The 56,531-nt window shown below is 55.2% G+C and carries 52 protein-coding genes, 1 tRNA gene and 3 pseudogenes (2 of these 56 cut by a window edge); 25 read left to right on the forward strand and 31 right to left on the reverse strand.

Annotated features, from left to right (window positions below; all coding sequences use genetic code 11):
* The 5 genes in view from RT197_RS05965 to RT197_RS05985 are tightly spaced (at most 26 nt apart) and all read left to right on the forward strand, a layout consistent with a single transcriptional unit that may run on beyond the window.
* Nucleotides 1–547 carry the 3' portion of a sugar ABC transporter permease gene (locus RT197_RS05965; RefSeq protein WP_312948309.1) on the forward strand. The gene continues 353 nt to the left of window position 1, outside the view, so 547 of the gene's 900 nt are visible here — the last part of the coding sequence; its start codon lies off the left edge, out of view; its stop codon occupies nt 545–547.
* Complete coding sequence (locus RT197_RS05970) at nt 502–1,389, forward strand: carbohydrate ABC transporter permease (protein WP_312948311.1); 888 nt, start codon at nt 502–504, stop codon at nt 1,387–1,389. The genes RT197_RS05965 and RT197_RS05970 overlap by 46 nt, the downstream gene beginning before the upstream one ends.
* A 26-nt stretch (nt 1,390–1,415) precedes the next feature.
* Nucleotides 1,416–2,495, forward strand: coding sequence for an aldo/keto reductase (locus RT197_RS05975; protein ID WP_312948313.1), 1,080 nt, complete (start codon nt 1,416–1,418; stop codon nt 2,493–2,495).
* Nucleotides 2,496–2,509: 14 nt separating this feature from the next.
* Nucleotides 2,510–3,649 (forward strand): N-methyl-L-tryptophan oxidase, encoded by a 1,140-nt coding sequence (solA, locus tag RT197_RS05980; RefSeq protein WP_312948314.1) that lies wholly within the window; start codon nt 2,510–2,512, stop codon nt 3,647–3,649.
* 9 nt (nt 3,650–3,658) lie between these two features.
* Entirely contained in the window at nt 3,659–4,783 is a 1,125-nt protein-coding gene (locus tag RT197_RS05985; protein WP_312948315.1) for a sn-glycerol-3-phosphate ABC transporter ATP-binding protein UgpC, read from the forward strand.
* 60 nt (nt 4,784–4,843) lie between these two features.
* Here the strand turns inward: RT197_RS05985 and RT197_RS05990 are convergent, their stop codons facing one another.
* Nucleotides 4,844–5,041, reverse strand: a complete 198-nt coding sequence (locus tag RT197_RS05990) for a hypothetical protein (RefSeq protein ID WP_312948317.1) — start codon at nt 5,039–5,041, stop codon at nt 4,844–4,846.
* A gap of 302 nt (nt 5,042–5,343) precedes the next feature.
* On the opposite strand from RT197_RS05990, the pseudogene RT197_RS05995 reads away from it, so the two are divergent.
* Nucleotides 5,344–5,439: pseudogene (locus tag RT197_RS05995) on the forward strand (DUF1275 domain-containing protein); the annotation flags it as partial.
* Between the two features lie 42 nt (nt 5,440–5,481).
* On the opposite strand, the gene RT197_RS06000 reads toward RT197_RS05995, so the two are convergent.
* Entirely contained in the window at nt 5,482–6,483 is a 1,002-nt protein-coding gene (locus RT197_RS06000; protein WP_312948319.1) for an NAD(P)-dependent oxidoreductase, read from the reverse strand.
* 98 nt (nt 6,484–6,581) lie between these two features.
* Between RT197_RS06000 and RT197_RS06005 the strand changes: the two genes are divergently transcribed.
* From RT197_RS06005 to RT197_RS06015, 3 genes and pseudogenes are all read left to right on the forward strand, one after another.
* Nucleotides 6,582–7,193 carry a TetR/AcrR family transcriptional regulator gene (locus RT197_RS06005; protein ID WP_312948321.1) on the forward strand — a complete coding sequence of 204 codons (612 nt, stop codon included), beginning with the start codon at nt 6,582–6,584 and terminating at the stop codon, nt 7,191–7,193.
* 293 nt (nt 7,194–7,486) lie between these two features.
* On the forward strand, nt 7,487–7,699 hold the full coding sequence (cspA, locus tag RT197_RS06010) for an RNA chaperone/antiterminator CspA (protein ID WP_312948323.1): 213 nt from the start codon (nt 7,487–7,489) through the stop codon (nt 7,697–7,699).
* 730 nt (nt 7,700–8,429) lie between these two features.
* A pseudogene (locus RT197_RS06015) lies at nt 8,430–8,658 on the forward strand (DUF892 family protein).
* A gap of 23 nt (nt 8,659–8,681) precedes the next feature.
* On the opposite strand, the gene RT197_RS06020 reads toward RT197_RS06015, so the two are convergent.
* A complete protein-coding gene (locus RT197_RS06020) occupies nt 8,682–9,614 on the reverse strand; it encodes an AraC family transcriptional regulator (protein ID WP_312948325.1) in 933 nt (310 codons plus the stop codon).
* Nucleotides 9,615–9,735: 121 nt separating this feature from the next.
* Between RT197_RS06020 and RT197_RS06025 the strand changes: the two genes are divergently transcribed.
* Nucleotides 9,736–10,623, forward strand: coding sequence for an NAD(P)H-binding protein (locus tag RT197_RS06025; protein WP_312948327.1), 888 nt, complete (start codon nt 9,736–9,738; stop codon nt 10,621–10,623).
* Nucleotides 10,624–10,689: 66 nt separating this feature from the next.
* Here the strand turns inward: RT197_RS06025 and fumA are convergent, their stop codons facing one another.
* Nucleotides 10,690–12,342, reverse strand: coding sequence for a class I fumarate hydratase FumA (fumA, locus tag RT197_RS06030; protein WP_312948329.1), 1,653 nt, complete (start codon nt 12,340–12,342; stop codon nt 10,690–10,692).
* Between the two features lie 50 nt (nt 12,343–12,392).
* A complete protein-coding gene (locus tag RT197_RS06035; RefSeq protein WP_312948331.1) occupies nt 12,393–13,904 on the reverse strand; it encodes an anion permease in 1,512 nt (503 codons plus the stop codon).
* A 631-nt stretch (nt 13,905–14,535) separates the two neighbouring features.
* Here RT197_RS06035 and RT197_RS06040 point away from each other — a divergent pair.
* Nucleotides 14,536–17,343 carry a flavocytochrome c gene (locus RT197_RS06040; RefSeq protein ID WP_312948333.1) on the forward strand — a complete coding sequence of 936 codons (2,808 nt, stop codon included), beginning with the start codon at nt 14,536–14,538 and terminating at the stop codon, nt 17,341–17,343.
* Between the two features lie 107 nt (nt 17,344–17,450).
* Nucleotides 17,451–18,374 carry an FAD:protein FMN transferase gene (locus RT197_RS06045; protein ID WP_409529679.1) on the forward strand — a complete coding sequence of 308 codons (924 nt, stop codon included), beginning with the start codon at nt 17,451–17,453 and terminating at the stop codon, nt 18,372–18,374.
* Here the strand turns inward: RT197_RS06045 and dcuR are convergent.
* The gene (dcuR, locus tag RT197_RS06050) at nt 18,355–19,074 is read right to left on the reverse strand and encodes a two-component system response regulator DcuR (RefSeq protein WP_312948337.1); all 720 of its coding nucleotides are present in this window, start codon (nt 19,072–19,074) and stop codon (nt 18,355–18,357) included. The genes RT197_RS06045 and dcuR overlap by 20 nt on opposite strands.
* Nucleotides 19,071–20,693: a sensor histidine kinase gene (locus RT197_RS06055; RefSeq protein WP_312948339.1), complete on the reverse strand. Its 1,623-nt coding sequence runs from the start codon at nt 20,691–20,693 to the stop codon at nt 19,071–19,073. Before RT197_RS06055 ends, dcuR begins: the two co-directional genes overlap by 4 nt.
* A gap of 163 nt (nt 20,694–20,856) precedes the next feature.
* On the opposite strand from RT197_RS06055, the gene RT197_RS06060 reads away from it, so the two are divergent.
* Nucleotides 20,857–21,765 carry an N-acetylmuramic acid 6-phosphate etherase gene (locus RT197_RS06060; protein ID WP_312948341.1) on the forward strand — a complete coding sequence of 303 codons (909 nt, stop codon included), beginning with the start codon at nt 20,857–20,859 and terminating at the stop codon, nt 21,763–21,765.
* A gap of 37 nt (nt 21,766–21,802) precedes the next feature.
* Here RT197_RS06060 and RT197_RS06065 read toward each other — a convergent pair whose 3' ends face one another.
* Together RT197_RS06065 and RT197_RS06070 are read right to left on the reverse strand one after the other, a co-directional pair.
* Nucleotides 21,803–23,488, reverse strand: a complete 1,686-nt coding sequence (locus tag RT197_RS06065) for an NAD-dependent malic enzyme (protein WP_312948343.1) — start codon at nt 23,486–23,488, stop codon at nt 21,803–21,805.
* A 49-nt stretch (nt 23,489–23,537) separates the two neighbouring features.
* Entirely contained in the window at nt 23,538–24,479 is a 942-nt protein-coding gene (locus RT197_RS06070; RefSeq protein ID WP_312948345.1) for an AEC family transporter, read from the reverse strand.
* A 544-nt stretch (nt 24,480–25,023) separates the two neighbouring features.
* Between RT197_RS06070 and RT197_RS06075 the strand changes: the two genes are divergently transcribed.
* From RT197_RS06075 to RT197_RS06085, 3 genes and pseudogenes are all read left to right on the forward strand, one after another.
* Nucleotides 25,024–26,370 (forward strand): 2-hydroxycarboxylate transporter family protein, encoded by a 1,347-nt coding sequence (locus RT197_RS06075; protein WP_312948347.1) that lies wholly within the window; start codon nt 25,024–25,026, stop codon nt 26,368–26,370.
* Between the two features lie 628 nt (nt 26,371–26,998).
* On the forward strand, nt 26,999–27,496 hold the full coding sequence (gene tssB / locus RT197_RS06080; protein WP_312948349.1) for a type VI secretion system contractile sheath small subunit: 498 nt from the start codon (nt 26,999–27,001) through the stop codon (nt 27,494–27,496).
* A 52-nt stretch (nt 27,497–27,548) separates the two neighbouring features.
* Nucleotides 27,549–27,758 (forward strand): annotated as a pseudogene (locus RT197_RS06085) (type VI secretion system contractile sheath large subunit); the annotation flags it as partial.
* A gap of 268 nt (nt 27,759–28,026) precedes the next feature.
* On the opposite strand, the gene RT197_RS06090 reads toward RT197_RS06085, so the two are convergent.
* Nucleotides 28,027–28,102 (reverse strand) — tRNA-Phe (locus RT197_RS06090).
* A 105-nt stretch (nt 28,103–28,207) separates the two neighbouring features.
* Nucleotides 28,208–28,927 carry a DUF554 domain-containing protein gene (locus RT197_RS06095; RefSeq protein ID WP_312948351.1) on the reverse strand — a complete coding sequence of 240 codons (720 nt, stop codon included), beginning with the start codon at nt 28,925–28,927 and terminating at the stop codon, nt 28,208–28,210.
* A gap of 495 nt (nt 28,928–29,422) precedes the next feature.
* Between RT197_RS06095 and RT197_RS06100 the strand changes: the two genes are divergently transcribed.
* Nucleotides 29,423–31,579 (forward strand): ornithine decarboxylase, encoded by a 2,157-nt coding sequence (locus RT197_RS06100; RefSeq protein ID WP_312948353.1) that lies wholly within the window; start codon nt 29,423–29,425, stop codon nt 31,577–31,579.
* On the opposite strand, the gene RT197_RS06105 is transcribed toward RT197_RS06100, so the two are convergent.
* From RT197_RS06105 to RT197_RS06125, 5 genes are read right to left on the reverse strand one after another with little or no spacing between them, the layout of a single operon-like run.
* Complete coding sequence (locus RT197_RS06105; protein ID WP_312948355.1) at nt 31,576–32,298, reverse strand: GntR family transcriptional regulator; 723 nt, start codon at nt 32,296–32,298, stop codon at nt 31,576–31,578. The two genes, RT197_RS06100 and RT197_RS06105, sit on opposite strands and share 4 nt — an antisense overlap.
* 54 nt (nt 32,299–32,352) lie before the next feature.
* Nucleotides 32,353–33,762, reverse strand: coding sequence for a glycoside hydrolase family 1 protein (locus RT197_RS06110; RefSeq protein ID WP_312948357.1), 1,410 nt, complete (start codon nt 33,760–33,762; stop codon nt 32,353–32,355).
* 17 nt (nt 33,763–33,779) lie between these two features.
* Nucleotides 33,780–36,035, reverse strand: coding sequence for an alpha-xylosidase (locus RT197_RS06115; RefSeq protein ID WP_312948359.1), 2,256 nt, complete (start codon nt 36,033–36,035; stop codon nt 33,780–33,782).
* Nucleotides 36,036–36,046: 11 nt separating this feature from the next.
* Nucleotides 36,047–37,405 carry a PTS transporter subunit EIIC gene (locus RT197_RS06120; RefSeq protein ID WP_312948361.1) on the reverse strand — a complete coding sequence of 453 codons (1,359 nt, stop codon included), beginning with the start codon at nt 37,403–37,405 and terminating at the stop codon, nt 36,047–36,049.
* A gap of 33 nt (nt 37,406–37,438) precedes the next feature.
* Nucleotides 37,439–37,738: a hypothetical protein gene (locus RT197_RS06125; protein ID WP_312948363.1), complete on the reverse strand. Its 300-nt coding sequence runs from the start codon at nt 37,736–37,738 to the stop codon at nt 37,439–37,441.
* Between the two features lie 259 nt (nt 37,739–37,997).
* Here RT197_RS06125 and RT197_RS06130 point away from each other — a divergent pair, with 259 nt between their 5' ends.
* Entirely contained in the window at nt 37,998–38,873 is an 876-nt protein-coding gene (locus RT197_RS06130) for an ROK family protein (protein WP_312948365.1), read from the forward strand.
* Nucleotides 38,874–38,903: 30 nt separating this feature from the next.
* On the opposite strand, the gene mltC is transcribed toward RT197_RS06130, so the two are convergent.
* The 3 genes from mltC to mutY are packed head-to-tail and all read right to left on the reverse strand — an operon-like array spanning nt 38,904 to nt 41,381.
* Nucleotides 38,904–39,989 (reverse strand): membrane-bound lytic murein transglycosylase MltC, encoded by a 1,086-nt coding sequence (mltC, locus tag RT197_RS06135; RefSeq protein ID WP_312948367.1) that lies wholly within the window; start codon nt 39,987–39,989, stop codon nt 38,904–38,906.
* 30 nt (nt 39,990–40,019) lie between these two features.
* The gene (locus RT197_RS06140; RefSeq protein WP_312948369.1) at nt 40,020–40,295 is read right to left on the reverse strand and encodes an oxidative damage protection protein; all 276 of its coding nucleotides are present in this window, start codon (nt 40,293–40,295) and stop codon (nt 40,020–40,022) included.
* 27 nt (nt 40,296–40,322) lie between these two features.
* Nucleotides 40,323–41,381: an A/G-specific adenine glycosylase gene (gene mutY, locus RT197_RS06145; RefSeq protein WP_312948371.1), complete on the reverse strand. Its 1,059-nt coding sequence runs from the start codon at nt 41,379–41,381 to the stop codon at nt 40,323–40,325.
* A 149-nt stretch (nt 41,382–41,530) separates the two neighbouring features.
* Between mutY and trmB the strand changes: the two genes are divergently transcribed.
* The 3 genes from trmB to RT197_RS06160 are packed head-to-tail and all read left to right on the forward strand — an operon-like array spanning nt 41,531 to nt 43,344.
* On the forward strand, nt 41,531–42,250 hold the full coding sequence (gene trmB, locus RT197_RS06150; protein ID WP_312948373.1) for a tRNA (guanosine(46)-N7)-methyltransferase TrmB: 720 nt from the start codon (nt 41,531–41,533) through the stop codon (nt 42,248–42,250).
* Entirely contained in the window at nt 42,250–42,576 is a 327-nt protein-coding gene (locus RT197_RS06155) for a YggL family protein (protein WP_312948375.1), read from the forward strand. Before trmB ends, RT197_RS06155 begins: the two co-directional genes overlap by 1 nt.
* 51 nt (nt 42,577–42,627) lie before the next feature.
* Nucleotides 42,628–43,344, forward strand: coding sequence for a DUF2884 domain-containing protein (locus RT197_RS06160; RefSeq protein WP_312948377.1), 717 nt, complete (start codon nt 42,628–42,630; stop codon nt 43,342–43,344).
* Nucleotides 43,345–43,709: 365 nt separating this feature from the next.
* On the opposite strand, the gene RT197_RS06165 is transcribed toward RT197_RS06160, so the two are convergent.
* The gene (locus tag RT197_RS06165; protein WP_312948379.1) at nt 43,710–44,057 is read right to left on the reverse strand and encodes an endonuclease domain-containing protein; all 348 of its coding nucleotides are present in this window, start codon (nt 44,055–44,057) and stop codon (nt 43,710–43,712) included.
* Nucleotides 44,058–44,196: 139 nt separating this feature from the next.
* Between RT197_RS06165 and RT197_RS06170 the strand changes: the two genes are divergently transcribed.
* Nucleotides 44,197–44,952 (forward strand): DUF1202 family protein, encoded by a 756-nt coding sequence (locus RT197_RS06170; RefSeq protein WP_312948381.1) that lies wholly within the window; start codon nt 44,197–44,199, stop codon nt 44,950–44,952.
* 11 nt (nt 44,953–44,963) lie between these two features.
* Here RT197_RS06170 and hemW read toward each other — a convergent pair whose 3' ends face one another.
* The 5 genes from hemW to RT197_RS06195 are packed head-to-tail and all read right to left on the reverse strand — an operon-like array spanning nt 44,964 to nt 48,270.
* Complete coding sequence (gene hemW / locus RT197_RS06175; RefSeq protein WP_312948608.1) at nt 44,964–46,103, reverse strand: radical SAM family heme chaperone HemW; 1,140 nt, start codon at nt 46,101–46,103, stop codon at nt 44,964–44,966.
* Entirely contained in the window at nt 46,096–46,689 is a 594-nt protein-coding gene (locus tag RT197_RS06180) for an XTP/dITP diphosphatase (protein WP_312948383.1), read from the reverse strand. Before RT197_RS06180 ends, hemW begins: the two co-directional genes overlap by 8 nt.
* A 7-nt stretch (nt 46,690–46,696) precedes the next feature.
* Entirely contained in the window at nt 46,697–46,987 is a 291-nt protein-coding gene (yggU, locus tag RT197_RS06185; protein ID WP_312948385.1) for a DUF167 family protein YggU, read from the reverse strand.
* Nucleotides 46,984–47,547 carry a YggT family protein gene (locus RT197_RS06190; protein ID WP_312948386.1) on the reverse strand — a complete coding sequence of 188 codons (564 nt, stop codon included), beginning with the start codon at nt 47,545–47,547 and terminating at the stop codon, nt 46,984–46,986. The genes yggU and RT197_RS06190 overlap by 4 nt, the downstream gene beginning before the upstream one ends.
* Nucleotides 47,548–47,565: 18 nt before the next feature.
* Nucleotides 47,566–48,270 (reverse strand): YggS family pyridoxal phosphate-dependent enzyme, encoded by a 705-nt coding sequence (locus RT197_RS06195; protein ID WP_312948387.1) that lies wholly within the window; start codon nt 48,268–48,270, stop codon nt 47,566–47,568.
* 17 nt (nt 48,271–48,287) lie between these two features.
* Between RT197_RS06195 and RT197_RS06200 the strand changes: the two genes are divergently transcribed.
* Nucleotides 48,288–49,265 (forward strand): type IV pilus twitching motility protein PilT, encoded by a 978-nt coding sequence (locus tag RT197_RS06200; protein ID WP_312948388.1) that lies wholly within the window; start codon nt 48,288–48,290, stop codon nt 49,263–49,265.
* Here RT197_RS06200 and RT197_RS06205 read toward each other — a convergent pair.
* Complete coding sequence (locus tag RT197_RS06205) at nt 49,262–51,514, reverse strand: FAD-dependent oxidoreductase (RefSeq protein WP_312948390.1); 2,253 nt, start codon at nt 51,512–51,514, stop codon at nt 49,262–49,264. The two genes, RT197_RS06200 and RT197_RS06205, sit on opposite strands and share 4 nt — an antisense overlap.
* 70 nt (nt 51,515–51,584) lie before the next feature.
* Here RT197_RS06205 and RT197_RS06210 point away from each other — a divergent pair, with 70 nt between their 5' ends.
* Complete coding sequence (locus RT197_RS06210; RefSeq protein ID WP_312948392.1) at nt 51,585–52,274, forward strand: IclR family transcriptional regulator; 690 nt, start codon at nt 51,585–51,587, stop codon at nt 52,272–52,274.
* 224 nt (nt 52,275–52,498) lie between these two features.
* Nucleotides 52,499–53,185 (forward strand): LuxR C-terminal-related transcriptional regulator, encoded by a 687-nt coding sequence (locus tag RT197_RS06215; protein ID WP_312948394.1) that lies wholly within the window; start codon nt 52,499–52,501, stop codon nt 53,183–53,185.
* On the opposite strand, the gene ruvX is transcribed toward RT197_RS06215, so the two are convergent.
* The 5 genes from ruvX to endA all read right to left on the reverse strand — a co-directional run.
* Entirely contained in the window at nt 53,182–53,598 is a 417-nt protein-coding gene (ruvX, locus tag RT197_RS06220; RefSeq protein ID WP_312948396.1) for a Holliday junction resolvase RuvX, read from the reverse strand. The two genes, RT197_RS06215 and ruvX, sit on opposite strands and share 4 nt — an antisense overlap.
* The gene (locus RT197_RS06225; protein ID WP_312948398.1) at nt 53,598–54,161 is read right to left on the reverse strand and encodes a YqgE/AlgH family protein; all 564 of its coding nucleotides are present in this window, start codon (nt 54,159–54,161) and stop codon (nt 53,598–53,600) included. Before RT197_RS06225 ends, ruvX begins: the two co-directional genes overlap by 1 nt.
* A gap of 117 nt (nt 54,162–54,278) precedes the next feature.
* Nucleotides 54,279–55,226: a glutathione synthase gene (gene gshB, locus RT197_RS06230; protein WP_312948399.1), complete on the reverse strand. Its 948-nt coding sequence runs from the start codon at nt 55,224–55,226 to the stop codon at nt 54,279–54,281.
* Nucleotides 55,227–55,238: 12 nt separating this feature from the next.
* Nucleotides 55,239–55,970, reverse strand: coding sequence for a 16S rRNA (uracil(1498)-N(3))-methyltransferase (gene rsmE, locus RT197_RS06235; RefSeq protein WP_312948400.1), 732 nt, complete (start codon nt 55,968–55,970; stop codon nt 55,239–55,241).
* 93 nt (nt 55,971–56,063) lie between these two features.
* Nucleotides 56,064–56,531: the 3' portion of a deoxyribonuclease I gene (endA, locus tag RT197_RS06240; RefSeq protein WP_312948402.1), read on the reverse strand. It continues 240 nt past the right edge of the window; 468 of the gene's 708 nt are visible here — the last part of the coding sequence; the start codon falls outside the window, past its right edge; the stop codon is at nt 56,064–56,066.

Raw genomic sequence — 56,531 nt, forward strand, 5'->3', positions numbered from 1 at the left:
GCCGACGGCGCTGCCGCTGATGGGTACCACGGTCGTGTTTGGCGTGCTGATGCGACCGGAAGGAGTGGTAAACAATCTGCTGGCGCTGGTGCACCTGCCGACCAGCGGCTGGTTTACCGATGTGAATGGCGCAATGGCGGCGCTGGTGATCCTCTCCACCTGGACCGCCGTCGGCTACTGGATGATTTTTCTGATTGCCGCCATCCGTGATGTCCCGCAGGACTATTACGATGCGGCAATGCTGGATGGTGCAGGCGAGTGGCGTCAGTTTTTAAATGTCACTCTGCCGCTGATCCAGCGCCAGTTACTGTTTGTCCTGACTGCCAGCACCGTCTGGAATTTCATCCTCTATGCGCCCATCAGCGCGCTGACCAAAGGCGGGCCGCAGGGGTCCAGCAACTTTCTGATGTACGACATCATCACCCGCTATTACGCCCTGAGTTCACCGGGCGCGGCGCTGGCGGAAATGACGATTTTATTTGGCTTAATGGGAGCAACGGTATGGCTGCAATTCAGGCTGTTGAACCGTATGAGAAGCGCGCCGTAAATCGCCAGGGGGCGTTACGGCGACGCCAGTTACGGCGTGTGGTGACGACCAGCGTGGCGCTGGTCATTTCGCTGCTGTTTGCCGTGCCTTTTCTCTGGCTGGTGGCGTCTGCTTTTCGTCCGGTCACCGAAACGTTCCAGGCAAGCGTCAACCTGTGGACCTTTCTGCCGCGTAGCTGGACGCTGGAGAATTTTGTCTCAGCGTTCAGCCGGGGCTTCGCCACCAACTTGTTTAATTCTCTGTGGGTGACGGGCATTTCCGCCGTCGTCGGAACTGTTCTGGCGATCCTTGCCGCGTTTCCGCTCGCGGTAATGCGTTTTCCTGGGCGCGACTGGCTGTTTGTGGGGGTGGTGTTTGCATTCATGATCCCTTTTGAAGTCGTGGCGCTGCCCTTGACGACCGTTTTCACACAGCTCGATCTCGCCAACACGCTGACCGCGCTGATTGTGCCAGGGCTGGTACATGGTCTGGCGATCTTTAATCTGCGCCAGTTCTTTTTAAGTATCCCGCGTGAGCAACTGGAGGCGGCGTTGCTGGATGGTGCGTCCTGGTGGCGCATCCTGTTTCAGATTTACCTGCCGCTGGTGCGCCCGGCGGTAATCGGATCGGCGATGATCCTCGCCATGGCGCAGTGGAATGCCTGGCTGTGGCCGTCGCTGATTATTACCGACAACAGTAAACAAACTGGCGCTGTAGCGATTGGGTTATCCGATTCCGCCTACACCCAGGATTACGGTCTGTCCTTTGCGGAAGTCTTCATTCTCGCGCTGATCCCGGCGCTGCTGATCTTCTTTGGTCAGCGCGCATTTACCCGTTCGCTCAGCCATACCGGCAGCAAATAAATTGACCTGACAAGCAGGAGAAACTGATGACTCACTCCCCACAACGTGCTGAATTTCTTGACGATCGACCGGATGCGAACACCACCTGGGTCGCGCCGGAAAACCGTTTTAAACGTTATGCCTATAACCGTACTGGTAACAGTGGGCTGATTGTCTCGCCGATTGCCCTCGGCACCTGGTATAACTTCGGTGATTCCACGCCGTTCCAGCAGCAGCGCGATATCGTCCGCTTCGCCTTTGAAAACGGCATCAACCATATTGATATTGCCAACCAGTATGGTCCGCCGCTGGGAGCGGCCGAAGAAAATATTGGCCGCATTTTGCATAAAGATTTTCGTCCATACCGCAACGAACTGGTAATCGCCACCAAAGCGGGCTGGCCGCAGTGGTTAGGGCCGAATGGTCGTCTTGGCGGTAAAAAACATCTGCTGGGCAGCATTGATGAATCTCTCGAACGCCTCGGCCTGGAATATGTCGATATTTTTTATTCCCACCGCTTCGACCCGGATACACCGCTCTTTGAGACGATCGAAGCGCTGGATACTATTGTCCGCTCCGGCAAGGCGCTGTATGTCGGCATTTCGTCCTATTCCGCTCAACGCTCACGCGAGGCCTTTGCCATCGCGCGCGAGCTGGGCACGCCGTTACTGGTCAATCAGTCGTCCTACTCGTTACTGAACCGCTGGATTGAAGATGAACTGCTGGATGACCTTGAAGAGGCTGGCGGGGCGGCGGTGGCCTTTACGCCGCTGGCACAGGGATTGCTGGCCGATCGCTACTTGCAGGGCTTTGATGTACCACGCGCCCACCACCGGCCTTATATCTCCGCTGAAGCGCGCTCGGAAGACAACCTGCGCCGACTGCGTGGCCTGGCCAGTATTGCGGCGGAGCGTGGGCAGACGTTATCCCAGTTGGCGATCGCCTGGACCCTGCGCAATCCGCGCGTGGCGTCCACGTTGGTTGGCGTCTCCAGTAAGGAGCAACTGGCGGAGAACCTGAAGGCGTTGGATAACCTGACGTTCAGCGCTGACGAACTGGCACGTATAGACCAGTTTGCGGTGCATGATGGCGGCGTTAACCCGTGGAAAATCTCCTCCGAACTGTAGAAGGAATTTGTGACGTGGCAGAGCAGCAATATGACGTGGCGGTGATTGGTCTGGGGGCGCTGGGCGCAGCGGCGCTGTGGCGACTGGCAGAGCAGGGGGCGAAAGTGATTGGGATAGAGCAGTTCACGCCGCCTCACGATCTTGGCGCAACGCACGGTAAAACCCGGCTGTTTCGCACCTTCTGCCTTGAGCACCCGGCGCTGGGGGAATATGCCCGGTTATCCCGGCAGCTTTTTGCGGTACTGGAACAGCAGACCGGGGAAAAACTGCTATCAGTGACCGGGGGAACGATCATTGGTCGCCCGAATTCGCAGGCGGTCAGCGGCACGCTACAGGCCGCTGACCGCCTCGGCGTGCAACTGCCGGTATGGTCTGCCCGCGAACTGGCAGAGCGCCAGCCGCAGCATCTTGGCTTACGCGCCGACGAAGTGGCGGTAGTGGATGCCGAAGCAGGTGTGGCTAACCCGGAGGGATTCATTCGTGCGGCGCTGCAACGTGCAGGACAGTTATCGGCAGATGTCCTGTCGCAGGTGCGGGTCGAAGGCATCCGTGATGAAGGCACCGGCGTCAGCATTGCGACCTCCGCCGGTGAGATCCGCGCCACGCAGGTGGTGGTAGCGGGCGGCGCATGGTTAACCCGTTTTGCGCCGGATCTTCCTCTCGATCCTGTCCGCACGGTGATGACCTGGTTTGATGCAGCGCCGGGCTATGGACTCGATGCGTTCCCGGTTTTTGTCCGCGAAATCAACTCGCAGTTGACGCTGTGGGGGCACGGAGCGTTGCCGGGAGGCGCAGTCAAACTCGGTGTCGGTGATATCGGCGTGCCGCGACGCGGACTAAACCCGGATCATCTTGATCGCCATATTCGCCCGGAAGATACCGCCGCGTTAACCGGGGCCGTTCACCAATGGCTGGGGGGCATTAACCCAAAGCCGATCGGTGTGCATCCATGCATGATCACCCGCACACCGGACGCGCAGTTTATTGTCGGGCGCTATAAAGGCAATGTGTTGGTGGCTGGCGGTGACAGCGGTCATGCTTTCAAACATGCCCCCGCGCTGGGTGAAATCGTTGCCCGACAGACGCTGGGCAAACCGAACGATCTTGATACCCGATTTATTGATCCGCAGAGATTCCGTACTTACCGGAATTAAGAGAATGCTATGGGACGTTTAGTATTGCAGGGCGTGGGAAAAACTTTTCACGACCTGAACGTGGTTCAGGGTGTCGACCTTGCCATAGAAGATGGCGAATTTGTGGTGATCGTTGGGCCGTCCGGCAGCGGTAAATCCACGCTGTTACGTATGATCGCAGGACTGGAGGACATTAACGCCGGGGAAATGTTTCTCGACGGCAATCTTATCAACGATACCCTGCCGCAGGAGCGCAGTATCGGGATGGTATTCCAGTCTTACGCCCTGTATCCCCATATGACGGTGGCGGAAAACATGGCCTATGGACTGACGCTGGCAAAGCGCCCGAAAGAGGAGATCGCCCGACGGGTAAATGACGCTGCCAGCATTCTGCAAATAACCCCGCTGTTGGCGCGTAAACCCGCGATGCTTTCCGGGGGGCAACGCCAGCGCGTGGCTATTGGCCGGGCGCTGGTAAAAGAGCCGTCCCTGTTTTTGTTTGACGAGCCCTTATCCAATCTCGACGCGGCTTTACGGGTAGAAATGCGGGTACAAATTGCGCGCCTGCATCAGAGGCTCGCCTCCACCATGATTTACGTGACGCACGATCAGGTGGAAGCGATGACGCTGGCTGACCGTATCGTCATGATGTCAGCGGGCCGCATCGCCCAGATTGGCACGCCGCTGGAGCTTTACCATCACCCGGCTACGCTTGAGGTCGCGACGTTTATCGGCTCACCCCGAATGAATATTTTGCCCGTCACTATTGAGGCGGCAGACGAGTACGGCGTGCAGGTACGCTTGCCGGGTAAGGCGTTATTAACGGTAGCAGTGGATGGGCGTGAGGCCGTGGTTGGTCATGCCGCATGGCTGGGGATCCGTCCAGAACACCTGCTGATCAATGAGGAGGAGGGGGCAAAACTGACCGCAACGCTGGTATTACGTGAGCATCTCGGTCACGAAATGCTGGCGTATTATCAGCTGGAGGGCATGGACACAACGCTGACGCAGCGCATTGCCGGAGAGGCAGAACTAACCCCGGGTGCCGCAGTCACGCTGAATATCCGCGCCCGCTACAGCCACCTGTTCTCTGCGCAAGGGAATGCGTTCCACGCGGTAAATGAGACGGGTAAAAACGTTAATCCGAAGAAGTGAAGCCAGGCTTCAGAGGCCCGATACCAGGATAGGATCGAGCCTTTTTATTAAGCCGCTAAATCAATATTTGATATCTCTGGCTTCCTGACGCCCATCCTGCTTGTCCTGACGTTTGTCCTGACGGCATTCATGATTACTTTTATCGTTACTGACCACGCATTGGCGTTTGTCCTGGCGTGCATCCTGACGAGCGTCCTGGCGTGTATCACGCGCTTCACGACGCTGGTGCGCCTGCTCTGTGGCCTGTGCTGTTGTCATAAACCCGCCGGCGAGAAGAAGAAGTCCGGTAAAAACAGCAATATGTGATTTCATAGTTGACCTTAAAATGTACTGAAATAAAAACATGTTCGCGAGCCAGTGCTGCGCGTCTGGCTATTGTAATAAAAGGGCGATTTCAGAAAGGAAGCTAAAATGCGGTTTTTGCGTTTTTTGTCTATGACAGCGGGCGGTAACGCAGCTTTTGCCAGATGTTCTTACCCTACACGCCAATTCGTAATAACGTTAGTTACATGAAAATGTTAGCTTTGTAATTAAAGCAGTGCTCAATACGGAGGTATTCTTTGCTGATTAAATTCAAAAAAGAACGTTCCCACCAGGAAGATCGTCGGCTTGCGCTGTGGCTTGCGACATCAGCCGGATTGCTGAATGCGATTGCGGGACACCGGCAGGCTCATGGCGAGCTTGCCGGTATCGTATGACTACGACAGTTCCAGCACCTGTCCTCCCTCTTCAGCCAGACGCGCCAGGTAGTGCGGCGCATCCAGAATCTGGTACGGGAAGTACAGGCCCGGCGCAACCGGCGGCTTGCCATCCAGCCCAACCAGTCGTTCAAGGAGCAAAGCAATGCTCAAACCGGTTAAGGGTGCCGCGCCGCCCGGATGGACTACCGCATGGCGGGTATGCAGAGCCTGTCCCGCAGGGTCCAGACCAGAAATATCAATAATAATCTCGGTCGAAAAGGCTCCACCCCGGCGTCTGCTCGAGCTGACACCCATACCGAGGTCGAACTGGACGCTGCGTGCGCCCGTGGACGACGCCAGTCCGACTACGTCAATCGACGAGAAGCCGGTGGCATCAATTTGACTGCCGTCCAGCGCAGAGAATACCGCCTTTGCATTATCACCTTCACGCCATATATAGTCACCCGCCCGGCGCGTGAGCGCTCTGGGCATCAGATGATTTAAATGTTCAAAATCAGCCGCCACTGCCGGACCGCCGACATCTTCTTCATCGACCAGAGCACCAATACGGATTTCATGTACTTCGCTGAATGACCGGGCCAGATGGAGCGCAGGCACCGTCGTGGCACCCACCAGCCATTCATAGCCAAGCACTATCGCGGCGGCACCCGGCGCATTCATAAAGCTGGCGATTTCCGGGGCAATCTCGAACACGCCCGACGAGATGCTCAGATGCGGCACGCCGCGTGCCTGGGCGAAGCGAAGTGCAGCCAGCGAATGGTCCTTATAGAGCACAACCACCGCACTGATTTTTTGCTGCCCCAGCCCCAGATCGGCGCGGGCAGTGTCGATCTTCACTCCCTGCGCACGCCCGATTTCTGCCGCTGCGTTTTGCGCTTTGGCCTCGTCGCGGCCGCCTATCAGCAGGGGAATATCAGGATAAGTGGCGCGTAATGCTTTGGCGGTCTGACGGCCAATAGCGCCGCTGCCGCCCAGGAGTAATATCGGATCAAATGACATACGCATGTTTCCTCGTTTACGTGGTAAGCTACCATTGGTAGGAAAGGTAGCATCACTGATAAACAAAAGCTACTTTTAGTAGGTTTTATGGAAAAGGTATGATGAAAGACAATAACTCCCCGGTCACGAAGTCCCGTGCGCAAAGGTTATCGAAGGCAGAACGGCGACAGCAACTACTTGATACCGCGCTGCTGATCGTGCGCGAGGAAAACGCAGATCGCCTCACTCTGGGTCATCTCGCAGCGCGTGCTGGCGTCTCAAAACCGGTGGTTTATGATCATTTCGCCACCCGTTCAGAGTTACTTATTGAGCTGTACCGGTGGATTGATACGGAGCGGGTCAGAACCTTCACCGAAGCCATGACGACTTCCGGCAGAAGTCTGGAGGATACCGTGCAGGTACTGGCAAGCGCCTATATCCAGTGCGCCGCAGATAAAACCGACGAGTTCCATTCGGTCGGTGCGGCGCTGGCAGGCAGTGAAGAGAAAGCGGCGGTTTTCCAGGAACTGCTTGATAACTGCGTCGCGATGTTTGTCGCCGTCCTGACGCCGCACGTCAACATGTCGCCCCCGTCGTTACAGCGATGCTGTATTGGCCTGGTCGGTGCGGGGGAGGCGCTGTCCGTTGCGCTCACTCGTGGACGCCTGAAGCCTACGGAGGCGGTGGCGGCCTTCGCTTCGCTGATCAGGGGAGTGGCGCTGGCAGGTTAAGGGGGAAATCGAGGCGCGGATGTCAATGGTATAAAAGCCATACGGACATCCGGGTGTATAAGCGGTTAAAATAAAAAATATAAACGTTGCTAAATAAATTCCCCTGTGTCTTAATGACTCATCGGTTTGAAATACAGACCTTATGAAAGCAGTTTTAGTAAAGCAGTCCTCAGTTCAGGTGTTATCTAAAGATACCCTTCTTCATGAGCCTCCTCCTAAGTGCCAAATAAGTCACTCTCTCATTACAGGCCATTACCGCCGCGCTTAGTGGCTCATCAATTAAGGAAGTATCTATGTCTAATAAAATGACTGGTTTAGTAAAATGGTTTAACTCCGATAAAGGTTTTGGCTTTATCACTCCGAACGACGGCAGCAAAGATGTATTTGTACATTTCTCTGCTATCCAGAGTGACAACTACAAAACGCTTGATGAAGGTCAGCAGGTTTCTTTCACCATTGAAAATGGTGCGAAAGGCCCGGCCGCCGGAAACGTTACCGCGATCTAAATCGCGTTAATTATCAGTGAGGCTTACAACAGCGATGAAGACAACAGTCTGAGCAGCTAAGTTTTACGGATAATAAAATAAACCCGCCTGGTGCGGGTTTTTTATTGTCCTGATTTCGCAGAACGCTGCGTTTTATTTATTTCCCGTTGGCCTGATGCAGGGAATTTTATCGTAACTTGTTGAATTATTATTATCATTCATATTCTTCTGGCCTGCCTCACATGCGCTCATCACAGCCCAAAGCGCCGCATCCGCAGCGTGCTTGGCGGCTCACGATGGTATGTTTCTGCTCCATACATCACACCACTCATTTTGAATTCAAACGCGACGGGTAATTAAATAAAAAACAATCCTTAGCATTAGTATTCCTTTTTTGCCACTTATTTTAATAAAGAGAAAAATATCAAGACCGTGAAAAAAGAAGCAAGGATATGCGGAATTTTCGGGGCGTAAAGCCGCAGAGAAAAATAAAATGTCTTACCATAACAAAAAGGTACCGCCAGAAAATCGCAATGGCGATAAATGATAATGGCTCATTTAAAGCGGCTTGACGCGCCCTGAAAGCAGTCAGTAAAAAATTCATAACGCTGCCCGCCTCTGTAACGTCATAATAAACCACAGATTATCGATAAGTTAATTAATTAAAAATTTATATTCCCGTTCACTGCCAGACTTAAGTCAGTACGTAAAAAACGTATGCCGAATTTTTGCTTTAAATAAAAGGTTTACTATGACGATTACAACCCTTCAGGAATTATTTATTCACGATTTGTCCGATGTTTACAGTGCGGAAAAACAGATTACCCGCGCCCTGCCAAAAACGGCGCGCGCTGGAAGGTCTTGCTGAAGAAGCGCAGGAAATTATTGATTCAGTTGAGGCAGGCCCGGTGCGGGACGCAGGACTGATCGGGGTCGCGCGTCTGCTGGCCGAAACGCTGAAAGAAGAAAAAGCGACCTGAACAGCGCCGCTCTGGCGCGTTGATCACGCTTGCGCTTTTACTTTGCTGACCTGCGCCAGCTTATGCTGCTGCGGGGAATGGCCGAGAACGCGCTTGAAGGCGGTGGAAAACGCGCTAATCGATTCGTATCCCAAAGACGACGCCAGCTGTGTAACCTGCTCCGCCGAATGTTCAAGCCGGTCGCAGGCCAGTACCATGCGCCAGCGGGTCAGATATTGCCCCGGCGTCTCTCCCATTACTTCACGAAAGCGGGTGGCGAAAATAGTGCGCGACATTCCGGCCTCTGCGCTCATCGCCTGCAATGTCCAGCGTCGACCGGGTTCAGCATGGATGCCCTGAATGGCGCGATACAGTCGCTTGTCCGATAAGGCTGCCAGCCAACCTGTTTGCAGGTGGTTCTCATGAATTAACTGGGATCGCAGAGCCTGCACCAGAATCATATGCGCCAGATCCTGCGCCAGCAATTGCGCGCCGGGCAAGTCTTCACGCGTCTCCTGAATCATGCGCATTACCGCCCATCGCAAAGCCGCCTGTTCCATTTGCCCTTTCAGGTGAACCACCGGCGGCAAAAGTCCGAGAAGCAAATCCGCATGGCTGCCGCTGATGGCAAAACGGGCACCTGCCAGCGAAAAGGTTTCGCCTGCGCCCACCATCACCGTGCCGCCGGGTTGAGCAGGCGGAAATAGGGTGGCGGCTTGCGTGGCCGGTAAGGACAGGTCGCTGGCCAAACGAAACGGTCGGCCCCTGGGTAAGATGAAGGTATCGCCCTGTTCGAGATGGATCGGTTCTTCAACGCCCTCTACCGCCATCCAGCCGTTGCCGGAAAGAATGGAGTAGCACTTGATCTGCCCGTGCTGGTCAGCAAAGTCTATACACCAGTCGCCTCCCGCCACAAAACCCGATGACACCGTCGCGACCGGACGTAACAGCGAAAGCAACTCTGAGAGCACATCCATAAAACTCCGAACGATAAATAAAATAATACGCACTATAGAGAATGGATCGTTCAGACCGCAAGGAATAAGGTAGCTTATCAAAACAACGCCGGAACAGGCACTTTCCCCAGGGAGAAACCTTATGATCGTGGTGACCGCTCCAACCAGCAACATTGGCAGACAACTGCTGACGCATCTGCTCGCGGCACATGCCCCCGTCCGGGTCATCGCCCGCGACGCCAGCAGACTTCCCCCGGAGGTACGCGCGCGCGTCGATATCGTCGAAGGCAGCCATGCGGATGCTGACACCGTCCAGCGTGCTTTCGAGGGCGCACAGAGACTGTTCTGGCTTGTGCCCGCCGACCCGAAAGCCAAAGACGTTTTCGAGGCCTATGTTGATTTCAGCCGTCCTGCCGCCGCAGCGATAAAAGCCAGCGGCATCACTCACGTGGTGGATATTACCGCTCTGGGGCGAGGCACCGCTCTGGCGGCAAATGCCGGTTATGTGACCGGTTCACTGGCGATGGACGATCTGTTTGCCGCCACGGGCGTAAACCTGCGGGCGCTGACGATGCCCTCTTTTATGGATAACATCCTGATGCAGTTGCAGCCCCTGCGTGAAAAAGGCGCGTTCTTTTTACCGATCCCCGGCGAGCTGCCCCTGCCTTCCTGTTCGACCCATGATATCGCTGCGGTGGCAGCGCACTGGTTGCTGGATCATCACTGGCAGGGACAGCAGGAAATCGCGGTGCTGGGGCCGGAAAATATCTCTTTCAATCAAATGGCGCAGATAATGAGTGAGGTACTGGGGCGTGAGATTACATACCAGCAAATTTCCCCGGAGGCTTATAAAGCGCAATTCCTGCGTTTTGGATTTTCCGAAGGTATGGCGGAAGGCTTAACTGCTATGGCACGGGCAAAAGGGGAAGGGCTGGATCTGGGCGTTACCCGAACGCCCGAAAACAGCACGCCAACCCATTTTCGTCACTGGTGCGAAACGGTTCTGAAGCCCGCCTTCATTACGGACTAAGACAATTTCGCTATCCCTGTCTGAACGAAAAAACTCCATACCTGGTATGGAGTTTTTTGTTTTCACTTAGCGGGCTTTATCGCAGCCCTGACACTGTGCGTTGTGGATCTGCTGATAAAAATCGTTGCCCTTATCATCGACCAGGATAAACGCCGGGAAATTTTCAACGGTGATCTTCCACACCGCTTCCATCCCCAGTTCCGGCCAGGCGACGCATTCCAGACTTTTAATACTGTTCTGCGCCAGCACCGCCGCCGGACCGCCGATGCTGCCCAGATAAAAGCCGCCGTGTTTCGCACAGGCATCGGTCACCTGCTGGCTGCGGTTGCCTTTCGCCAGCATCACCATGCTGGCGCCGTGGGACTGAAGCAGATCGACATAGGAATCCATGCGCCCGGCGGTGGTGGGGCCGAGGGAGCCGGAAGCATAACCTTCAGGGGTTTTCGCCGGTCCGGCGTAGTAGATCGGATGATCTTTCACGTACTGCGGCAGCGGCTCGCCGTTATCAAGAAGTGCCTTGAGTTTCGCATGAGCGATGTCACGCGCCACAATAATCGTGCCGCTTAGCGAAAGACGGGTCGACACCGGATAGCGGGAAAGCTGGCGCTGGATCGCTGACATCGGCTGATTCAGATCGATACTGACGGCATCGCCTTCACCCTGCTGACGCAGCGCCTGCGGGATGTATTGCCCTGGGTTGTGCTCCAGCTTTTCGATCCAGATACCGTCGCGGTTAATTTTGGCTTTGATATTGCGATCGGCGGAGCAGGAAACACCCATGCCGACCGGGCAGGACGCGCCGTGGCGCGGCAGGCGGATCACGCGGATATCGTGCGCAAAATACTTACCGCCGAACTGTGCGCCGAGACCCAGATTTTGCGCCTCAGTGAGCAACGCCTGCTCAAGCTTAACATCACGGAACGCCTGGCCGTGCGCGTTGCCTTCGGTCGGCAGACCATCGTAGTAGCGGGTCGACGCCAGCTTGACGGTTTTCAGCGTGGCCTCAGCGCTGGTGCCGCCGATAACAAAGGCGATATGGTACGGCGGACAGGCTGCGGTGCCGAGCGAGCGCATTTTATCGACCAGGTAATCCTTCAGTTTCCCCGGCGTCAGCAGCGCTTTGGTTTCCTGATACAGATACGTTTTATTGGCCGAGCCGCCGCCTTTGGCAACGCAGAGAAATTTGTACTCTCCGCCCGCAACGCTGTAGAGGTCGATCTGCGCGGGCAGGTTGGTGCCGGTATTCACTTCGGTATACATATCCAGCGCCACGTTCTGCGAGTAGCGCAGGTTATCTTCGGTATACGTATGGTAAACGCCCCGCGCGAGCGCGGCTTCGTCGTCTCCGTCGGTCCAGACACGATGGCCTTTTTTACCCATGATAATTGCCGTGCCGGTATCCTGGCAGGTAGGTAACACGCCTTTCGCGGCAATGTCAGAGTTGCGCAGAAATTGCAGGGCGACGTATTTGTCGTTATCGCTGGCATCAGGATCGCTGAGGATCGCCGCCACCTGCTGCTGATGAGAAGGACGCAGCATAAATGCGGCATCGTGAAAAGCCTGCTGCGCCAGCAGGGTCAGCGCGGCGGGTGCCACTTTCAGAACGGTCTGGCCTTCAAACTCGCTCACGCTAACATGCTCCGTGCTCAACAAATAGTATTCAGTGTCATCTGCTTGCAGCGGAAAAGGGTTCTGATAAACAAAGGGTTTATTCGACATCTTTTTTCTCCATAAAATAAAGCCACCCGCAAAGAGCAGGTGGCCGTGTATCAGAACATCATGGTCATCCACGGATAGGCGATCAGCAGCAGCGCGGCGAGGAAAATCGCGCCAAAAATGGTGCCAAGCCGCCAGTAATCTTTGGTAGGAAGATAACCACTACCGTAATAGATCGGGCTGGGACCGGTGCCGTATGGGGTGATGATGCCCATTACGCCCAGCGAAGTGACCATCAGCATGACGAAGACTTCCATATTCATTCCCGGAATGGTGGAGGCGATAGTCAGCATGGCTGGCAGTAGCGCGGTGGTGTGCGCGGTGGCGCTGGCGAACAGGTAATGCAGTAAATAAAACGCCAGCAGCAGCGAAACGGTAGCCACGCCCGGGGAGATGCCGCTCATCAGCGTTCCGCCTTCTTTACCCAGCCAGGCGATAAACCCGGTGGTGGAAAGCCCATCCGCCAGCGCGACCAGCGTGGCAAACCAGACGAAGGTGTTCCATGCGGCTTTGTTGCCGGTGATATCGCCCCACGACAGCACGCCGGTCCACAACATCAGCACCACAATCAGCAGAGCAGCCATGGCCGGTTCAATCCACTGCGCGGCGAAAATCCACATGATCAGCGCGCAGCAGACAAAGCCCAGCAGCAGCATTTCATGGCGCGAAAGCTTGCCTAACTTTTCCAGTTCGCGACTGGCCCACAGGGGCACTTCATCATTAATTTTGACTTCCGGCGGGTAGAGCCAGTAAGCCAGCAGCGGCATGGTGAGGATCAGCAACACGCCCACCGGCAGGAAGGCGAGAAACCAGCCGCCCCAGGTAATATTCAGTCCAACGGTGCTTTTCACCAGCGCCAGCGCCAGCAGGTTCGGTGCCAGCGCAGAAAGAAACATTGAGCTGGTGATGCAGGCGGCGGTGATGGCGACCCACATCAGGTACGAACCGATGCGGCGCGAGCTCGGATCGTTTGGCTTCGAGCCATACAGCGGCGGCAGGTTGGCGATAATCGGATAGATAGTGCCGCCGCTGCGCGCGGTATTGGACGGGGTGAAAGGCGCGAGCAGCAGATCGGCGAAGGTAATGGCATAGCCCAGCGTCAGGCTGCGGCGGCCAAGATATTTAACCAGAATCAACGCCAGACGGCGGCCAAACTGGGTTTTGTCATATCCGGCTGCAAACATAAAAGCACCGAAAATCAGCCATACCGTCGAATTACTAAAGCCGCTGACCGCCCATTTGAATGACTGACTGGCAAGCTTAAAGCCGGGAGCCGCCAGCTGTTCAGGACTGAACAGCAGCCACTGGCTTCCGAGAGCAATCGCCACCACGCCGGTCATGCCGATAACCGCCCCCGGCAGCGGCTCGAAAATCAGCCCCACGATCACCCCGACGAACAGGGCGAAGTAGTGCCAGGCATACGGCGGAAGCCCGTCAGGAACGGGGACTAACAGCAGCAGCAGAGCGACGATCACGGGCAGCGCCATCATCAGCAACCGGCGGTTTTTGCCCGCTTTTGCGGACGCCGCACCGGCACGCGGCAGGGGTAACGTTTGTTCTTTCATAATTAGCGTCTACGAGTAGTTAAAAATAGGGTTGCGCCATGAAATACCGCGAGTAACTTTAATTACGAAACCTTTTTTACTTATTTAACTCTGATGCGATGCTTCATCGGCAATAACGCCGCGTCGCGAAACGGGACGTTTTGAAAAATTATTGGCTTCTTTTTATATTGCCCATCCGTTGAAGGAGCCAATTGATAGAGATCAATAAAACTTAGAGAGAGTATAGAATTATTATTTTCGTTATTCACCTGCTACGTTGATAATTATTTTTCCGGCCACTAACCGGTCAAAGCTTGACAGCTGACGTTAATAAAGCGATATTTTCACGAATTTATTGTATCCCATTGATAATGTTGTTTAAATTATGGTTGTTACATGGCGGAAGACACCTTTAAGGTAACTGCAATGTTGCAGTTAATTAACAACATGTAAAAATTATATTTAAATTTGATAACCAATAAGAGGTAATGCTGTTACCGCAGTAATTAAATAGTTATTTAACTAACGTAAGAACTTTTGTAATTAAAGTTAGTAGTATATTAATGATCTGGCATTAAGGATGAAAACCATAACGAGAAAAATCTGCCATCCCATTTTTTATTTTTAAATTTTCAGGAACTGGAGAGTTATTATGACCAGCTATGAACAAATCTTAAGCCCTTATACCTTACCCAACGGCGCTGCGCTCAAAAATCGCCTGCTGATGGCTCCGATGACGACCTGTTCAGGTTATTTTGATGGCACGGTGAGCCAGGAGCTGGTGGAATATTACCGCGCCCGAGCCGGGAGCGTCGGCGCCATTATCGTCGAGTGCTGCTTTATCGATCCGCTTGGCCCGGCGTTTCCTGGGGCGATTGGCATTGATAGCGATGAAAAGATCGCCGGGCTGGCGAAAATCGCCGAGGCCATTAAAGCGGAAGGTTCTAAAGCGATTTTACAGATTTACCACGGCGGCCGGATGGTCGATCCGCTGCTGATCGGCGGCAGAACGCCGGTGGCACCGTCAGCGCTGGCCGCGCCGCGCGAGGGGGCAGCCATGCCAGCCATGCTCAGCTGCGAAGAGGTGGCGGAGATGGTCAATAAATTCGGCGACGGCGTGCGCCGTGCTATTCAGGCGGGCTTTGACGGTGTGGAGATCCACGGGGCCAATACCTACCTGATCCAGCAATTTTTCTCTCCTAACTCCAACCAGCGCGACGACGAATGGGGCGGAAGCCGTGATAACCGCGCCCGCTTCCCGCTGGCGGTACTGGACATTACCCATCAGATGGCGCGCGAATACGCGGACGACGCCTTCATCATCGGCTACCGCTTCTCCCCGGAAGAGCTGGAAGTGCCGGGCATCCGTTTCGACGACACCCTTTTCCTGCTGGAGAAGCTGGCGGCGCGTGGGCTGGACTACCTGCATTTTTCCATCGGGACCAGTCTGCGCCCCTCGATTATCAATACCGGCGATCCGACGCCGCTGATTAAGAAATATGTTGAGTTACGTTCTCCCGTGCTGGCGCAAATCCCGATTATGGGCGTGGGCGGCGTGGTGAATATGGCGGATGCGGAGTGCGGCCTTGCTAACGGCTACGATTTGATGGCCGTCGGACGCGCCTGCATCGCGTATCCTGACTGGACGGCGCGCATTGCCCGTGGTGAGACGCTCGAACTGCTTATCGACAGCACCCAGCGGGAAGCCCTGAAGATCCCCGAACCGCTGTGGCGCTTTTCGCTGGTCGAAGCGATGATCCGCGACATGAGCATGACGGCAGCGAAGTTCAAACCCGGCGTGTTTGTTGAGACGGTGCAGGATGACGCTCATGAACTGGTTGTCAGTGTCAGTCTGGAAACAGACCGCCTCACCGACATCGAACTGTCATCCGGCCCGCTGGATGACGTCGAGTTCACCAGCAGCTTCAGCGAGATCCGCACGCGCATTCTTAACGCCAACACTCCCCACGTGGACGCTATCTCCGGGGCCACCAGCCAGAGCGAAGCGGTGAAAAAAGCGGTCGCCAAAGCGATGGCGAAATCCAGCAAGGCCCGACGCGAAGAAGAGGGCGAGGACACCGACGCGGCAAAATCCTACGACGTGGTGGTGGTGGGCAGCGGCGGTGCCGGACTGGCAGCAGCCATTCAGGCTCATGACGACGGTGCCAGTGTGCTGATCGTCGAGAAAATGCCGACCATCGGTGGCAACACGCTGAAAGCCTCTGCCGGGATGAACGCGGCGGAAACGCGCTTCCAGCGCGCCAGAGGTATTCAGGACAGCAAAGAACTGTTTTATCAGGAGAGTCTGAAGGGCGGACACAATAAAAACAATCCGCAGCTACTGCGCCGGTTTGTGATGAATGCGCCGCTCGCCATCGAATGGCTGGCGGATCGGGGAATTATGCTTAACGACATCACTACCACCGGCGGGATGAGCATCGATCGTACTCACCGCCCACGGGATGGATCGGCCGTAGGCGGCTATCTGATCAGCGGGCTGGTGCGCAATGTCACCCGTCGTGGCATCGACGTGATGCTGGAAACCAGCGTGGAAGAAATCCTGCGCGAGGACGGCGAAGTGTGCGGCGTGCGGCTGCTGACCGACGAGCAGGAATCCCTGACCGTTGAGACGACAAACGTGATTGTGGCGACTGGTGGCTTCAGCGCCAACAGCGAGATGGTCGTCAAATACCGTCCCGACCTGGAAGGCTTTGTCACGACCAACCACAAAGGCGCAACGGGCGGCGGCATCGCGTTGCTGGAGCGCATTGGCGCGGGCACGGTAGATATGGGCGAAATCCAGATCCACCCGACGGTGGAGCAGAGCACCTCGTATCTTATTTCGGAATCCATTCGCGGCGGCGGGGCAATCCTCGTCAATCAGCAGGGGGCACGCTTCTTCAACGAAATGGAGACCCGTGACAAAGTTTCCGCTGCCATTATCGCCCTGGAAGAGAAATGCGCGTGGATCGTCTTTGATGAGCAGGTGCGGGCGAAAAACAAAGCCGCTGACGAATACATCGCCCGTGGTCTGGTGATCAGCGCCAGCTCGCCGCGCGCGCTGGCGGAAAAAACAGGCTTCGACGGCGACGTATTCCAGGCCACGCTTGAGCGCTACAACGGCTTTGTCGAACAGCAGTGTGATGAGGACTTTGGCCGTACCACCGCGCTGCGTTCGCCGGTCAACGCCGGGCCGTTTTATGCGATTCAGATTGCCCCCGGTGTTCACCATACAATGGGCGGCGTCACCATCAACGTGAAAACCGAAGTTCTCGATCGGGCCAACCAGCCGCTGACTGGCGCATGGGCTGCCGGGGAAGTCGTGGGCGGTATTCACGGCGGCAACCGCATCGGCGGCAACGCGGTGGCGGATATTATTATCTTTGGTATTCTCGCCGGACACCACGCCGCCGAACGCGCCAGCCGTCTGGCACAGGCACCGGCGCGCATGGCAGGTTAATCTCCCGATACCGGCGGCAGGACGCCGCCGGGCATTTCATCGCCCGCCGCTCAATAAAGGAGGCTCCTGTGTCTGAACCTCGCCTGCATAGCTGGTCCACCGTCCTGATGGGCTCGCCCATCGTCCTCTCGCTGTTTACCGACGATCGCGATCTGGCCGCCCGCGTTTTCCGCCTGATCCAGCGCTATGAAGATGCGCTGACCGTCAACCGCGCGGTTTCCCAGGTGATGGCGGTCAATCACGCCGCCGGTCTGCATCCGGTAAAAGTCAGCGGCGCGGTTTACGATCTGATCCGCTGTGCGAAAGCCGCCAGCATGGTCAACGACAGCGCGTTTAATCTGGCGATCGGCCCGCTGGTCAAACTGTGGCGCATCGGCTTTCAGGGAAGCCGGGTGCCGGCCCGGGAGGAAATTGCCGAACGCCTGCCGCTGACCCGCCCGGCAGAAGTGATCCTTAATGACCACGAGCGCAGCGTTTTTCTGGCCCGTGCCGGAATGGAGATCGATCTGGGGGCCATCGCCAAAGGCTACATCGCCGATCGGGTGCGGGATTTTCTGCGCCAGCAGGGGGTGGAGCAGGCGCTGATTAATCTTGGCGGCAACGTGCTGGCCCTCGGCTCGCCGCAGGGTGCGTGGTCGGTAGGGGTGAAAAAGCCCTTCGCTGCCGCCGATGGGCTGGTTGGCGTGGTCGACGTCGCCAACAAATCGGTAGTGACTTCCGGTATCTACGAACGCTGGTTTGAGCAGGACGGGAAACGCTGGCATCACATCCTCGATCCGCGCACCGGCTACCCGCTGGACAACGACATTGAGAGCGTGACCATCGTTTCTGACGACTCGCTGGACGGTGACGTCTGGACCACGCTGATCTACGGATTCGGCGTGGAGAAGGGCTGCGCCGTGCTGCGCCAGCGCGAAGACATTGAAGCGATTTTTATCACCAAAAACCGTGAGGTGATCCTCTCCTCACAGCGTCAGTTCCGCTTTACGCTGCTTGACGACAGCTACCGGATCAGTGGGTGTACTGCTTAAGCAGCCCGTACTGTTCCGCCACCAGGCGGTAGCGATACACCGGTCGTCCGGTCGCGCCATAGTGAATGGTGGTGTAGAGAATATTAATCTGCGCCAGCCAGATCAGGTACTTGCGGCAGGAGACACGGGAGATATTGACCGCGTTACCCAACTCATCGGTTGAAAATTCCGCTTCGGGATGGGCGTCGATCCACTGGCAAATCGTGCGCAGCGTCTGGGCGGTCAGCCCTTTCGGCAGGCGACTGGTGTCTACCGTGTCCGGCGCGCCGCTGTGCAGGAGGCGATCGACGTCAGACTGCTCAAACCACTGCTGGGTGTCAATCTGCTTGCGCTGTTTACGCCACGTCAGCAACGCCTCTTCAAAGCGCGGAAACTGAAACGGCTTAATCAGATAATCGACGACGCCATAGCGCAGCGAGGTTTGCAGCGTGGCGGCGTCGGCCGCAGAAGTAATCATAATGATATCAATTGCCCGCCCGGAGGCGCGGATGGTCGGCAGCAAATCCAGACCGCTGTCCTGCTGCATGTAGACATCCAGCAGCACCAGGTCGATCTCCTGCTGCGGATCGTTGATCAGCGCTTCGGCCTGGCGAAGCGTGGAAGCGGTAGCGCAGCAGCGGAAACCGGCGATCTTCGCCACGTACAGGCGGTTAAGTTCGGCAACCATAGCATCATCGTCAACAATCAGGACATTTATCACGCGCTGTTCCTTTCACTATTCCAGGGAAGATGGACATAAAATTGGGTAAACACGCCCGGTTCGGACTCGACGGTGATGGTCCCGCCTAACTCATGAAGCTGCTGGCTGGCAAGAAACAGACCCACGCCACGGTCATCGCCTTTAGTGGAAAATCCCTTATTAAAAATCAACGGCAGATGATGCGCGGCGATGCCGGGGCCGTCGTCGCTCACTTCGGCAACCAGCCAGCCGTTCATATAATGCAGCAGCAGGCTCACTTCACCTTCGTCCTGACCGCGCATGGCGTCCAGGGCATTTTCAATCAGGTTGCCCAGCACGGTGACCAGTACCATCACCTGCTTTTCGTCGGGATTGTCGGGTACCTGACTCTCCTCCGCCAGCGTCAGACTGAAACCGCGCTCTTTGGCACTGTTGATTTTACCCAACAAAAACCCCGCGACCACCGGCGATTTGATGCGGTGCTGGATCGCGCCGATATCCCGCTGGTAGCCATGGGCGGTTTGCAGCACGTATTCCTCCAGCTTGTCATAGCGTTTCATGCTCAGCAGGCCGAGGATCACATGCAGCTTATTCATAAACTCATGCGAAGTGGTGCGCAGGGCATCGACATAGTTAACCATGCCGTCAAGGCGCTGGAGCAGCTCGCTAACCTCGGTTTTGTCACGGAACGTGCTGATGGCACCGATCACCGACCCCTGGCTGCGGACCGGGACCGTATTACTCAGCAGCAAAAGCCCGTTGCAGCTCAGTTCCCGATCGGGGATCGCCACGCCGGTTCTGACCACCTCCTGCAAGAGCGTCATCAGCAACAGGTTATCTGCCGCGTGGTGCGGATTGTTTTTATCGCTAAACAACATGCGTTTTGCCGCGTTGTTGAGCAGGGTGACGCGCCCTTCGGCGTCGGTGGCGATCACGCCCTCTTTTAACGACTCAAGCATGGCCTGACGCTGTTTATACAGCGCAGAAATTTCATAGGGCTCCAGTCCCAGCAGCACCCGCTTGAGGGCATGTACCAGCCGCCAGATACCGAGCGTCGCCACCGCCACGGTGAACAACAGCGTCCATAATACGCTCCAGCGGCTGCGGTTAATTTGCGCATCCACTTTGCTTAAGGAGATGCCCACCACCACTACGCCAATCTGCTTGTGCTGCGCGTCATACACCGGGGTGAAAACGCGCATCGCCAGACCCAGCACGCCGTGGTTGATGGCCATATTTTCTTTGCCGCGCAGCGCGATGAGCAGATCGTCGCCGATAAACCGCTGACCAATAAGATCGGGATTAGGGTGCGAATAGCGAATACCGTGCATATCCGTCACCACCGTAAATAAGAGATCGTTGCTCGCCGTCACCGCCGAAGCCTGAGACTGGACAGGGCCGTGGGCCGACGTTTGTGTCAGACCACGTTTGACCTCCGGCGCATTGGCGAACGTGCGGGCTACTGCCAGTGCCCTTGCCTGCAAATTATCGCGGGCGACGTTGCTGGCCTGCCAGAACCACAGTGCAAAAACCAGCGCCAGCATAGATCCGGTAACGCAGCACACCATCAGAGTGACCGTGGTACTCAGTTTCATAGGGCGCTTACGTGCAGGGAAAGAAAAGAAGGGGAAAGCGTTCATAACCAGCCCGGATAATACAACCATAAAACATTATCACCGACTGGCGCGAGATCATAAAGCCTTCTCCGCCAGGCAAATTGCGCCGGGAAGCGTGACGCCATTCGCAGGTAATCAATATAAATAACCTTATAGTACAAGCGGACTCATTGATAAGGAGATAAGTATGAGCAGTGAGCACGCGGGTTGGCGTACCGCCGAAACGGAATATGTCGATCACCTGTCCACCCTGGACATGATGACCAACATCAACAATGCAGATAAACAAATTGCCGGGGCGGTAAGCGCCTGGCTGCCGACCATCGCCCGCGTCGTCGACAATGCCACCGACATTATTCGCCGGGGCGGCAGACTGGTGCTGATCGGCGCGGGCGCATCGGGACGCGCCGCCATGCAGACGGTCAGCGACTACGCGCCGGATGGCGACCACGGTCTGCGCGCCATTATTGCGGGCGGTGAGAAAGCGATGCTGCATCAGCGCAACGAGGTGGCAGGCGACTATGAGCAGGGGATCAGAGACTTGCAGGCGATTGCCTTTGACAGCAACGACATGCTGCTCGCCCTCTCCGTCAGCGGCAAAACCCCCTGGGTGTGGGGCGGATTGCGTCACGCAGGATCGCAGGGAGCGCGCATCGCGATCGTGACCCGCAACGGCACCAGCGAGGCCGCGCAACTGGCGGACATGGTCATCGCCCCGGAAACCGGCCCGGAAATCGTGGCAGGCTTCAGCGATCCTAAAGCGCAGCTGGCTCAGCAGCAGATCCTGACGATGATCGCCAACGGTCTGGCGATCCGCGCCGGACGGACGTGGCGCAACATGCGCGTCGATGTGCCTTATCATTCGGATCGCTGGTGTGAGCGCCAGATCGCCGTGGTGATGGCCGCCAGCGACTGCTCGCGCAGCGAGGCGAAAGCCGCACTTCAGGCCAGCCATCGCCACTGCCCGACGGCAATCCTGACGATCCTGACCGGGCTGGACCCCCGCGAGGCGCGAGGGTTGCTGAAGGATAACGGCGATAGCCTGCGCTTTGCCTTGCAGCAGGCGCAAAGCCCGGCGAGCGTCATCGGCGACTGAACCTGAACGCGCGGCGCTCGCGGCGGGTAGATCGCGCTTACAGCGACGAGCGTCGGTATGACGCATATTCTGCTTTCCAGTACATGCGCGCGATCCGCTCCTCAAGCGCGGCGTCGCTCTGTGCAGGGGCGATGCCTTCTTCAACCGCTGTGCGCGCTACCGCCAGCGCGATACTGCGGGAAACCGCTTCAATATCATCGACTGGCGGCAGCAGACCGCCTTTTTCAGTCCTCACCAGCGGCGAATGCGCCGCCAGCGTGCGGCTGGCCGTCATCAGCATCCCTTCTGTGACCCGCCGGGCCTTGCTGGCCAGCACGCCTAAACCGAGACCGGGGAAGACATAGGCGTTGTTGCACTGGGCGATGTCATACTGCGTGTTCTGCCAGAACACGGGTGCGAATGGACTTCCGGTGGCCACCAGCGCCGCGCCTTGCGTCCATTCGATCAGATCCACAGGCTGTGCCTCCGCGCGTGAGGTCGGGTTAGAGAGCGGCATAATGATTGGGCGCGGGCAGTGCGCGTGCATGGCTTTCACGATTTCCTCGCTAAACAGACCCGGCTGACCCGATACGCCGATCAGCACCGTCGGATGGGCGTTTTGCACCACTTCCAGCAACGAGATGTTGGTCGATTCCACCTGCCAGTGGCTGAGATCGTCGCGGGCGGTGACCAGATTCTGCTGGAAGTCGAGCAGGTTTGGCATGTCGTCGGTGAGCAGGCCAAAGCGATCCACCATGAAAATATTGCGCCGGGCTTCGGCTTCGGTCAGGCCGTCGGCGACCATCAGGGTGATGATTTTCTCTGCGATGCCGCAGCCCGCAGATCCACTGCCTAAAAACACCACCCGCTGATCGCGCAGGCGAGTCCCGGCGGCGTGAGCCGCGGCGATCAGCGTGCCGGACGTGACGGCAGCGGTGCCCTGGATATCGTCATTAAAGCAGCAAAGCTGATCCCGGTAGCGGTGCAGCAGTTTGGTGGCATTCTTCTGGGCGAAATCTTCGAATTGCAGCAGCACGTCCGGCCAGCGGTTTTTTACTGCCTCAATAAACATATCCATAAATTCGGTGTATTCATCATCGCTGATGCGCGGATGACGCCAGCCCATATAGAGCGGATCTTCCAGGTGCTGGGTATTATTTGTGCCGACATCCAGCATGATGGGCAGCGTGCTGGCGGGAGGAATGCCGCCGCAGGCGGTATAAAGCGACAGTTTGCCGATAGGAATACCCATCCCGCCGATGCCCTGATCGCCAAGTCCGAGAATTCGCTCACCGTCAGTGACCACGATGACGCGAATATCGTTGCGCGAAAAACTTTGCAGCATTTCATCAATGCGGTGACGGTTGGGCCAGGAAATAAACAGGCCGCGCGCGCGACGGTAGAGAGTGGAAAAATGCTCGCAGGCTTCGCCGACCGTTGGGGTATAAATAATCGGCAGGGTCTCCTTCATATGCGCGCGCAACAGATTATAAAATAACGTCTCGTTAGTATCCTGAATATTACGCAGATACACATGGCGGGAGATATCGCGATTAAAATGACAGAATTGCCCCCAGGCGCGTTCGGTTTGCTCTTCAATGGTCTCGATATTTTCTGGTAATAAACCGTGCAGATTAAAGTTATCGCGTTCCTGTTCACTGAAAGCCAGTCCCTTATTTAATAACGGGGTTTCCAGCAGAACCGCGCCGTTATAGGGGGTGTACAAAATTTCATTGCGTGACATGCGTTGCTCCTGAATAAAGAGAGAGTGCGTGACCATAACGGCCCGACGTTTACGAAATCAGATAGATCATTATTCCTTCCGTGACGACCCCAATGGCGGTGCCGATTAAAATCGTCGATGAGGCCGATTCAATATAGGTATCGCTGCGCAGGGCAAACATTCCGGCGGCAATCGCGGAAGGGGTCGCGCCAATAATCACCACCTGCTGCAACAGGGTATGGCTGAGGCCGAATGCCACGCCTGCCGCAGCCATAATGGCGGGCTGAATAAGATTTTTAATGCCGATATTGGTGCAGGTCTGAATAGTAAACTGCGGACGTTCGCCGTAAAAAAGCAGGCCGAGGGCAAACAGCGACAGCCCGCCTGCCACTTTACCGACCATTTCAATCGGCATACTGAGCAGGTGCGGAATTTGCACACCTGCGAGGCTCAGCAAGACGCCGGAAACCGGGATCCACACGATGGGATTGCGCGCCGCTTTAATCAGATTCTGCACCACCATTTTCCCCGGATTCAGCGCACTGAGGGAACCGTCCTTATCGCCCATCCGAATCAGAACAATGGTCAATGGGATCATGACTACGCTGGTGATCAGGTTGCCAATCAGCACGCCGAGAAAACCCTCCGGGCCGATAAGCACCGAGAGGACCGGTGCGCCAAAATAGGCCATATCCGGGAAAGCACAGACCAGCGACTGAATGGCACTGGTTTTGATGTCGTGGCGAAACACGTAGCGTGAAAGGCAAAGAGTGAGTAAATACGATCCCATCAGGCCAATCACCAGCACGGCCATAAAAGAAAAATTCTTCATTTTATTTGGATCGGTATTCAGTGCGCCGATAAAAAGATGAAAGGGCAGCGCAAAGCGGATCACCACCGTCGCCAGAACGCTGGCATCTTCACGGCGTGTATAGCCTAATTTCCCGCTTATCCATCCTAATAACATAACAAAGACAAGCGGAAACAACGATTGTAAAAGTAATGAAGGCATGACATATCCTGTAGGGTATTATTTTTAGGTTTGATTCAGTCGCTAATTTAACGAACGGAAAATTCATCAGGGGTGATAAGGATCACACTCCGTTCGGTTTAAATAATTTCAAAAGGGTTAATTTAATTTCAAATGCTGGCGAAATAGCGAAAATTAAACCCTTTAGTTCAGGTTAATTGTTTGTTTAACAATGATTTTTGTAGGGTAATGGCTTGCGTGAAAAACTGACCACCGTGCTGATTCAGTAATTTATCGCAGTTAAGTTGGCAGTGGTACTAAAAAATTATTAATACATTCTCATCGTCAGAAAATAACTTTACTTACAAAACACTGTATTAAGTTATTTAACGATGAATTTGCGGATCGTTCACATTTTCATCGTCCGTTATTGTGCATCCTCTTTTTGAGTAGAATCTGCCGTGCTAATTTTCCGGCAAACCAGAAACTGTCTGAACGCTTTTAATTATGTCAAAAATGAGAACATCAGGAATAAGCGTTGCGTATTCCTGTTCCTTTTTACCTACGAGCAAATCAGGTGAACACAATGAAAAATAATCCTCTGCATCCGACTCCACCGACGCCCACGTCGCGCTTTGCCCTCGCAGGCCCCGCCTCGCGTCTGCTGAGCACTACCGAAGTGGGTGCCGTCCCGCTAATGTTGTTTATCGGTATTGCGATGATTGTGGCGCTATCCGCCTGGGCGGGGGTGCTGCCGAAAAACATGATTGGCGGACTGGCGGTGATCATGACCCTCGGGTTTGCCTTCGCCAAAATCGGCCGCCGCATTCCGCTACTTAAAGATATCGGCGGTCCGGCAATCCTGTGCCTGATGCTGCCGTCGATACTGGTCTACTTCGGCGTGTTCCAGAAACACACCCTCGACACCGTGCACCTGCTGATGAAAGAGGCGAACCTGCTTTACTTTGTCATTGCCTGCCTGGTCGTGGGAAGCATTCTGGGCATGAACCGCGTCATTCTCATCCAGGGGATGCTGCGTATGTTCGTGCCGCTGGTCGTCGGCACGGTCATGGCGACGATTGTCGGGCTGGCGGTGGGGACGCTGTTTGGCTACAGCCTGTATCACACCTTTTTCTTTATCATCGTGCCGATTATCGGGGGAGGGATTGGCGAGGGCATACTGCCGCTGTCGCTGGCATATTCGGCGATCCTCGGCCAGACGCCGGATGTCTACGTAGCGCAACTGGCCCCGGCAGCGGTGGTCGGCAACATCTTCGCGATTATCTGCGCGGGCGTTCTCGCGCGTCTCGGCAGCCGTCGCCCGGCGCTTTCCGGCAACGGGATGCTGATCCGCAGCAATGAAGAGAACCGGATGTTTACCGGCGCGCAGGACGCGCAGCAGACGGATTTCCACTTAATGGGCGGCGGACTGCTGCTGATTTGCGCCTTCTTTATCGTCGGCGGCCTGTTCGAAAAGATCGTCCACATTCCTGGGCCGGTGCTGATGATCCTTATCGCAGTGCTGTGCAAATACGCCCGGATCATTCCGGCTTCAATGGAGCAGGGTGCGCACAGCTGCTACAAATTTGTCTCCGCAGCGCTGGTCTGGCCGCTGATGATCGGCCTCGGTATGCTCTATGTACCGCTGGAGAGCGTGGTCTCGGTCTTTTCCATTGGCTACGTGGTGGTGTGCGGTGCGATTGTCATCTCTATGGCGTTAAGCGGGTATTTCGTTGCCTCGCGGCTGAATATGTACCCTGTCGAGGCGGCAATTGTCACCAGTTGCCATAGCGGACTTGGCGGCACCGGCGACGTGGCAATTTTATCCGCCGCAAACCGCATGGCGCTGATGCCATTCGCGCAAATCGCAACGCGTATTGGCGGCGCATCAACGGTTATCGCCGCGACCTTACTGCTGAGCTGGATTGTTTAACGGCGGGCGATTCTCATGTGGTCAGTGCATGACATAAAACCGGTATAACCTGGACGCAGCTTAGGACGGCGCTGTTTAACTTCTCCAGTGGATATGCAGCAGCGAATCGCGGAAGTGTGCGGCGTGTCGCATTAAGCCAGATGCTAATGAATACAGTAGCATCTGGCCTCTGTGAGGTAATGAAGCCCGTTGACGCATTCGCAACCCCCATTACTCATATTATTTGACCACTACAATTACCGTATTTCTCATCTTAAGCGTGGGCATGACTTCCAGAAAGCCCGAGCACCTTCTCGTATTACCTTTCACCCTAAAGCCATAACTTCATAATAGATGGGTATTTTTAATTCTCGTGTATTGATTTAAATCAATACATGATCGTTTTATTAACAACTGACTGTGTCCTTTAACTATTTCGATATAAATGCGTGTTTGTTGTAGTGCCAGTAGTTCAATTTTCTGGTCTGCCAGTGTACTTTTTTCTTAATGGTTAGCAGTAAATTCTTAAAATGTTCCTTATTAAGGATTAAATATCGGTAAATTTGATATTTTATCGATCATGGTTCCATTGTTACGCGTGACGAACTGAAGCGTGAAAGTTTGCACAGCGATAAACCGAGGGATTGAGATGGCTGACAGTTTCCAGAATGATGTGCCTAAGGCACGTATTAATCTAAAACTTGACCTGCATACGGGAGGCGCGAGCAAGAAAACCGAACTCCCCCTGAAATTACTTGTTGCGGGCGATTTCAGTAATGGTCAGGAGTCTGCTCCATTATCAGAGCGTAAAAAAGTTAATCTGCACAAAAATAATTTCGATTCGGTGCTTTCCGAATATTCCCCAAAAGTAAATCTTACCGTTAAAAATACGCTTGCCGGTGACGGCAGTGAAGACACCATCAGTCTGACATTCCGCAGCATGAAGGATTTCACCCCGGAACAGGTCTCCCGGCAAATACCCCGGCTGAAGGCCATGCTTTCCATGCGTAATTTACTGCGTGATTTAAAAGCCAACCCGCTGGATAACCAGGCTTTCCGAAAAGAGCTGGAAAAAATTCTGCTCGACCCGGCGTTAAGCGCAGAACTCAGAGCCGAACTCTCATCCCTGACACCTGAACAGCCGTAACCCCCGCCAGGCAATAACGGATTAACAAAAGAAATAACGGATTAACCAAGGAATGCTCATGTCTGTACAACATAAAAAGACTGCCGGTGGCGAAAGCGTGGTAACGGAACGCCCTTCAGCAGGCGGGGTTTACGCGTCTCTGTTTGAAAAAATCAACCTGAATCCGGTCTCTGAACTGAGCGCGCTGGACATCTGGCAGGATCCGCAGGCGATGTCGGATGCCTCTGCGGATGAACGCCTGACTGCCGGGATGCAGGTATACACCTGCCAGCTGTGCCAGAATGAGCAAAGAGAAGGTTGTTTGCAGAAGCTTAGCGGTTATCTGGTGCTTGCCAGTAAGATTTTAAAAGGAATAACAATCCTGGAGATAACCCTTTATTGATTGTTATATAAGAACATATTTTTATGGATGGCGTTTCCTTCGGACTTCTTACTGAGCAGTATTTCTACAGCAAATCATTACGACCGGCGACAGGATTGCGGCGCTACAAAGCAAAAAACCAGCCCGTAGGCTGGTTTTTCTAAATGAGTGGTGCCCGGACTCGGAATCGAACCAAGGACACGGGGATTTTCAATCCCCTGCTCTACCGACTGAGCTATCCGGGCAACGGGGCGCATTAAACCGTAATCCCCTGGCGGCGTCAATGAAAATTATCAAATCCGCTACGGACTGCGCATTATGCCAGCATGTTGGCGAGAATGCAGCCATTTTCAGGTGAATAAGGCGGTCCACAGGGCGGAGAGCGGCATGGCGATAAGCAGCGCGGGCAGCATATTGGCGACCGCGAACAGCTTGATGCCGCAGATGCGCAGGCCGGTTGCCAGCAGTAAAATGCCGCCGACGGCGGAGAAATCGCCCATCATGGCGGGGGTGGTGAGCGGAAGGATCAGCATGGCGCAGCTGGCGAGCGTTAGCTGGATTGCCAGCATCGGCAGCGAAATCGCCGACACCGCGATGCCGAGCGAGGTGGCAAAAATCAAGGCGGTGAAAAAATCGAGGAAAGATTTAGCAATCAGAATACTGGCATCGCCGGTCATGCCCTCGTGCATCGCGCCAAAAACCCCGGTGCCGCTGGCGCAGAAGAGAATAATGAGCACCACCAGGCTGTTAATAAAAGACTCGTGGGCGCTGCTGCTGGCCGCCGTTGCATTCTTCTTCTGCGTCAGTTTGCGCAGGCCGGAAATGCCGTTGCTGATCCCTTTTTCCACGAAGCAAAGCTCGCCGATGAGCGTACCGAGTAACGTTGCCAGTACCATCACCGGCAGGTTCACGCATTTGATGACCAGCAAAATCCCGATACCCAGCGAGCAAAGTCCAAATACGGAAGGCATCGAGAGGCGAACGCGTTCAGGCAGGCGATGGCTAAGAAGCGCGCCCAGCACGCCACCCACCAGCACGGCGCTGGCGTTAATAAAAGGTCCGATCAGCAAACTGTTTCTCCATAAATGTTTGTCGCTTAACTATGCGCAAGAATTGCATAGCCTGCCGGAAGCTTTACTGGTGTCTCCAACATGTGCGAAGAGTGAATTCGGTTATCTCAAGGGTAATCGCTTCGCAAAAAGGTTAAAAGCGTTATTCTGCTAACCTGCATTAAACGGCAGGGCGAGGTGTTGCACCTGCCGGGGAAAGGTGCCATGATTGCGCGAATTTTCTTCATCTGTTTAGGGGCTACCGGAGATGACAACCCTGTCACCATATCGCCTGACCCATCGCGCCCTGTCGCGAAGGCCGCCCCGCGCCACGCTTCTCACCGTGCGGTGAGGCCTACGCACGCTCGCTGCAGGATAACAGTAAAATCAGACGCGATCTGCTTTTACTGATGTCTGGCGGTCGGAGCTGTTAATTACTCTGATCCAGACCCTTCGTTGGGCAAGGCCGCAGCCTTGTCCGGGATTTTTACTGTCCCGAAAGGGGTATATCTGCTTATGAAATCGATGAATATTGCCGCCAGCAGCGCGCTGGTCTCCACGCTGTCCACTTCGCGCACGGTTGTGGCGCTGGACAGCACCGACTTTACCGATGTGGCGGCAGTCGTCATTACCGTTGCGGACAGCCGCAGCGGTCTCCTCGCGTTGCTCAAACGGACCGGCTTTCACCTGCCGGTATTCCTGTTCAGCGAAACAGAAATCGCGCTGCCCGACGGCGTGACTGCCATCATCAAGGGAACCGCGCAGGAATGGCTGGAAGTGGAAGCTGCCGCCTGCCGTTATGAAGAGAATTTGCTGCCGCCGTTTTTTGATACGCTCAGTCAGTATGTGGCGATGAATAACAGCACCTTTGCCTGTCCCGGCCACCAGCACGGCGCGTTTTTTAAAAAGCACCCGGCGGGGCGTCAGTTCTTCGACTTTTTCGGCGAGAACGTTTTTCGGGCGGATATGTGCAACGCCGATGTGAAGCTGGGCGATCTGCTGATCCACGAAGGCTCGGCCAAACACGCACAGAAATTTGCCGCCAAAGTCTTCCATGCCGACAAAACGTACTTTGTACTCAACGGCACGTCGGCGGCGAATAAAGTGGTGACGAATGCGCTACTGACGCGCGGCGATCTGGTGCTGTTCGACCGCAATAATCATAAATCTAACCATCACGGGGCGCTGATCCAGGCCGGAGCCACGCCGGTTTATCTGGAAGCGGCGCGTAATCCGTTTGGATTTATTGGCGGCATTGATGAACACTGTTTTGACGATGGCTATCTGCGCGAGCTTATCCGTGAAGTGGCCCCGGAAAAAGCCAGCCAGCCGCGCCCGTTCCGTCTGGCGGTGATCCAGCTTGGCACCTACGATGGCACCATCTATAACGCGCGTCAGGTGGTGGATAAAATCGGTCATCTGTGTGATTACATCCTGTTTGACTCGGCGTGGGTGGGCTACGAGCAATTCATCCCGATGATGGCTGACAGTTCGCCGCTGCTGCTGGAGCTTAATGAAAACGATCCGGGGATTTTCGTTACCCAGTCGGTGCATAAACAGCAGGCGGGCTTCTCGCAGACCTCGCAAATCCACAAAAAAGATAACCACATTCGCGGCCAGGCGCGTTTCTGCCCACACAAGCGGCTGAACAATGCCTTTATGCTGCACGCTTCTACCAGCCCGTTTTACCCGCTGTTCGCCGCGCTGGATATCAACGCTAAAATCCATGAAGGGGAGAGCGGACGTCGCCTGTGGGCGGAATGCGTGGCGCTGGGCATTGAAGCGCGTAAGGCGATTATCGCGCAGTGTAAAATGATCAAACCCTTTGTGCCACCGGAGGTGGACGGGCGGGCGTGGCAGGATCATCCCACTGAAGCGATTGCCAGCGAGCGCCGTTTCTTCAGCTTTGAGCCGGGCGCGGCGTGGCATGGTTTTGAGGGCTATGCCCGCGATCAGTATTTTGTCGATCCCTGTAAGCTGCTGCTCACCACGCCGGGCATTGATGCGCAAACCGGGCAGTACACCGACTTTGGCGTTCCGGCAACTATTCTGGCGCACTACCTGCGTGAGAATGGGATCGTGCCGGAAAAATGCGATCTGAACTCGATCCTGTTCTTGCTGACCCCTGCCGAAAGCGCGGAAAAGCTGGCGCAACTGGTGGCGATGCTGGCGCAGTTCGAACACCATATTGAAGACAACACTCCGCTGGCCGACGTGCTGCCGACCATCTTCAACAAATATCCGGTGCGCTACCGGGATTACACCCTGCGCGATCTGTGCCAGGAAATGCACAATTTATACGTCAGTTTCGACGTGAAAGATCTGCAAAAGGCCATGTTCCGTCGGGAAAGCCTGCCGCAGGTGGCGATGGGCGCGCAGGAGGCGAACAGCGAATTTATTCGCGGAAATGTGGAGCTGGTGCGTCTGAGCGCTGCCGAAGGCCGGATCGCGGCAGAAGGTGCGCTGCCATATCCACCCGGCGTATTGTGCGTGGTGCCGGGCGAAATCTGGGGCGGGGCGGTGCTGCGTTATTTCCTGGCGCTGGAAGAAGGCTTAAACCTGCTGCCGGGCTTCTCACCGGAATTACAGGGGGTATACAGTGAAACCGACTCCGACGGTATTAAGCGGCTGTATGGCTACGTGCTGAAAAAAGCGCGCGGCCGCTCTGCTTAACTCGCAATATTGACGTTGTGGAATTCGTAGCGGTCATGCCGGTAATGAATAATACTGTATTCAAACGGCATACCGTTATCGAGATAAGTCACCTGCTCTATTTCCATTATGGGATCGATCATGGCGATATGCAGATTTTCCGCTTCCAGCGAATTCGCCCGACAGGCGCGAACCGTTTGATGCTGGCTCTGAATACGAAAATGCGTTTCAACCTCAATATGCCGATAGACTGAATCCATCAGGTTATCAATGCGAATGCCGGGAATAATATTGATGGGGATTTCGGTATATTCAATACAGCAGGGTTGTTTGTCGAGATAGCGCACGCGGCTGAAGTGATAAACAAAATCGGTCTCTTCCAGATACAGATTCTTAATGGTGTCCGGTTGCGGATGCACCACGCTGAACTCGATCAGTTTTGACGAAACGGTTTCATCCGGATGAGAGGCAGTAAAGCCAAATGGTTTACTGCCCATCGGGGCGCTAACAGCCAGGGAGGCCGCGCCCTTAACAAAAGACCCGACCCCCCGGCGCTTGATGATCAGCCCATCGTTAACCAGCAAATCCATCGCTTTCTTAACGGTGATCCGACTGGCGCAATAACGATCGCCCAGCTCTTTTTCCAGCGGCAATTGCTGATTAATTTTATAATAACCTGTGATGATCTTAGCGCGTAGGTCATTGAAGATTATTTTATATTTCAGTGAATTGTCGCTCATAGTACATTCTTCATCCGTAAATGGATTGTACTATACCACTTACCGGGCAGTTATTCAGTCGGATTGCGTGCCCGAGGGCGAGTAATCGAACCCGTTATTGTCGTGCAACGCTTTAAACCAGTAGCCGCTTTTCTTGATAAGCTTACTGCCAGTTTGCAGGTCGAGTGAAATCAGACCATAGCGGTTGCGGTAGGCATTGGACCACGACCAGTTATCAATAAACGTCCAGACATGATAACCAAAGCAGTGGCTTCCTTCTTCAATCCCTTTATGCAGCCAGAACAAATGGTCGCGGTAGAATTGAATGCGGTAGTCGTCATTAAGCTCACCATTAATAATGCGGTTGCGCTCGTCTTTTACGCCAAAACCATTTTCAGAGACCATCCACGGAATATTGCCGTAATCATCACGAATAGAGATGGCAATATCGTAAAGCCCTTTCTCATAAATTTCCCAGTTCTTATCCTCATTAATTCGGCAACCCGGCATGGTGTAGTTGTCAAAATAATATTCCGGGGTGAAAGGCGCTTCCGGGTCAGGCAGAGATCTGCGGGCGCAGACCCGGCGTGGATGGTAATAATTCACCCCCAGAAAATCGACGGTATTATGGCGGATAACCTCACACGCCTGTTCCAGTCCGCAAGGAAGCAGATCGTGTTTTTTCAGCAGTGCGACCAGTTCTGCCGGAAACACGCCTTTCACCGCCGGATCGAGAAATGAACGATTGCAAAAAAGATCGGCGATCTCCGCCGCGCGCAGATCTGCCGGATGCTGGCTGCGTGGATAAGAGGGCGTCAGATTGAGAACGATGCCGATCTGCCCATCCTGCGCCTGCGCGCGATAGTGTTCAATCGCCAGCGCGTTGGCGTAAAGCGTATTGAATGCCACCCGCACGGCGGCCTGAGGATCGACCCGGTTAGGGTAATGGAAATCGTATAAATATCCGCCTTCAACGTGCACAATCGGCTCGTTAAAGGTGAACCAGTATTTCACCCGGTCACCAAACAGGCGGAAGCAACTGGCTGCGTAGCGGGCAAAGTGATGGGCAACCTGCTCATTCTCAAAACCGCCGATATCCTGCATCGCCAGCGGCATATCAAAATGGAACAGATTAATGACTGGCGTAATACCGTTGTCGATCAGCTCATCGATCATGGCGTTATAAAAATCCACCGCCTGCGGATTAATATCGCCGGTGCCCTCCGGGTACAGGCGCGACCAGCTAATTGAGGTGCGAAAAGAATTATGCCCGGTGGCGGCTAAATACTTAACGTCCTCTTTCATATTCATATAAAACTGCGAAGTATCCGTCGGGCCGACGCGCTGATGAAATCTTTCCGGCTCAATTTCAAACCAGCGATCCCAGATATTTTTACCTTTGCCAAACTGCTGGCTGGCCCCTTCAGTCTGGGTGGCGGAGGCGGCGCTGCCCCACATAAAACGGTCGGGAAATGTTAATTTCATAGTTGATCCTGTGAGTGTTATAAAAGGGCTGCGAATTTAACAACGCCGGGATAGTCGCAATTCAGGTCGTTATTATTGAGCGTCCAGTGATAGCGCTGGCGATTTTCATCAATCAGTGTGCCGCTTCCCTGGGTAATATTGCCGTATCCCTGAAGCACAATCGGGACGTGATTAAATGTTTTCAGATGTCGAATATCCTCGGCGAAGGTCGGAATAATCGCCCCCTCGCGAATAAAGACCGGAATATCCTCCAGTGTAATATCCAGGTTATGGACGCACTGACCGTCATACCAGCGTTTTTCATGCAGGGAATACCAGCGGCCTGCGGGCAGATAAACGCTGCGCTGCTGCTGACCCGGCTCAAGGATCGGGATCACCATGACGTTCTCGCCAAGCATGAATTGATCGTCAATCGCGTGAACAAAAGGATCGTCTGCAAACTCCAGCGCCAGATGGCGCATCAGCGGCAGACCGGTGTCCTGGGCTTCGCTGCCCAGCGCCAGCAGCAGCGGTAACCAGCGATAGCGCAACTGGCTGTAACGCCGGACGATATCAACCGCCTGTTGCCCAAAATGCCAGGGCTCACGCGGGCTGACACCGTGATAGCGCGCCAGAGAGCACAGCATGCCCACCTGCGACCAGCGAATGTAAAGTTCCGGGTCGACGTTTTGCCCTTTAAATCCGGCGATGTCGCTGCTCCAGTAGCATTCGCCGCTGAAACCGACGCTCAGCCCGCCGCGCAGGGTGTGCTTCAGCCCTTCAAACGTCGATTCCACATCGCCCGACCAGGTTCCGGCGAAGCGTCCGCAGCCGAGGAATCCCGGTCTTTTCCACACCAGCGCGGTGCCGTGAACTTCCTGCGTAGCTTCGTAGCAGACTTTGGCATACAGCCAGATATACGCGTTGTGCATATCTCTGCCACTGTAGCCGTTATGAAACAGCGCGTTTTCCGGGATGCGGTCGGCATAGTCCGGCTTCAGCGCCTTCAGGCCGCGACGCAGCAACGTTTTCAGATGCTCCTTCCACCAGCTATACGCCAGCGGATTGCTGAGATCGGGAATGCCGATTTCACTGACGTTGCGCCGGTACACGTGGGCAATGCCGCCATCCAGCGTTTTAACCAGATAGTTTTTATCCAGCGCGTCCTGATAAATAGCGGTGCCGGGCGGCAGGTAAGGGTTGATCCAGACCGAGCAGGCGACGTTATCGTGCTCCAGCGCGGACAAAAAGGCTTCCGGTTGCGGGAAGTGTCCATCTCCCCACTCAAAATCGCAGCAATCGACCCAGAAATCCTTATACCAGTAGTGCTTGCCCCAGTTCACATCCAGATGCAGAACGTCGAACGGCAACCGGTGCGTTTCTAACTGATGTTTGATGCCGAGCACTTCCTCTGCGGTCTGATACGCGCAGCGGCTGTACCAGACGCCAAGCGTCCACGGGGCCGGGAAGTCCGGCTTACCCTGCATTTCGGCCTGTATCTGCACCAGCGCTTTTAGCGAATCGCCGAAGAACAGATAACCGCGCAGCAGGGCGCTTTCGCTCAGCACGCTGACGGACTCAAAGCAAAAATGCCCCACGTCCCAGTGGGTACGCCGCGCGGTCGCCATCATCACCCCATATCCGGCATCGCACAGCAGTATCGGGTGCGCTTTATAGCTGAGATCGGTGGAATTGGTGGCGCAGGCGTCCATCACATAGCTGGTGATGCGGGCCTGAGATTTTTCGACTTTGCTGAATTTCTCGCCCAGCCCATAAAAATGCTGCCCGTTTTTGCTTTCCCAGGACATATACGTTTCGCTATGGCCCTGGGCATCAATGCGAATACCCAGTCCCGGCGTCACGGGCTGGCGGGAAACCTTTTTGCCTGACAGGGTAAATTGGGTTCTCCCACGCTGGATCTGCAAAGAGAAAGGGGAACGGGCCAACGTGACGCGCAGTTCGCCATACTCTAACTGTACCTGATCCGACTCCTCGCTGATGGATAACGCATGACGGGGCTGGGCGGTAACCGGCAGATAAAACGCGGGCATTTCATGGCTGAGCGGCAACGGGCCAAATTCAAAACTGAGGTTGTGATCCGTCAGTGCCGCCAGCGTTAAACAGGCGCTTTTGCCACTGGTCAGGGTGAGGATAATCTCAACGCCGTCGTCTTTCAGATTAATGTCCGTGGCGTCAGTAACATAATCGTAATGATAGCCTTCATGATAAAAAATACGGTCGCTGTTTTGATAATCCCAGCCGTTAATCGCTTTATTGATAATATGTTCTTTCATCGTGTTTCACCTTACGCTTCAGTGGCTTTTTCGTTAATCGAGTTCGCTATTTTGACGAAAGGCATATAAATAGCGGTCATGACGACAATCACCAGTAGCTGATATAAGCCCCCGGAAACCTGCCCGGAGAAAAGGATCCCGGAAATAATCGGCGGTACTGTCCACGGAACGTTATGCGTGATAATTGGCAGCAGCCCCATATTGGTCAGTAGCACCGCGCCAAAGAACGGCAACACCCAGCTGAGTACGTAAGGAATAAACATCACCGGGTTTAAAATAATCGGCAGGCCAAAGTTAATCGGCTCGCTGATATTAAAAATGGCCGGGGCGAGGGCGATTTTTGCCGTATTACGGTTTTCCATGCGGCGCGAGAAAAGATACACCGCAATAATCGGTGCCAGCGTCATTCCGCCGGAGGAAACCGTTGAAAAATTGAAAAACAGGGTGGAGTAGAGATGCTGCCCTACGCCCATAATGTTTTCGTTATCGTTGATGGCCCACGTCAGGCCAAATATCGGTCCCCATACGGAGGTGGCGTGAATGCCGAACCACTGCAATAGCGGCCCGGTCACCATTGCGACAATCGCAAAGAAAGGCGTGGAGGCGACTGCCAGCGTCGGTTTCTGCAATATCGTCAGCAGAATTTCTGGCACGGAGGAGTCAAAGTAAGCATGTAAAACCGCTGCCAGCACCACAAAAAACAGCAGGGTAAAGCAGCCGGGGATCAGCGATTCAAAACTGCGCGCCACCGCTGGCGGAACGCTGTCCGGCATTTTGATGGTGAAATTCTTTTCGATCAGGCGGTTAAAAATCCAGATGGTCAGACCGGAAACCAGCAGGCCGGTAAAAATTCCTTCCTGGCCAATAAACCGGGTGTTAACGATGCCACTGAGCGTCACCACCTGCTGATTTACATCATTGGTGGTAAATTGCCACGGCAGACAAATGAAAAAAGCGGCAATAGCATAAAAAACGCAAACAATCGGCTCTTTGTTTTTCGGGAAAAAACGGCGGGTGCCGAAAAAGGTAAAGCCGACAATAATAAGAATGGCGTTTATTGCCATCGTACCGTTAATAAAATAATTGCAGTAATGCTGTAGCATGACCATCTTCGCTGCCATGCCTGACGCCAGCCATGCCTCGCTATTGTCATGAAACAGCACGCCAATTCCCAGCCCGGCATCGCCGAATACGATCCCCGCAGGGTCAAGAAAAACGGAGCTTATCATAATGGCGATACCGGCAATCATTAATGGCACGCCGCTCATAATAAAGGTATCGCGTAGCGCCAGCAGTAAACGATTGCCAGCAACTTTACTGATGCTTCTTGTCAGAATTTGCTGAATAACGGGTATAGAGAGAATGCTCATTTGTGCTGCCTCATCCCTGTCGTAATGCAATAATTAATTTTTTAATAGTCCATCAATTCTGTTTTTTAACAGCTCGCCGTTCATGCTGCCAAACTCCTGTATGCCGAGCGTAAAAACGATTTTATCAGGATAGTCTCGCTGGACATCTTCCAGCGCCCAGGCAATTTGTGGCCCGAGAATAATAATCTGGGTCTCTTCTGCGACATCAGGCAGGCTGGAATAATCGTAAGCTTCAACCTGATGGTCGATGCCTGCGGCCTTATACGCGGCCTTGAGTTTGGATGCCATCATGCTGGTAGACATCCCTGAGTTACAAAAAAGTGAAATATTCATGGGTAATTTCCTTCATATTAACAATTATTTATCCTGGCGCGGTCAGCGGCAGCGGCTTAAAAATACGCTTTTGCGATGGCATGTAAATATCAATATTTATAAAAGATATGTCTTTTGTGATCCCGGTTCCTGATTTACCTACGCGACGTAATTTTATGTTGAGTGGAGGAGACAAGAGGTGTAATAAATGGAAAAATGCCTGACTTTAAATATTCAGGAAATCTATGAATGGCTCTGATATATAATCAAGGAGGAATGAATGGCAATTATGCTATTTGACTGGGGCGGCTCATCGGTAAAATATGGCGTCTGGGATAACGGGGCGCTGCAAATAAGCGCTGCCGCCACTACGCCCTCCAGCTGGCCTGCTATGAAAGCGCTGATGATGGACATCTTTCGCCACTGCCAGCGCCGCTTTACGCTCGACGGTATCGCCATCAGCGCACCGGGAAATGTCGATCCTGACAGCGGCGTAATTGGTGGGCTAAGCGCTATTCCGTACATTCATCATTTTCCTCTCGTGGCTGAACTCGAAACGCTGTTTGAACTGCCGGTGCATATCGAAAACGATGCTAACGCGGCAGGTATCGCGGAAGCTGCCGTCGGCGCGGGGCGCGACAAGAAGCAGGTGCTGTTTGTGATTGTCGGCTCCGGCGTTGGCGGTGCTATCGTGCGCAATAAAATCCTGCAACGTGGCAGCCATAAATACGCCGGGGAATTTGGCCTGATGATCCTGGATGACGGGCATACATTCAGCGAGCTGGGAACGGCGGTGGCGATGGCCAGACGCTACAATCAGCGCGTGCCGACGGCGGAAAAACTGTCCGGGGCGGACGTTTTTCAACGGGCGCAGGAAGGCGATGCGGTGGCGCTGGAAGAACTGGCGCAGTTTTATCACTGGATGGCCGTCGGGCTGCTCAATTTGCAGGTCTGTTACGATCCCGACTGTATTATTATCGGTGGCGGCATCTCTGCCAATGACGCGCTGTTTGCTGGCATCAGGCAGCGGTTGCAGGCGCTGGTGGCTGAAAGAGGTCTGACGGAGTTTATGCCTGAGGTGCTTCTTTGCCAGCACCGCAGCAGCGCCAATTTAATCGGCGCGGCGGTAAATTTCGAACAGAAAATGCAGGCGTAGCGTCAGCCCCTGACAAGCAGGGGCCGGGCTTTATTTCCGGCGATAGGTCTTCTGGGCGCTGTTTACTTTGTAGAGATAGCGCCGCGATTCCGCCGACGGATGGCGGGTGGTAATGGTCTGATAGAGATCGCCCGGCGACATGCTGTTAATCATATTTGCCGCCTGCGCTTTATCTTCAGAGAACATGCGCAGCACGCTGCCCGCGCCGCCGTTATAAGCGGTGATCACCGCATAGCGGCGCGACGTCGGGTTAGTGATGCCCGCCAGATACACATTGCTGAGCATCGCCAGATACGCCGTCCCCGTATCAATATTGCTTGCCGGATCGAACAGATAGCTACGGTCCGGCGTCCCGCTTTTCCCCTGCATCCTGAACACATCTCTTCCGGCGCTGTGTTGCACCACCTGCATCAGGCCCAGCGCGTCAGAATGGCTCACCGCATAAGGGTTGAAGGAGGATTCGGTCTGCATGATGGCGAGGATCAATGACTCATCGACACCATACTTACGCGCGGACTGACGCACCATGCCGATGTATTTGTGCGCACGTTTATCAAGGTGGTTGGGCACCAGATTGATGGTAATGCTGTAGATGATGTGCAGACCGTTGTTACGGCTTTTCATCCGCTGCTGTAGCAGATAATCGGCATAGCGGGCCGCACGCCACTCCCAGCGGATCGGCTCGCCGTTGTTATCCACCACCTGACCGTACAGGAAGGGCTGCTTCGAAATCTGGATATCATCGGCGTCCGAATAGAGGTCGATGGAACCCGGATCGTCGCCCATCAACAGGGTCTGGATAATCGCCTGACGCAGCCGCGCGGCAGGCTCGGTCCCGGAAATGGTTTCGATGGTGATCGTGCCGTCATCAAAGTTGATGTGGCTACGCGTCTGATACCCATCGGTATATTTAACGTAATCCTTTGGGCCTGCGATCAGGACTTCTTTATAACCCCAGATATTCTCGATGTTATGGGCAAACTGACCCATCAAAATGTCAAAGCTGTTGGTATCCTTGACCCAGGCTTCGTTAAACGCTTCACCCTGTTTTTTTGAATCTGAACAGGAGACGAGTAACGGCGCAATAAGGGCTAGCGCTAAATATTTTTTCATCATTCCGGGAGCGTATGTTGGGTTGAATGAATATTATTTTTTGTCTTCCGGCGTGTAGCCTTCGATATGCACGTCTTTGCCCTCAAACAGGAAGTTGATCATCTCCTGCTCCAGCAATTTACGATGATCGACGTTCATCATATTGAGCTTTTTCTCGTTGATCAGCATGGTCTGCTTCTGCTGCCACTGCGCCCAGGCTTCTTTGGAGATCTCGTTATAGATACGTTTGCCTAACTCGCCGGGGTAAAGCTGGAAATCCTGACCTTCGGCATCGCGTTGCAGGAAGGTACAAAAAATAGTTCTGCTCATAAATATTCCTCGTTATCGGCCAGAGCGTTATGCAAAGGCTCCGGCGCGTAGCTGCTGTAACAGGCGCTCCACGGGTGCCGCCAGTCCGACTGACGGCGGTTGCGCTAAGTTATACCAGAGCGCGTTGCCTTCATCCATGCATGAGTGGAAAGAGGACACCGGAAGCCACATTGGCACAATATCCAGATGGAAATGGCTGAAAGTATGGCGAAAGGCGGTCAACTGACGCAGATTATTAGCGCCGATCTGCCGCTGTGCCAGCCACTCTCTTAAGGCTTCCTCGCTGGCAAACTGCGGGAAGCAAAACAAGCCTCCCCACAGACCGCTGGGCGGTCGCTGCGCCAGATACACCTCATCGTTATGCTGCATCAGCAGCAGATAACCGGTGCGCTCCGGCAGCGTCTGCTTCGGCTTTTTCCCAGGGTACTGCGCCCAGCTGTGCGTGGCGTAAGCCTCGCAGCCAGTGTGAAGCGGGCACAGTTCGCATTTCGGTTTTGAGCGGGTGCAAACCATCGCCCCCAAATCCATCATCGCCTGATTAAAGCGCGCCACGCCCTGCGCGGGCGTCACCTTTTCGCTTAGCGTCCACAGGCGGTTTTCGACCTCTTTTTTTCCAGGCCAGCCGCCAACAGCATAGCAGCGGGCCAGTACGCGCTTAACGTTACCATCCAGAATCGGATAATGCTGACCGAGGGAGAGCGACAAAATCGCCCCGGCGGTTGAACGACCCACGCCGGGCAGGGCGGCAACGTCCTCAAACGTTTGCGGGAAAATACCACCGTGAAGACTGGCAACCTGCTGCGCGGCCTTGTGCAAATTGCGTGCGCGGGCGTAGTAACCAAGCCCGGTCCACAGGTGCAGCACTTCGTCGAGCGGGGCCTGCGCGAGATCCGTCACCGTTGGGAAGCGCGCCATAAAACGCTCGAAATAGGGGATCACGGTCGCAACCTGCGTCTGCTGCAACATCACTTCCGAGAGCCATACTTTGTAGGGCGTTTTTTCTGTTTGCCAGGGCAGCGTTTTCCGCCCGTATTGGTCGTACCATTCCAGCACGCGGGCTGAAAATTGAGACGCTTGTAAGGTCAAAGCTGGCTTCCGAATTTGCAGTATCAGGGGGCCAGATTCCAGCACAGCCGGGCGAGGCTGTAAATCGGATCTTTGCTATGCTTGCATCCGGCAACTAACTTTGGATAATGCCCGTTTTCCCGAAGACTCTCACAAGCAGACTTACTTTTATGAATAACGACGTCATTTCACCGGAATTTGATGAGAACGGTCGCCCGCTGCGCCGTATCCGCAGCTTCGTCCGCCGCCAGGGACGCCTGACCAAAGGGCAGCAGCACGCGCTGGATCACTACTGGCCGGTGATGGGCGTTGAGTTTTCCGACGCGCCGCTGGATTTTGCCGCCCTGTTTGGCCGTGAAGCACCGGTCACGCTGGAAATCGGCTTTGGTATGGGGGCTTCGCTGGTCACTATGGCAAAAGCAAAGCCGGAACAAAACTTCCTCGGCATTGAAGTTCACTCGCCGGGCGTCGGTGCCTGCCTGGCCTCCGCGCAGGAAGAGGGCGTGGAAAACCTGCGCGTGATGTGTCATGACGCGGTTGAAGTGCTGCACAAAATGATCCCTGACAATTCTTTAACCATGGTTCAGCTCTTTTTCCCTGACCCGTGGCATAAAGCCCGTCATAATAAACGCCGTATCGTTCAGACCGAATTTGCGGAGCTGGTGAAAAGCAAACTGAAGCTGGGCGGCGTCTTTCATATGGCAACCGACTGGGAAGCCTATGCGGAACATATGCTGGAAGTGATGTCGGCGCTGGACGGTTATAAAAATCAGTCTGCCAGCAATGACTATGTACCGCGCCCGGAGTCGCGTCCGGTAACCAAATTTGAACAGCGTGGCCATCGTCTTGGTCACGGCGTATGGGACTTAATGTTCGAGAGGGTGAAATAATGGCAAAGAATCGTAGCCGTCGTCTGCGTAAAAAAATGCACATCGACGAGTTTCAGGAATTAGGTTTTTCCGTCGCGTTCCGTTTCCCGGAGGGCACGTCGGAAGAGCAGGTCGATCAAACCGTTGATGACTTTATCAACGACGTCATTGAGCCGAACAAACTGGCCTTTGATGGCAGCGGCTACCTTGCCTGGGAAGGGCTGATTTGCCGTCAGGAAATTGGCAAATGCACCGAAGAAGACCAGGCAAAAGTGCGTAAATGGCTGGAAGAGCGCAAGCTCGAAGACGTGCGCACCAGCGAACTTTTCGACGTCTGGTGGGACTAAGAAACACAGGGCTGGCATATGCTGGCCCATTTTGTCTTCAGGGGAATATCTATGATGCGTAAAGCGCTGCTGGCAGCGGCACTGACGGTAACGGCGTTTGCCGCGCAGGCAGACTACAAATGTAGCGTCACGCCGCGCGACGACGTGATCTTAAACCCGCAAACCGTACAGGTGAAAGGTGAAAACGGCAATCTGGTGATCGCCCCGGATGGCAGCGTGATGTTCAACGGCAAGCAGTACACCCTCAGCGCCAGTCAGCGCGAGCAGGCGAAAGATTACCAGTCCGATTTACGTAACGCCCTGCCGTGGATTGATAATGGTGCCCGCACCCGCGTCGAAAAAGGCCGCGTGGCGTTGGATAAAATCATCACCCAACAGGTTGGTTCCAACAGCAAAATGCGCAACCGCCTGACTCAGCTCGATGCGCAGCTTAAAGAGCAACTGAATAAAATTATCGAACGTCGCACCGACGGGCTGACGTTCCACTATCAGGCGATTGATCAGGTTCGCGCTAACGGTCAGCAACTGGTGAATCAGGCGATGGGTGGGCTGCTCCAGGACAGCATCAACGAGATGGGCGCGCAGGCGGTGACCAAAGGCGGTAACCCGCTGCAAAGCGTGCTCGGCAATCTCGGCGGTCTGCAAACCGCCGTACAGAACGAATGGAAAAATCAGGAACAGGATTTTCAGCAGTTTGGTAAAGATGTGTGCCAGCGGGTGATTTCCCTCGAAGACAGCCGCAAAGCGCTGGTGGGCGGGCTGAAATAAGGCTGACGCTTTTCCCTCTCCCCTGAGGGAGGGGAGTGCCCACGAATGCCCTCACCCCGGCCCTCTCCCGGAGGGAGAGGGAGTGGAATGTACCACTGTTGGGGATTTGTGGATTACCCAGCCTGAGATGAACGCCCCGCGTAACAACGATGCCAGACGGTTCCCTCTCCCTTGAGGGAGTGGGCGTGCCCACGAATGCCCTCTCCCCGGCCCTCTCCCGGAGGGAGAGGGAGTGGAATGTACCACGGTTGGGGATTTGTAGATTACCCAGCCTGAGATGAACGCCCCGCTTAACAACGATGCCAGACAGTCCCCTCTCCCTTGAGGGAGAGGGTTAGGGAGAGGGGGAACCCCATCCACCGCGCTCATGCTGATCCAGCCTTATCCCCACCAGCCCGCAAATGCTCCAGAATCACCATTAGCACTCCCTCTTCAAACGCCCTGAAATCATTATTCCAGAAGCGGATCACCCGCCAGCCTTTAGCCTGCAAAAAAGCGGTTCTCGATAAATCATACTCCGCTCTTTCGGCATGTTGCCCACCGTCCAGTTCAACAATCAATCTCGCCTCATAACAGGCGAAATCAACGATATATGCCCCTATCGGCACCTGACGACGAAACTTGTATCCATAAAAGCGGCGCGCACGCAGAAGTTGCCAGAGACGTTGCTCTTCAGGGGTTTGCTGCGCTCTTAATGCTTTAACATTCTCCATGCGTCCATTGTGCTGACCTCATGCGCAACCACCACAAACAATGTCAGAATCTGGAAGATGCCTTCCAGAAAAACGTTATGAGACAAATAATAACCAAAGATATAATGTCGGAGAAAACTATCTCAAAAAGGATTTTGTTATGAAAACATGCTGGCCCGTGGGCCTCGCTCTCCTGTTTCTCTCCTCCGGTTACGCCATTGCCGATACCAATACTCCTGGCGACAACGTCATTAAAAAACAGTTTAGCGATCGGCATCAGGGTCTGATGCAACTGGAGAAAATCTCGCTGCGCCAGCTGGATGCCGTGGGCAATCGGGCAACCTACATGGTGGAAGGGGATATGTCAGCCAGCGACAACCTGTACTCCCTTGTCGGAGAGGCGGGTGAGTATCTGTTTTATGAACGAACCTGGACTAAAGGCCAGCCGGTAAAATTTTCGGCGATGATGACCGCCGTAGGCACAAAAGATTCTGGCTGGAAAACGGAATTCTTCTCAATGCAGACGGCGGCGAGAAATGCAGGCAGGCCGTTTGACAAAAACGAGGATCTCAGCAAATCACTGGTCGTCAACGACAGCAACTTTATGACTCAGTTTGCGAAAATTGACACCAGCTTTGCGGTACAAAAGACCACCCTCAGCAAACAGCTGGAAAAGAAAAAAACGCTGGAAACAGAGCTAGCCAGTCTGGAAGAACAGAAAAAATGCGCGAGGGAAAAGGAGTGTGTGGTACCGCTGGAGATGCAGGATAAAGAGAATAAGGCGCTTGATAAAAAAACGGACGAATTACGCCGCCAGCTCTTTGCTCTGGGTAGCAGCAATCGCGAGCTGGAGCATGATTATAAACGCTGGCAGGAGGGCGTAGCGCGGATGCGCAAAGAGGGCGTAATCCCCTAAGCGCGCTGGCGCTATTCCTCAGCGAGGAACAGCTCCAGCAGCGAATTCAGAAACAGCTTGCCGTGCTCGGTAATTTGCCAGTGCTGGTCGCTTTCGGTGAGATACCCCTGCGCCAGCGCGGCATCGATCTGCGCACGGACGGCGGCTTCCGCCAGGCCGGTGTAGCGGACAAACTCAGCGCGCGGCGCAGGCTCCAGCAGACGGAAGCGGTTCATAAAGAACTCAAACGGCTTATCGGCCTGCGCCACATCGCGCTGGCTTTCCAGATAACGCCCCTGCATATAGCCGCGCGGATGACGCGTTTTGGTGGTGCGCAGAATGCGCCCGTCCGCAAACGTCACTTTGCCATGCGCGCCGCAACCAATACCGAGATAGTCGCCGAAACGCCAATAGTTGAGATTATGCTGACACTGATAGCCCGGCTTCGCGTAGGCTGATGTCTCATACTGCTGATACCCGGCAGCGGTAAGGAGCTGATGCCCCTGTTCGAAAATATCCCACAGCGCGTCGTCGTCCGGCAGCACCGGCGGACGCGAGCCGAATAGCGTATTTGGCTCGATGGTTAGCTGATACCAGGACAAATGCGGCGGATTAAGCGCGATGGCCTGACGTAAATCGTCCAGCGCTTCTTCCAGAGACTGATCCGGCAGGCCGTGCATCAGATCGAGGTTAAAGCTGCGCAGTCCCAGCCCGGATGCCAGTCGTGCGGCGCGTTTAGCCTCTTCCGGGCCGTGGATCCGTCCGAGCCGCTGCAATTTCGCTTCGCTAAAACTCTGCACCCCAATGGAAATGCGGTTGATCCCCGCGCGCTGATACTCCACAAAACGGTCAGCCTCCACCGTGCCGGGGTTGGCTTCCATCGTGATCTCAGCATCCGCCGCCAGCGGCAGACGCGCACGCACGCCGTCCAGCAGCGTTTGCATCGCCGGACCTGACAGCAGGCTCGGCGTCCCGCCACCGATAAAAATGGTCTTAACGTCACGTCCCTGCGCGTAAGCCACATCGCCATCCAGATCGCTTAGCAAATGCTGAACGTAATCGTCGTGCGGCACTTCGCCCTTCAGCGCGTGCGAGTTGAAATCGCAGTACGGGCATTTCTGCACGCACCACGGGATATGAATGTACAGACTCAGAGGCGGCAAATTAGCGATCACGCAGGGCTTCCAGTAACTGTTTCAGCGCCTGTCCACGATGGGAAATAGCACTTTTTTCTTCGCGGGTCATTTCGGCGGCAGTTTTGCCTGCGGCTGGCACGAAGAAAATGGGATCGTAGCCAAACCCGCCTGCGCCCGCAGGCTGGCGAGTGATGACGCCGGGCCAACTGCCGTGGCACACCAGCGGCGTCGGATCTTCAGCATGACGCAGATATACCAGCACGCAGTGGAACTGTGCCTGGCGCCGATCGTCAGGCACGTCTTTGAGCGTTTCCAGCAGCTTTTCCAGATTCTGCTGGTCGCTGGCGTCCACGCCGGAATAGCGCGCGGAGTAAATCCCCGGCGCGCCGCCCAGCACGTCCACCGCCAGACCGGAATCATCGGCAATAGCAGGCAGGCCGGTAATATGGGCAGCATGACGCGCCTTGAGGATCGCGTTTTCAATAAACGTCAGGCCGGTCTCTTCGGCAGAGTCCACGCCCAGTTCTGTTTGCGCAACAATATTAAGGCCGAAATCGCTCAGCAGCGTGGCGAGTTCACGCACTTTACCGGGATTACCGGTAGCGAGGACAACTTTTTGCATAGGGTATCTACTCAGTTAGCGCCGCGACTTCCGTCGGGATCTTTTGCGGATGAATAATCTTGACCTGTTTATGGCGGCCCAGCTCGCCTTTTTCAATCAGCACCTGATTTTTTGCCACGCGAAACTGTTTGGCGAGAAATTTCACCAGGTGCGCGTTGGCCTGACCGTCCACCGGCGGGGCAGTAATGGCGACCTTAACCTCGTCGCCATGTAACCCCACGATGCTGTCGCGGCTGGCTTTCGGCTGAATATACAGCCGTAAAACCAGCCCGTCAGAGCAGGTGCTGACCGCTGTCATGCCCAGCCCCAGATGTAGGCCAACGGCGTGGCCACGTTCGCCAGTAACTCCATGACGCCCATGTTGATCACGTACATCAACAGCACGAGGATCATCGGAGAAAAATCAATGCCGCTCATGGAGGGCAGTAAATTACGGATCGGGCGCAATAACGGCTCGGTGAGCTGTATAAGGACATACTCAACCGGGCTGCGTCCACGGCTGATCCAGCTCATCAGGGACATCGCGAGGACCACCCAGAAAATAAGCGAGCCAACAGTTTTAATCAGCACCAGTACCGCCGCAAAGGGAATAAGAATTCCCGTAATCGAAACATAGGGGTTCAAAAAAACCTTTCCGATACAGAGAATTAACGCTAACAGCAACGATGCGGTATCAATAGAACCCATCGCCGGAACAAAACGGCGTAATGGTCCAATAATCGGCTGCGTTGCCTTCACAATAAATTGTGCGAATGGATTGTAGAAATCGCAGCGTGCCCACTGCATCCAGATCCGCAATAGCAATATCATCGTGTAAACCTGGATAACCAGTGAAAGGAGAGTGGACAACGTATTCATGGCGTTCCTCAGAGTTCCTTATTTTTTTGTGTAGTCGCGGGCACCAAAAATAGCAGTACCGATGCGCACCATCGTGCTACCCGCCGCAATTGCAGCTTCCATATCATCCGACATGCCCAGCGACAGCGTGTCTACCGTCGGATAACGCGTTTTAAGCCGCGTAAATGCTACAGCCATTTGCCCTGCTACGGCAAACTGCCTTACATATTCTGACTCTGGAGCCGGGATCGCCATTAGCCCGCGCAGCGTCACGCCTTTTAATTCCACAATGGCATCGGCCAGCGCGTCCACGTCCGCCAGCGCAATGCCTGACTTACTGGTTTCATCGCTAATGTTTACCTGAATCAATACGTTAAGCGGCGGTAAATGCGCCGGGCGCTGCTCGCTTAGTCGCGTGGCAATGCGCAGGCGATCCACCGTATGACACCAGTCGAAATGTTCGGCGACCAGACGGCTCTTATTCGACTGCAACGGCCCGATAAAATGCCACTGCAATCCGTCAACGTCCGCTTCGCGAAAATGAAGGATCTTTTCCACGCCTTCCTGGACATAGTTTTCGCCAAACGCCCGCTGTCCAGCCGCCACCGCTTCTGCGACAGCGATCGCAGGTTTTGTTTTGCTGACTGCAAGCAACGTAACTTCTTCTGAATCCCGGCCGCAACGTGCTGAAGCGGCGGAGATTTTCTCCCTGACCTGTGCCAGGTTATGCGCAATGTCGTTCATTTTCAGAGGATGATGGTATGGATATGGAAGAAATTGTTGGCCTTAGTGTAAAGCATAACGTCTCGGATCTACACCTGTGCAACGCCTGGCCTGCGCGCTGGCGGCGGCTGGGCAAGCTGGAGCCAGCGCCTTTTGCCGCCGTGGATGTTTACAGCGTGCTGCATGAATTTCTTGATGAGGGGCAAATCACGCAGCTCGCCAGCGGCCAGGTGGACTTCGCCATTGCGCTGCCATCCGGGCAGCGGCTGCGGGCCAGCGCGTTTAATCATAGCCAGGGCACCTCGCTGGCGTTGCGCCTGCTGCCGGAAATGTCCCCCCGGCTTGCCGATCTGCATGTGCCTGCCGCCCTGCCTGATCTGTTGCGGGAAGAAAGCGGGCTGATTCTGGTGACCGGGGCAACGGGAAGCGGCAAATCCACCACGCTTGCCGCCATGGTCGATCACCTTAATCATCATCTGGACGGGCATATCCTGACGCTGGAAGATCCTGTTGAGTTTGTTCACGCCAGCCAGCGCTGCCTGATCCAACAGCGGGAAATCGGTCGGCACAGCACCACGTTTGCCGGAGCGCTACGCGCGGCGCTGCGGGAAGATCCCGACGTTATCCTGCTGGGCGAACTGCGCGACAGCGAAACCATCCGGCTGGCGTTAACCGCCGCTGAAACCGGGCATCTGGTGCTGGCAACGCTGCATACGCGGGGCGCGGCACAGGCGGTGGAGCGACTGGTGGACGTTTTCCCGGCGCAGGAAAAAGATCAGGTACGCAGCCAGCTCGCCGGAAGCCTGTGCGCGGTAGTGGCGCAGAAACTCCAGCGTAGTCAGCAACAGGGGCGAGTGGCGCTGTTTGAGCTCCTGGTCAATACGCCTGCGGTGGCGAATCTTATTCGCGAGGGCAAAACGCATCAGCTCCCCGGCGTGATGCAGACCGGGCAGCAGGCAGGAATGCAGACCTTCAGCCAGAGCTATCAGCAGCGGGTGGCGGCAGGGCTGCTTTAGCGCACGTTGAGCGAGTAGACCGCAGGCAGCGCACCCGCCGTGGCAAGGATCTCCAGCCGCACCTCCAGCGTTTCATGCGGCCTGTCCAGCCGATGCGTACAAACTGAATGGTGATTGTCTTTTACTTCCGCCAGCAGGATCTCATCGGCCCACAGGCGGTAGTGGGTGATACAGTGCGGCGTGACGGCGTGGTGATGGCCCATTTGTACGGTCTCCATCGCGTTATCAAAGTCGTTATCCTGCACCAGCGTCAGGCAGGTAAGCGTCAGCGGCTGTTCCCAGCGCCAGCGCACGGTGGGAGAGGCGTCTTCTGCGGCGGGCACCCACGCATTGCTCTGCTGTTCGGGACGCAAGCGACCATTAAGCAGGTTCTGCGCAGCGAAGCAGTGCAGCGGAGTGGCAAAACGCAGGGCGGGCATGATTTGGTCCGGGCGACGGCGCGGCAGCCAGAAATCAAATTCATCGACGCCGTAATCGCCGCCCGCCACCTGGCGCGTATGTTTCGCGACTCTGGCGTTCAGGCTGTTAAAGACGGTCATCAGGCCGGGAAGATGAAGGTCGGTAAGGGCGATATCCACCCCGCTTTGGGCGGAAAAAGCGATAAACAGGTACTGGTCGCGCTCGCTTTGCCAGTCAAAAACGCAGGGATATTCCCCCTCGCCATCAACCTTAATTTCGCGGGTGGCATAGCATAATTCCGGCGTGAAATTCCCGGCGCGCTGGCTGCCCAGCAGTTCGAGCGTCAGCGCGGCGTGACCGCGCAGGGTCAGGGTGAGGGCGGGGAGCGATTCCCCGGCCTTTATTGGCACCAGCAGCGCCATGCGTTCGCGTAGCGTGTGCCACTGTCCGCTGGCGGGCAGTTCGCTCAGCGTGAGTTCGCTACTGACCGTGACCGTCGCCCCGCGCGCCGGGTCGTGAAGTCCCTGGCGCGGGATATAACAGCCACTGGCCTGAAGCTGTTGCTGGAGCGCATTAATCTGGCTTTTATCAGCCAGCTCGTGCGGGGTCAGGCGCTGCATGTGGCAAAGGGCGGCGGCCTGGCCGACCACTTCTCCCAGCAGCCCGCAGGTACACATCACGCGGGCGCTGCCGAAGGCGACGTGGGAGGCGGAGATCAGGCGTCCGGTGAGAAACAGGTTCTCCAGCGAGCGGCTGTACAGGCTGCGAAACGGGATGGTATAGGTGCCTTTACTGTGAAACTGGCGGCAGCCGTCATGCGTGCTGTAAACGCCGTCGGCCGGGTGGAGGTCGATAGACCAGCCGCCGTAGCCCACCGCGTCATAATGGTCGCGCTGTTCGATAATATCCTGCTGGCACAGCAGATGATCGCCAATAAACCGGCGGCTCTCGCGCTTGCCGGGAATGGCTCCCACCCATTCAATGGTCATGTTGTCCGCTTCCGGGAATTCGCCGGAGTTTTTAATATGATCCCAGACGCCCCAGACAATCTTCCACAGTTCCCACTTGATCTCTTCACTCTCATGCACCGTATCCAGGCGGCCTCCCCATTCCAGCCACCACAGATCGCAGCCGTTGAGCGTGGACGTCAGCCGCTTGTAGCGCGGGATAGCGGTGATATCCTTCAGCGCAAAGGAAGGCGCAACAAACTGGACCGGGCCTGCGGTTTGTTTGGTGTAAAAGTAAATGGAATGCCCCAGCTTGTGACCGAAGCTGTCGCCGGGTGCCATTTTTTCGCCGAGTTCGTCAGCCTCTTCGGCACCCTCGCGAAACTCTGCGCCCGCCAGATAGCCCAGCACGCCGTCGCCGGTGGCATCGCAAAACTGCGTGGCGCGGACGTCATAAAACGTTTCGTTGATCGCATTAAAGGCGCGCACGGCGGTCAGGCGCTGTTGTTCCTGCTCCACCGCATAAACGGCGGTATTCAGCAGCAACGTCAGCCCCGGCTGGCTTTTCGCCATATCCAGTAGCAGCAGGTCAAACATCACCGGATTGCCTTCTTTGTTGCGCCACAGATTCTCTTCGAGGATCTCACCCATAATGCCGCCTTCACGCGCCCAGCGGTTATTGTTGCCCATATGCGAGGTCGCGCCGTTGGCCCACAGACGCACTTCGCTGGAGGCATTGCCGCCGAGCACCGGGCGATCCTGAATCAGGATAACCGTTAAACCGGCCCGCGCGGCGGCGAGTGCGGCGCACAATCCCGCCAGCCCGCCACCGGCGACCAGTAAATCCGCCTGCAACGGCTTTGCAGGAAAGGTTCTGTTATCGGTCTGGCTAAAGATTTTCATTACCTTGTATCCTTCTCAACTGGCGCTAGAATCTGTACTTTGCTTAAGCCCGAAGCGGACCCTAACTGCTATGTCATCTCAACCGAATCAAAGCCTGATAGACGGCATCCGCTGTCTGCAATATCTGGTTTCCAGCGGCCGGGCCATCGGCTGCCGTGAACTGGCGCGTCTGATGGGGATTAACACCACCCGCGTCAATAGACTGCTGATGACGATGGCTTCCATCGGGCTGACGATGCAGGACGAGCAGCGGCGCTATTTACCCGGTCCCGGCATTCATGCCCTGGCGGCACAGGCGATACGCGGTTCCGCCCTGTTTTCCCAGGCGCTGCCCATTCTTGAGCGCCATGCGCCGCGTGACATCGTGGTCGCCATGGGGGTGCTGTGGGAAGATCAGGTGATCTACATCTATCACTCCGAACCCGGCAGCCAGGTCAGTCAGGCGCTGGCCGGTTTTCATATGCTGCCCGCATGGCAATCCGTTATTGGCATGGCCCTGCTGGCGGCTGAATCCGACGACGATCTCCAGCAACGTTTCACCGAAGCGCAGTGGCAGCAACTGGCACCGCACGTTCAGCAGCAGCGCGAGCAGGGGAGCGTCATCTGGCATCATCAGGACGGCGAAGTATCGATGGCCCAGCCGCTGGGCGCGCACTCTGCCGCGCTGGCCTTTGCCGGGCTGTGGCAGCCGGATGAAGAGGTGGTCACTGCCCGGCATCAGGAACTGCAACAGCTCACCGCGCGGCTGATCGCGCCCTGATTTGTTTCTTTTATAGAAACAACGGCGCTTTTGCAAAAGCAGATCGGTAAAGTGTGACCGGGATCGAGGGCGTGCGCCTGGCCAAACGGCCCTCGTCTGTCAGGCTGTCTTATTCTGGGTGCTCTTCAGGTGATATTATTGTTTTGGGAATTAGCCTAAAGCATGATTTATAGCAAATACCGTTGCAGCATAATGGTCATTTGCACCAATTAAGGAGAGCAAGGATGTTTGAACAGGACAATATATTACCGTCAACGCAGCCGATTGTTATTATTACTTACCCCTCCGTACAGTCTCATTCTTTTGCCCGCTATCTTAGCGAAAAGCTTCCCGTTTCTGTGCGGATACAAAATATCACTAAGCCGTTGGATCAGCGTTTACCTGCTGGCGTGGTAATTTTATTTGATATTGCCGTCTCGAATAAAAAATTAAATAATATCTGGTGCGATATTCTTAACAGCCAGACTGAAAACTGCCGTTTCCTGATCCTCAATGGCGCGCAGCCGCATGAGCTATTTGAAAGGGCGCAGTGGCCTGCGCTGCACGGCGTTTTTCGTTATGATGATGAACAAACAAAAATTGTTGCGGGTATTGAGGCGGTACTACGCGGCGAGGCAGCAGAAATCAGTGGTGCACAGCCAGATATTGCCAGTGATACTCATCGCGTCGTCGGGTCCGGCAATGATATTCCGCTCACCGAGCGCGAGTGTGAAATTCTCAACGAACTACGCTGCGGGGCGTCGAATATGGATATCGCCCGCGCTCTGTTTATCAGTGAAAATACCGTGCGGACCCATTTATATAATGTGTTTCGCAAACTTAGCGTAAAAAACCGGACCCAGGCGGTAAGCTGGGCCAATGAATTTCTGCGTCACCAGTCCCAGTACAACGCCGATCATTTTTACAGTTAGAAGCCCTGCTCGAAATAGCTTTCGAGAATAATCACCGCCGAGGCGGAATCGATGCTGCCTTTATTTAGCGCGCGAAAGCCGCCGTGCTCAAACAGCCCGGCACGCGCTTCGACGGTGCTTAAGCGTTCATCATGCAGGGTGACCACAACGCCAAATCTGCCGTGAATTTTATTGGCAAATTTACGTGCCCGCGCGGTCAGCGGCTGCTCGCTGCCGTCCATGTTCAGCGGCAGTCCGACGATCACTGCATCCGGCTGCCATTCTTTCAGCAGGCGCTCGATAATAGTCCAGTCGGGCGTGCCGTCCTGGGCTTTGATAGCGGTAAGCGGCCTGGCGGTGGCGGTGATCCGCTGACCAATCGCCACGCCAATGCTTTTGGTGCCAAAATCAAAGGCGAGAAGGGTTCCGCTCATCAGGCGTGCCCCGCTACGCCAGGCATGGTATGGATATCGATACCAATCAGTTTCGCCGCCTCGCGCCAGCGATCGGCAATCGGCGTTTTAAACAGAATGTTGAGATCCGCAGGCGCGGTAAGCCAGGCGTTATCCAGCAGTTCCTGCTCCAGTTGGCCTTTTTCCCACGACGAGTAGCCGAGGGCAACCAGCACATCAATGGGCTGATTGTGGGTGCCCAGCGTTTCCAGCACGTCACGCGACGTGGTCATGACTGTATTGTCGGAAATGCGGATGCTGGAGGCGAAGGTGGAGGGGGGCGTATGCAGAATAAAACCGCGATCTTCTGCCAGCGGGCCGCCAAGCAGCACGGGTTTGTCGAGACGGATCGCCGGATCGCGCGGTTCAGGCGTGATTTTTAATTTTTCCAGAATGCCTTCAACCTGAAGATTTTCCAACGGTTTGTTAATAATAATCCCCATTGCGCCATCTTCATTATATTCGCAGACGTAAACGACAGCGCGACGGAACAGCGGGTCCTGAAGTGAGGGCATGGCAATCAAAAAGTGATGCTGTAAATTCATTGTCAGAGGTTCTGTTTCCTGGTTCAAAAAAGCAACAACGCCCAGTATGCGGGGAAAGCCCGGCGCTGTCACTAACCGGTGGCAGCGTTAACGCGGGTTCCCTCCCGCCGTATCATTTTACTTTGTCAGGCGCTTCTCAATGGCGTCCATCAGCATACCGGTAATGGAAACCGGGAACTGCGCTTCGATTTCGCGGATGCAGGTCGGGCTGGTGACGTTCACTTCCGTCAGGCGGTCGCCGATAATATCCAGCCCCACAAAAATCAGCCCCTTGGCTTTCAGCGTGGGTCCGACGCGGCGGGCAATTTCCCAGTCGCTGTCGGTCAGCGGACGCGGTTCGCCACGGCCACCGGCCGCCAGATTACCGCGCGTCTCACCGCCCTGCGGAATGCGTGCCAGGCAATAAGGCACCGGCTCGCCATCGACTACCAGCACGCGCTTGTCGCCATCAACGATGGCAGGAAGGTAATTCTGTGCCATGCAGTAGCGGGTGCCGTGCTCGGTCAGGGTTTCGGTGATCACGCCGAGGTTAGGATCGCCTGCTTTCACCCGGAAGATCGACGCGCCGCCCATGCCGTCCAGCGGTTTTAAGATGATATCGCCGTGCTTCTGCCAGAAGGCTTTCAGCTGGATTTTGCTGCGGGTAACCAGCGTATCCGGCGTCAGGTCGGAGAACCAGGCGGTATAGAGTTTCTCGTTACAGTCGCGCAGGCTCTGCGGCTTGTTAACGATCAGCGTCCCCTGTTCTTCCGCGCGTTCGAGAATATAGGTCGCGTAGATAAACTCGGTATCAAACGGCGGATCTTTACGCATCAGGATGACGTCGAGATCAGCAAGGTGGATATCCTGCTCGCCGGTGAATTCGTACCATTTGTCGTAGTTCTGCTCAACGCCAAGGGTGCGCGTGCGGGCGCGGGCTTCGCCGTTGATCAGATAGAGATCGGCCATCTCCATATAATGCAGTTCATAACCGCGACGCTGGGCTTCGAGCAGCATAGCGAAGCTGGAGTCTTTCTTGATGTTAATGCTTGCGATGGGGTCCATCACGATGCCGAGCTTGATCATTGTTATTCTCCGTTAGCCCAGATCGCCAAAACGCACCTGTAGCGCGGTGATGGCGGTGAGCGCAGTTGTCTCAGTGCGCAGAACGCGTGGTCCCAGCAGGATATCAGTAAACTGATAGCGTGCGGTCATGGCGATTTCATCAGCGGTTAATCCCCCTTCCGGCCCGATAAGCAAGCGCACGCGCTCCACGGGTAACGGCAGGGTATTAATGCTGGCGCTGGCACGCGGATGCAGGTTCAGCTTCAGGCTGTCATCCTGCTCGGCGCACCAGGCTTCGAGATCCATTGCCGGACGGATTTCAGGCACCCGGTTACGACCACACTGTTCACAGGCAGCGATAGCGATTTTCTGCCACTGCTGGATTTTTTTATTCAGGCGTTCGGCATCCAGTTTAACGCCGCAGCGCTCAGAAAAAAGTGGCGTAATGAGGCTTACACCCAGTTCTATTGATTTCTGGATAGTAAATTCCATTTTTTCGCCCCTCGACATCACCTGTCCGAGATGAATATGCAGCGGTGATTCGCGGTCATCGACCTCGCCGCTCTGCACATTAACGATGACGCTTTTCTTGTCAGCGCGGGTAATTTCCGCTTCAAAAAGCTGGTTGCTACCGTCAAAAAGCTGCACCGGCTGGCCCGCCGTCATGCGCAGCACGCGACCGACGTGATTGGCGGCATCGTCGCTTAGCGCGACCTCCTGGCCTGGAGTCAGCGGAGCGGGGTGATAGATGCGGGGTTTACGCATAGAGCTAAGTTCCATCTGGTACGCGGGCTTTAATCCTTTCCTCAAAGAGAGTAAAGCCCGGCGCGGAAAAGTGACAATATCCGCTAGTGTAGGTTAGCTCTTTTGTGCCTGGCAAGCGCGCTGCACGTAAGGGTTGTGATTGCCCTGCACCTGGGCAATGCGTTCATCGCGCAGGCACTCCCAGGCGGTGGCGGGGTAGATCTTATTCCAGACGTCAAAAAGCTGCGTTTGCTGGCGGGAGAGGTTGATTTTATAAACGTCGCGCATATAGAAGTAGGTGCGGGCAATCGCGCCGCGCGCGCGGGGAGGCGGATCGGCGCGTTTGTCCTTGAAATCGACCTTCATCTCGCACTGACCGTACTGGCCTTCGCCGCCGTTCCACTGGCTGTACATAAAGTTATTGCGATCGCCATTCACCTCGCCGACGGCGGGTTGCAGGTTGTGCATATCGCCTTCCATCTGGCGATACACCGGATCGTGGGCGCAGTTCGCCCGACCACCATCCTGCCAGCACTGACGCTGATGACCAAACTGCCAGGCAGGCATCACGTGCTCCCATTC

It is taken from the genome of Superficieibacter sp., assembly GCF_032071645.1.
In the GTDB taxonomy this organism is placed as follows: Bacteria; Pseudomonadota; Gammaproteobacteria; order Enterobacterales; family Enterobacteriaceae; genus Superficieibacter.

Bases quoted from the DNA above. Each gene is read 5' to 3' on its own strand.
- RT197_RS05970 (WP_312948311.1), top strand. From the start codon at position 502: ATGGCTGCAATTCAGGCTGTTGAACCGTATGAGAAGCGCGCCGTAAAT.
- RT197_RS05975 (WP_312948313.1), top strand. From the start codon at position 1,416: ATGACTCACTCCCCACAACGTGCTGAATTTCTTGACGATCGACCGGAT.
- RT197_RS05985 (WP_312948315.1), top strand. From the start codon at position 3,659: ATGGGACGTTTAGTATTGCAGGGCGTGGGAAAAACTTTTCACGACCTG.
- RT197_RS05990 (WP_312948317.1), bottom strand. From the start codon at position 5,041: ATGACAACAGCACAGGCCACAGAGCAGGCGCACCAGCGTCGTGAAGCG.
- RT197_RS06000 (WP_312948319.1), bottom strand. From the start codon at position 6,483: ATGTCATTTGATCCGATATTACTCCTGGGCGGCAGCGGCGCTATTGGC.
- RT197_RS06005 (WP_312948321.1), top strand. From the start codon at position 6,582: ATGATGAAAGACAATAACTCCCCGGTCACGAAGTCCCGTGCGCAAAGG.
- cspA (WP_312948323.1), top strand. From the start codon at position 7,487: ATGTCTAATAAAATGACTGGTTTAGTAAAATGGTTTAACTCCGATAAA.
- RT197_RS06020 (WP_312948325.1), bottom strand. From the start codon at position 9,614: ATGGATGTGCTCTCAGAGTTGCTTTCGCTGTTACGTCCGGTCGCGACG.
- RT197_RS06025 (WP_312948327.1), top strand. From the start codon at position 9,736: ATGATCGTGGTGACCGCTCCAACCAGCAACATTGGCAGACAACTGCTG.
- fumA (WP_312948329.1), bottom strand. From the start codon at position 12,342: ATGTCGAATAAACCCTTTGTTTATCAGAACCCTTTTCCGCTGCAAGCA.
- RT197_RS06035 (WP_312948331.1), bottom strand. From the start codon at position 13,904: ATGAAAGAACAAACGTTACCCCTGCCGCGTGCCGGTGCGGCGTCCGCA.
- RT197_RS06040 (WP_312948333.1), top strand. From the start codon at position 14,536: ATGACCAGCTATGAACAAATCTTAAGCCCTTATACCTTACCCAACGGC.
- RT197_RS06045 (WP_409529679.1), top strand. From the start codon at position 17,451: ATGGGCTCGCCCATCGTCCTCTCGCTGTTTACCGACGATCGCGATCTG.
- RT197_RS06055 (WP_312948339.1), bottom strand. From the start codon at position 20,693: ATGAACGCTTTCCCCTTCTTTTCTTTCCCTGCACGTAAGCGCCCTATG.
- RT197_RS06060 (WP_312948341.1), top strand. From the start codon at position 20,857: ATGAGCAGTGAGCACGCGGGTTGGCGTACCGCCGAAACGGAATATGTC.
- RT197_RS06065 (WP_312948343.1), bottom strand. From the start codon at position 23,488: ATGTCACGCAATGAAATTTTGTACACCCCCTATAACGGCGCGGTTCTG.
- RT197_RS06070 (WP_312948345.1), bottom strand. From the start codon at position 24,479: ATGCCTTCATTACTTTTACAATCGTTGTTTCCGCTTGTCTTTGTTATG.
- RT197_RS06075 (WP_312948347.1), top strand. From the start codon at position 25,024: ATGAAAAATAATCCTCTGCATCCGACTCCACCGACGCCCACGTCGCGC.
- tssB (WP_312948349.1), top strand. From the start codon at position 26,999: ATGGCTGACAGTTTCCAGAATGATGTGCCTAAGGCACGTATTAATCTA.
- RT197_RS06100 (WP_312948353.1), top strand. From the start codon at position 29,423: ATGAAATCGATGAATATTGCCGCCAGCAGCGCGCTGGTCTCCACGCTG.
- RT197_RS06105 (WP_312948355.1), bottom strand. From the start codon at position 32,298: ATGAGCGACAATTCACTGAAATATAAAATAATCTTCAATGACCTACGC.
- RT197_RS06110 (WP_312948357.1), bottom strand. From the start codon at position 33,762: ATGAAATTAACATTTCCCGACCGTTTTATGTGGGGCAGCGCCGCCTCC.
- RT197_RS06115 (WP_312948359.1), bottom strand. From the start codon at position 36,035: ATGAAAGAACATATTATCAATAAAGCGATTAACGGCTGGGATTATCAA.
- RT197_RS06120 (WP_312948361.1), bottom strand. From the start codon at position 37,405: ATGAGCATTCTCTCTATACCCGTTATTCAGCAAATTCTGACAAGAAGC.
- RT197_RS06125 (WP_312948363.1), bottom strand. From the start codon at position 37,738: ATGAATATTTCACTTTTTTGTAACTCAGGGATGTCTACCAGCATGATG.
- RT197_RS06130 (WP_312948365.1), top strand. From the start codon at position 37,998: ATGGCAATTATGCTATTTGACTGGGGCGGCTCATCGGTAAAATATGGC.
- mltC (WP_312948367.1), bottom strand. From the start codon at position 39,989: ATGATGAAAAAATATTTAGCGCTAGCCCTTATTGCGCCGTTACTCGTC.
- RT197_RS06140 (WP_312948369.1), bottom strand. From the start codon at position 40,295: ATGAGCAGAACTATTTTTTGTACCTTCCTGCAACGCGATGCCGAAGGT.
- trmB (WP_312948373.1), top strand. From the start codon at position 41,531: ATGAATAACGACGTCATTTCACCGGAATTTGATGAGAACGGTCGCCCG.
- RT197_RS06155 (WP_312948375.1), top strand. From the start codon at position 42,250: ATGGCAAAGAATCGTAGCCGTCGTCTGCGTAAAAAAATGCACATCGAC.
- RT197_RS06160 (WP_312948377.1), top strand. From the start codon at position 42,628: ATGATGCGTAAAGCGCTGCTGGCAGCGGCACTGACGGTAACGGCGTTT.
- RT197_RS06165 (WP_312948379.1), bottom strand. From the start codon at position 44,057: ATGGAGAATGTTAAAGCATTAAGAGCGCAGCAAACCCCTGAAGAGCAA.
- RT197_RS06170 (WP_312948381.1), top strand. From the start codon at position 44,197: ATGAAAACATGCTGGCCCGTGGGCCTCGCTCTCCTGTTTCTCTCCTCC.
- RT197_RS06180 (WP_312948383.1), bottom strand. From the start codon at position 46,689: ATGCAAAAAGTTGTCCTCGCTACCGGTAATCCCGGTAAAGTGCGTGAA.
- yggU (WP_312948385.1), bottom strand. From the start codon at position 46,987: ATGACAGCGGTCAGCACCTGCTCTGACGGGCTGGTTTTACGGCTGTAT.
- RT197_RS06190 (WP_312948386.1), bottom strand. From the start codon at position 47,547: ATGAATACGTTGTCCACTCTCCTTTCACTGGTTATCCAGGTTTACACG.
- RT197_RS06195 (WP_312948387.1), bottom strand. From the start codon at position 48,270: ATGAACGACATTGCGCATAACCTGGCACAGGTCAGGGAGAAAATCTCC.
- RT197_RS06200 (WP_312948388.1), top strand. From the start codon at position 48,288: ATGGATATGGAAGAAATTGTTGGCCTTAGTGTAAAGCATAACGTCTCG.
- RT197_RS06205 (WP_312948390.1), bottom strand. From the start codon at position 51,514: ATGAAAATCTTTAGCCAGACCGATAACAGAACCTTTCCTGCAAAGCCG.
- RT197_RS06210 (WP_312948392.1), top strand. From the start codon at position 51,585: ATGTCATCTCAACCGAATCAAAGCCTGATAGACGGCATCCGCTGTCTG.
- RT197_RS06215 (WP_312948394.1), top strand. From the start codon at position 52,499: ATGTTTGAACAGGACAATATATTACCGTCAACGCAGCCGATTGTTATT.
- ruvX (WP_312948396.1), bottom strand. From the start codon at position 53,598: ATGAGCGGAACCCTTCTCGCCTTTGATTTTGGCACCAAAAGCATTGGC.
- RT197_RS06225 (WP_312948398.1), bottom strand. From the start codon at position 54,161: ATGAATTTACAGCATCACTTTTTGATTGCCATGCCCTCACTTCAGGAC.
- gshB (WP_312948399.1), bottom strand. From the start codon at position 55,226: ATGATCAAGCTCGGCATCGTGATGGACCCCATCGCAAGCATTAACATC.
- rsmE (WP_312948400.1), bottom strand. From the start codon at position 55,970: ATGCGTAAACCCCGCATCTATCACCCCGCTCCGCTGACTCCAGGCCAG.